Below are 57671 nucleotides of genomic sequence, written 5' to 3' on the forward strand. Positions count from 1 at the left end.
CCAGGGCCAGAAAAAGGGTTTTCTGCTTCATAGTGGAAAATGTTTATACTTAAAAATACACCGGAAAATCGTTTTTGCATCGCAGTGAAAATTAAATATCGGTTAATAGTGAAGAGAGATATTAACCGCAAAAGGACATCAATGTTGACGACCGGGAGAAACATGATCACGTTGCGGGTGGAGACAGTTTTTCTGCTCCACCCATCACTGTTTTATTTCACCGAAACTGATTTCAGCTTGTCCGGGTCTACTACATTGCTGACCTGGAATATTTTCCCATCTTCCGCAGATACACTCAATATCTGACAGGCCACCAGTGTGGTGTCATTGTAATACAGCAGTGCCGGCTGGTGATTGATTTCGGCCGTTTCTACCCTGAAGGCCGCATCGTATTTCTCGTAAATATAGAGTAACAGCTCCGCCACTTCCTGCAGGCCAATAGAAATCTTTTTCACCACACTCATCTTGCTACCGCCATCTGCAAAGAAGGTAACATCGCGGGAGAGCAGGTTTTCAAGCGCATGTGTATCCCGGTTCCTGATAGCATGAATAAAATTGTTGAGCATACCGGATGGCACTACTTTCCGGTTGGTAGTGGGTTGCCGCGATTCGTTTAGTCTTGTACGTGCCCTGCTCAGCAGCTTCCTGGATCCTTCTGTGGTGATAGCCAGTACTTCCGCAATCTCTTCGTGGGAATAGCCAAAACTCTCTTTCAGAATAAATACGGCCCGCTCTTTTGGATTGAGTTGCTCCAGTAATACCAGCATAGAATAAGACGCAATATCGTGCAGGTTGATATTAGTATCCGCTCCCTCTGTAGCTACCGGTTCGGGTAGCCACACATCTCCCAGCTTTACCTGCTTTTTCTTTTGCTTGATATTGAGCGCCTGGTTAATCACACTTTTAATCAGGTAGTTCTTCTCATTTTCTATGCCCTCTTTGGACGCAGCCAGGTAATTGTATAATACATCCTGGATGGCATCCTTAGCATCTTCAACAGCCCCTAAGATATTATAGGCGTACGGAAATAATATAGTCTGATAATCTTTCACCACAGATGATTTAGGTTATTTGAACCAGCCCGATAAAAGGCGGGTATACAAGGGCACAATAATATAGAATACTGTTGGAACTATAATGATTGTCAATATAAATGTTCTTAACACCAGCGGCAGCAATAGCAGCAGGTCGCCGAATAAATAGAATGTAAGGGTGATCAGGGGGAAAATAGCCAGCCAGATAATGAAGGCCATTTTATGTTGATTGTTTTTATTGGAATGTGTCATCATGAATATGTTTAAAACTGTCCTACTTTGTAATTACCGGGTGTAGTGCGAAATGCTTTGTTAATCCTGTTCCAGGCATTGATCTGGGCAATAGCTACTGTCAGATCAGCTATTTCAGCCTTGGTAAATAAGGCGGATAAAGTGGTGTACAATTCGTCACTTACTTCTTCCCGGCTGGTATTCGTCAGCACTTCAGCGAGGGCCAGTGCAACTCTTTCTTTATCGCTGTAGTACGGACATTCTCTCCAGGCCACCAATGAATGCAGACGCTGTTCTGTTTCTCCCATGTGGATTGATTCTTTATGATGTGCATCCAGGCAATAGGCGCAACCATTGATCTGGGATATTCTGTATTTCATCAGCTCCAGCAATTTCAGGTCGGCCCCTGATTTTTTGAAGTAAAATTCAGTCTTCATTAATCCGTCAAAAAGCCCTTTGGTCGTATCCTGATAAGAAATTCTCTGTTCCATTTTGTGTCGTTTTTATTTTTTAATTGATGTGTTACGGTAATAAGACAGAACACGGGAGCAAAACGTGACAGGATGTGTTACTTTTTTTTAAGAAACGTGACGAATTATTTTTAATTCATTGATAATTAAAAGTTTATTGCTAATTATTTTTAATTGCAATCCCCCTTTCATCCATGTAATATTTACGGATCTTAATGTCTGATTGATTATTTTAGGGAGGTATTACTATCACAAACCTTATCTCCTTATAATTATCCATCATGAAATTTTTCATACGCATTGTATCCTTCCTGTTGCTATTGCTGCCAGGACTAATAGCTGCCCAACCCATTAAAGTACTCATCAATCATATCGGTTATGAATACAATCAGCCTAAGCAAGCTATTGTGATTGCCGAAACAAAAGCACCCATTAATAGTTTTGAACTGCTGGAAACAGCAACAGGTAAAAAAGTATACGAAGGAAAAGTCACTTACAGCGGCCCGGTGAGTCAATGGAAACACTGGTTGTTCTGGACCATCGACTTCAGTGCCTTTAAAACGACCGGGAACTACCTGGTACGCATCAACGTAGCTGGTAAGCCAGTATCTTCCTATCCTTTCTCTATTAACAAAAATGTACTGGAACAGGCTACCATCTCAGATGTTATCTATTATTTCAAAGGGCAAAGAAGCTCCGGGCTGTTGGATCAGGCAGATCATCACCTGCTGCTATCCGGTAAAACAACAGACACCATAGACGCCCACGGAGGTTGGTATGATGCAACCGGCGACTACGGTAAACATCTTTCTCACCTGTCTTTTTCCACCTATTTTAACCCACAACAGATTTCCCTTACTGTATGGAGTTTGCTTAAAACAGAAGCCTTATTAAAACAAAAGCCAGGTACCGATTACCGTCAATATCTCCGGAGAATACTGGACGAAGCGATGTATGGCGCTGATTACCTGGTGCGGCTGAAAGCGCCCAATGGTTCCTTTTACCGTTCTGTACATGCTCCGGGGGCGGGCAAACAGGCAAAAGACCGCGCGATACGTGAAGAAGATAAAGGCTATCGCATTAAACAATCGAAAGACCAGGCTTTCAGCAGCACCGTGGAAAACAATAACTGGCGTAGCTACCAGTCCAGTTACCGCTCAGGAGCCGGCCTCTCTATTGCGGCACTGGCTATTGCTTCCACTTATGATACCTCCGGTGAATACACTAACGCTACCTATCTGAAAACAGCGGAAGAGGCTTTTGCCTTCCTGGAAAAGGAGAATAGCAAAATGACCAATGATGGTAAAGAGAATATTGTAGATGATTATTGCGCATTGAGTGCTGCAACGGAATTATACAAGGCCACCAAGAAACCCGAATACCTGGCTGCTGCCGGCAAAAGGGCGCAGCAGCTGATGGACCGGCTGATCACCAGTGGCAAATATGCCAATTACTTCAGGGCAGATGATAAAGACAGACCTTTCTTTCACCCGTCAGATGCCGGTTTACCTGTGATCAGCTTATTGAACTTTTATCCGCTGGCGGCGGCCAATGTGCAACCCCGGTTAAAAGAAACGATCCGTAAGTACATGCAGTATGAACTGGCACTAACAGCGGAAGTAAATAATCCGTTTGGCTACAGCCGGCAGTACACAGAAGATACGGCCGGGATAAGGAAAACGACTTTCTTCTTCCCGCATGGTAGTGAGGCATCTCCCTGGTGGCAGGGTGAAAATGCAAGACTGGGCTCTATTGCCGCTGCCGCCAGAATGGCTGCGCATTTCTTTGAAGCGGACAAACCCCTGCACGACAGCCTGGAAACGCTGGCACTCAACCAGCTCAACTGGATCCTGGGACTCAATCCCTATGATGCCTGTATGTTACAGGGTAGTGGTCATAATAATCCCGCCTACGGCTTCTTTGGCACATTTGAATATACCAATGCGCCAGGTGGAATTGTAAACGGGATCACCTCCGGACTGGAGAATGAAGCGGATATTGATTTCAATCTTTCCTACGCCAGTACCGGAAAGGACTACGACTGGCGCTGGGCTGAACAGTGGCTGCCACATGCTGCCTGGTACCTGCTGGCGGTGGCAGAAAAATGGTGAAGCAATTGTTAATCATTTTACTTTCTGAATTGTAAAACATACTTGGGGGCTAAAAATTTTTCTTTTGACAGATAATTCAACATAATTATCTGCGCATGAAAAAGCTTTTGGCCCTTCTTGTTTTTCCGCTGGCATTATTTGTTACCCGTTTAAAAGCCCAGGAGATATTGCCTCTCTACAAAGATTCTATTCCCAACAGTATCGGCAAAACGGCTCCCGCAGATGCACCCACTATTTCCATTTATAAACCGGAAAAGCCCAATGGCACAGCCGTGATTATCTTTCCCGGGGGCGCCTACGCTTTCCTCGCCTTCGATGAAGAAGGTATTAAAATAGCAGAAGCATTTAAAACCAAAGGCGTGACCGCCTTCGTGGTGAAATACAGACTGCCTTCAGACGCCACCATGCGCGACAAAAGCATGGGCCCCTTACAGGATGCCCAACAGGCCATTAAACTTGTAAGAATGAATGCGGATAAGTGGGGGCTGGATAAGAGTAAGATAGGTATCGCAGGCTATTCCGCCGGAGGGCACCTGGCGTCTACGTTAGGCACCCATAGCGCCAGAAGCTATATTCCCAATAAAGAAAATACGGACCTGCGCCCGGATTTCATGATCCTGGTATATCCTGTTATCAGCATGAATAAAGACCTTGCTCATGTAGGTTCAAAAATCAACCTGATCGGAGAGTCGCCTACCGCCGAAAAGATTGCATTCTTTTCCAATGAGGAATGGGTCAACAATAACACACCTCCAGCTTATATTACGCACGCCAACGATGATATGGTTGTAAGTGTCAATAACAGTGTTGCCTTCTATCAGGCCATGCTGAAAGGGGGGATTCCCGCAGAACTGCACCTGTTTCCCACAGGCAACCACGGATTTACCCAACGGTTACCCGTATACGAATGGCTGGATCCTATGATCTGGTGGATGAAAAGAGGGGGCTGGTTACCCAATACCCCCTGATATTGAGTCATGGCATAGCAGCGCGAACAGGAGGTTGTTGTACAGGTGGCTTGGAATGCAGCAGTTTTATCAACGGGCGTTCTACCTTCAGATAGAAAAAAATGCCCGCTCCCACTGCCAGCACCATATGTACCAATATGGAAAGATCCGGATTCCAGAAGAAGCCAGTTTGTATATACACCTGCGTCAGTACATAGAAGAGTGTATAGTGCGTTAAATAAATGGAATAAGATGCATCCCCTACCAGGAGACCAAAGCGATTATTCCATAGCCTGGCAAATACTCCTTTCTTTTCCAGGAAAATACAGCCGGCCAAAATAAATGCACTGGGTAAGCCCCACAGCAATACCCGTTTCAAGCTGCCGGTACCACCAGTTACACTGCTTAATTCTGAAATGTTCCCAAAGCCATAAATGATATTATAAACATATCCTGCCAGGCCCAGTATCAGCAGTCCCGCGGCTACTCCGGTAGCCACTTTGGCATGCCGGTACAGCCAATAAATAATTACACCAAAGAGAAACTCCAGCATAATTGGATTGGTATAGAATATCAGCCTGAAATCAGTAGGGTGTAAAAGCCGGCCGATAACTACCAGCGCAGGAATAACAAGTAACAGCAATAATGCCTTATTTTTTACACGGCATAAAATCAGCAGGAAAAACAACATGTAGAACCACCACTCATAACTGAGTGACCAACCCACTATCAAAGTGGGGGCCAGCCATTTCTGCGAGTTCAATACTGGTAACATTAAGGCGGTGTCCTTCAACCCATTTAATACTGCTATTACAGGATAGAACTTATCAAAAAAACAAAACATCACCATGAACAGCAAACTGGCCACATAATAAATAGGATTGATTCTTAAAAAACGCTTCTTCAGAAAATCAACACCTTCCCTTGCTCCAAAATAGCTGTTAGCCACGTAACTGATGATAAAACCCGATATCCCAAAGAACAGGTCCACACCTATGGCGCCAAAGTTTTCCAGGAAATAGAATTTTTGCTGATGAGATACGGAAAAGGCTTCCTGAGTATCAATAGCATGTACGTGTACAACGAGAATGACTGCTATCGCGCGTAAGAACTGTATGCTGTTAATCTTCATAAATGGGATACTGATTTTGAGGGTAAAGGGTTGGCTCCTTATTAGTGTACAGCAAGTTAATGCAGCCCGCTGTAACTACACCTCAGTCAGTATCGCCCGCTCAGTAACGTTGTGCCCACTCTTCCCGGCTGATCTTAAACCAGTTATGAAGCACCTGGTCGAGCTGAAAAGTTTCCTGCATTTTAAATCCGGTTTTTTCCAACACCCGGTTGGAGCCGATATTCTCTACATCTGCACAGGCATAAATAGCATCCGGTTTCAATTGATTAAATCCATAGTTCAGTGAAGCGATGGTGCATTCAGTGGCATAGCCCCTGCCCCAGTATTTTTTTATAAACCGATAACCCAGATCGTAGTAATCTACGTGGTTGTTAAATGGTATGGTGATTAGCTTTAATCCAGCCCAACCTACAAAGTTGTCGGTATCTTTTTCAATGACTGCCCATCTTCCAATACCATTCTCTTTGTATTGCTGCCGGATAAAATTGATTTTTTCACGGGCTTCTTCTATGGTGGTAATGAGCTGGTTGGTCAGGTACCGCTGTACTTCCGGGTCTGAGTCCAGCTCAAACATGCCGGGGCCATCGGCCGGAATCAATTCTCTCAGAATCAGTCGGGCGGTAGATACAAATATCTCCATACAGTCTTTTTCTTTATTTACTGCCCAATTTAAAGGAACCCGCCGATAAGACAAACACCTATTTGGCCATCAACAGAAAATTCGCTGTTACTTCAGAAGATTTTTTTTGATACTGGTAAGGGGAGAAGCCTGCAAACTCTTTGAAGGCGCGTATATAGTGGGATTGGTCGGCATAATCGTTTTCGAAAGCAATATCAGATAGCTTACTGTAATTGTTGCTCCTCAACTGCGCCAATGAATTTTGAAAACGGCATATCCGGGAAAATAATTTGGGAGAGATGCCTACGCCCTGTTTGAACCGGCGCTCAAAACTTCTTTCTGTTAACTGCAATTGCTCCTGCAGGTCTTTTAGCGAAATGCTGCCGTTGGATTGTATAATACGGGATAACGCAAATTGTGTGATATCATCTGCTGCCCCCTCGTTTTTGTTGATCTGGTTAAACAAGAATGCTGCAATCACATCAATTTTTCCTGTCATGGAAGTGGTATCAGATAATTTCTCAGCGAGATAAAAATCTTTGGAAGCTTCCAGCAGATCCAGATCTAAACAGGTATTGGTTAGTTCATCCGCATTTAATCCGAAAATAGATTTCAATGCATTGGGATAACAACAAACACCTATGGAACAAAAAACACCTGTTAAATGTAATTCTGTGTACTTGGTCGTTTGACCGTACAGCAATAGATCCGGCAATTGTTTATCGTCCAGGAAAAAAGTACTGTTAGGCGATTGCTGAAAAATTAATCCGGGACAGCCATCCGCTACGGGCCCGAATATATGAGGTAAATGTTCGGTACCACTACTCTCCAGTGTCCAGAAATAACGGACATGGTTTTTAAGATAAGATGGCGGTGGTAGTTCCTGGTACTTCATTATAAAGGTAATCTTACCTTCAAGGTAAGAATTTTTACTGATTTCCTAATAATCTACTAGATTTGTAGACTAATTAACACCCATGAGAAAAGACTTACACCGTTTTATCAGCTGCCTGGTACTCGTTTTAGTGACCAGCTATGGATTTGCTCAAAACAAGATTGTGGTTTTCCAATCCGACTTCGGCCTGAAAGATGGCGCCGTTTCCGCTATGAAGGGAGTGGCTTCCGGCGTTTCATTCGACCTGAAACTATATGACCTTACACACGAAATCCCCGCCTATAATATCTGGGAAGCAGCCTATCGGCTGGAACAAACGGTGCCCTACTGGCCGGCAGGAACCGTGTTTGTATCTGTGGTAGATCCCGGGGTAGGTACCAGCCGGAAATCAGTGGTCCTGAAAACAAATAGCGGCCATTTTATTGTGACACCAGACAATGGCACCCTGACGCTCGTGGCCAAATCGCTCGGCATTGCAGAGATACGGGAAATTGACGAAGCCGTGAACCGCCGTAAAGATTCCCAGAAATCATACACTTTCCACGGCAGGGATGTATATGCTTATACCGCCGCAAGACTGGCAGCCGGCACCATCAGCTATGAACAGGTAGGTCCTGTATTGCCTAAAGAGGTGGTAAATATTCCTTACCAGACAGCTGTGCTGGAAGGTGGAAAGCTGAAAGGAAACATTTCTATCCTGGATGTACAGTATGGTAACATCTGGACGAATATCACCGCGGATTTAATAAGCCAGCTGCAACTGAAATATGGCGATGTGCTGCACGTAACCTTCTTCCACAAGGGCAAAAAAGTATATGAAACCAACGCACCGTACAGCCAAACTTTTGGTGCAGTAGCAGAAGGCCAGCCATTGAGCTACCTCAATAGCTTAATGCAATTGTCGTTTGCCCTCAATATGGGCGACTTTGCCGCCACACATCATATTGGAAGTGGAAGTGAATGGAGTGTAGAAGTAACCGTTTCACGTAAACAATAACCAACGCCTGATGATAAAAATTTTATTCCCTGCCTCTTTTCTTGTACTGGTCAGCGGTATTGCACAAGCCCAAAAGGTAGCAGATACTATTCCTGCGCCTGCGGTGCGCACGCTGAATGAAGTTGTAACGGTGGGTACCCGCAGCAGCGGCCGTACCCGCCTGAATACGGTGGCGCCGGTAGATGTGTTTCACATCTCTAAATTACAGATCCTTGCCCCGCAAAATGACCTGAATCAATTGCTGCAGTATATCTCTCCTTCCTTTAACTCCAACAGACAATCCTCTTCTGACGGAAGTGAGCATATTGATCCGGCCAGTATCCGTGGCCTTGGACCAGATCAGTTGCTGGTACTGATTAACGGAAAACGCCGTCATACTACCTCGCTGGTCAATAACCAGGGAACAGTAGGTAACGGTTCTGTAGGCACCGATCTGAACGCTATTCCCGCTTCAGCGATCGACCGGGTGGAAGTGTTGCGCGATGGCGCCTCCGCCCAATACGGCTCAGATGCTATTGCCGGTGTGATCAACATTGTGCTGAAGCAAAATACACATCAGCTGTTTGCTGCCGTAACAGGCGGCGTTACCTCCCGCGGCGATGGTGGCCTGGGACAGCTGAGCCTGAACTACGGCACCGGCCTGGGCAAACAGGGGGGCTACCTCAACATCAGCGGAGAAGCCTACCAGAGAGGCAAAACTACCCGGGCACAAAATAATAACCTGATTATCTTCGATCAGTCTGCCCTGGATAATTTTTTCTCCTATGATTTTGCCGGCGATCCTGCAGCCTCCCGGAAGTATGACGATGATATGCTGAAACAGAAAGGACTGAAAAGAGATGATTTCAATTTCCAGATCGGCGATGCACAAATAAAAAACGGAGGTGTATTCTATAATTTATCATTGCCCTTTAACAACGGGAAAAGCGAATTCTATTCTTTCGGGGGCTATAGCTACAGGCAGGGACAGGGTTTCGGCTTCCGGCGCCTCCCAAGCGATCCTACAGTGAATGTATACCACATTTTCCCGGACGGTTTTCAACCGACAACAGACTCGCGTATCCACGACCGTTCTATTGCAATAGGACTGAAGCATAAGCTGGGTGCCTGGCAGGCAGATCTGAGCAATACCCTAGGTGATAACCGCTTCGATTACCGGGTAGATCATACAGTGAATGCTTCCCTGCAGGATGCTTCTCCTACGGAGTTTAAAGCCGGTGGTCATGAGTTCCTGCAAAACACGACTAACCTCGATTTCAGCCGCCGATTTACACAGGTGGCCGCAGGTCTCAACCTGGCCTTTGGCGCCGAATTTAGGGTAGATGATTACCGCATCCGGGAAGGAGAAGAAGCTTCCTGGAAAAATTATGCATTGGTCACCAACCCCGATGGTACGGTCACCAATCCTTCCGGCCTGGCCGGTGGATCGCAATCTTTTACCGGTTTTTCTCCACAGAATGCGATTCATAAAAACAGGAATAATACAGGTATTTATATAGATGGAGAACTGGATGTGACCTCCAGATGGTTAATCAGCGCGGCAGCGCGTCTGGAACATTACAGTGATTTTGGAACAGCACTCAGTGGTAAACTGGCTACCCGTTACAAAATATCAGACGTATTTAACGTACGGGGTGCCGTGAGCAATGGTTTCCGCGCACCTTCTTTACACCAGCAGTATTTCAGTGCGCTGAGTACAGATATCTTACCGGATAACACACTCGGGCAATCCGGGTTTTTTACCAATCAGAGCAATGTTGCAAAGGCACTGGGTATTCCTAAATTAAAACAGGAAACGTCTGTTAACTACAGCCTTGGCTTTACTGCACAGGCAGCCCGTAATTTCAGCATTTCAGTAGATGGCTACCTGACCAATATTAAAAACAGAATTGTACTCACCGGCAGCTTTGGATTTGATGCGAGTGGAGAACCGGTACCAGCAATACAAAATATTATTAATCCACTGGGCGCCACGTCTGCCCGCTTTTTCAGCAATGGCATAGATACCCGCACGGTAGGGATAGATGTAGTAGCAGATTACAATATCCGTACAGGACCACATAGCTTTAATGCTTCTCTGGGCTTCAACTACAACAAGAATAAGATTACCGGCGATCTGCATATTCCGGCAGGGTTAAAAGGACAGGAGCCGATTTTCTTTTCGCCTAACGACAGTATCCTGATTACAGAAGGTACCCCCAGGGTAAAAGCAAATTTATCGCTCACGTATGGTTACAAGAAATTCAGTGTATTGTTACGCAATGTATACTTTGGAGAAGTGTCACGTAATAGTTTTCCATTTGGAGAAGTACAGGTACACAAAGGTAAAGTAGTAACCGACCTGTCGCTCAGCTATGCTTTGAAACCAGTGGTGATTACTATCGGCGCCAATAATATCCTGGATGTTTTCCCGGATAAACAGGTATATGATAATAGTTATTTTGGTGTGTTTAAATATGCGTCTGTACAAATGGGATCACTGGGCTCTTTTTACTTTGCCAGGGTAGCCATTAATATCAATCATTAAAAAGCATACATCACCGCCACGCCATAAATATCGGGCTGTCTTTTGCTCACACTTTTCATGTAGGAAAACTTAATGTCAATACCTTCATGTGTGCGCTTAGACAGCTTGATACGCATGCCCAGGTTGCCTATAGGGCCATAGGAGTTTTGCATCGTGGAATCCGTGTAGTGGTTGCCGTTACGGTCTACATGCTCCAGGTTTACCGGGCCATAGTGATAACCAAAGCCACCTCCCACAAAAAAGCCAAATTTGTTTTCATTGATTTTTGAAGAAAGTCCGGCAAAATTCAGGTTAATAATAACAGGAATATCTACCATCCATCTTCCCTTGGTTTGAGGACCACTATCCTCATTATCATCATAGTAGTAATAGTCATCGCCAACGTAGTAACCCTCAGAGCCTCCACCACTGCCGCCGGAACCACCCACACTCAATGGAATACCTACAGATACCGACATTTTTTTGGTTTCCATCAGGTTAAAACGGGGCGAGTAAGTGATAGCAGCACTCACAACATTTCTCATCCGGGAAGTATGATCAATGAAGGTGGATATACCTATTGCATGCATAAAACTTTGTGAAAAGGTGTTAACACCTGCGAGACAAGCTACAGCTAACAAAATAAACTTTTTCATATCGGGTAATTACGGGATGATCGGCTACAAAATAAACGGTAAGGCAATGGTGTGAAAATTGCAAAAATCGCTCCAAGAGTTATTGCCTTGCCTTTTGGTATCCCGTGAGACATTGGTACAGAAATAAGTTATTTCCCTTTTTTAATGCGCTAACAGCAAGCCCATACTATACACATCGGTGTGGTATCTCGTTAAACTTTTCATGTACGATATTTTGAATTCCAGGAAGTAACCTTTGCCGGTATTCATTCGGAATCCTGCATTGGCAACAAGTCCGACCGCATTTCTCAGCTTAGGGGGACCATATAACGGACCATTTTTATTTTTTACATTATCCATTACTTTATTCACTGGCCCGAGGTGATAAGCTAACCCGCCGCCTGCAAAATATCCCATTGTCCGGACTATATTCTCTTCTGCTATTTTAGTTGCACCTGCTCCCCTATTAAAATTAAAGATGACCGGTGCATCCAGCATAAACCATCGCCTGACAGGCGCATACACTTCATTACCATCAATATCAGTACCCGTCCGGCTACTGAGTGAACCAACACCTATGCTGAGCGGCATGCCCTACGACAGGGCTGTTTCATTACTTTCTTTCAGGTTATACCGGTAGTAAAAATTTAACGTCCGGGAAGGAAAAGCAGAAGATCCGGGGCTTTTATCAATGAAAAGCTGGGTACCAATCGTGAAGAAGGAAGATTGAGAAAAAACAGGCAAGCTGGAAAAAAAGGCAACAGCTAACAAAGCAAATTTTTTCATGGGTAACGCGGGGATTTTCGGATACCCTATAAAGATAAAAAACAAAAGCTATTGGAACGAAAATCACGCTCCAATAGCCGTTGCAAACTTTTCTTGTGTTACTGTACTACATCCAGTATCGGATGATCTAATCCCTGCAATGTATTTGCATCGGGTTTAATCATTTCCAGTACGGTTACCTTATTGCTACCTGTTTTCAGCCATTCTGCCGGTACGTATAATGTTTGCTGCGGACCTACCTGCCAGTACCTGCCCAGGTGATGCCCGTTCACCCATACCACTCCTTTGCCCCAATTTGTCATGTCCAGGTAGGTGTCGCCTACACTGGTCAATATAAAGCTGCCTTCTTTTAATACTGGTGCATCAGCATTAACATTACCCGTTTTTACAACCGGTTGTTTATCATACGGTAGTTTAAACTGTTGCCAGTTATGTATGGCCTGGCCATTGAGTAATACCTCACCGTTAATCCCTTTTTTATTTTTCAGGAGATAAGGACCGAAATTGATGCGTCCCAGGTTCTCCACCAGTATTTCCAGTGTTACCTTACCTGCGGGGAGTGTTACTACTGTGCTGTCCTGTGCCAAACGCCTGTCCAGTATCGCCGCTCTTTTGCCGTTAATAAATATCAGGCCATAATCACGGAGATCTTTTATTTTCAGCAATGCCTGCTTACCACCGGTAACGGTAGTACGATATAATACATATCCATACGCCTGCTGCAGATCTTCAAACGTTAACGGATCTACGCTTTTAACTGCTGCCGGTAACGTATTGAATAACGCATTGCTATGGCTAAACGTAATGGAAGGGATTGTGATCACCGGTTTTTTAGCAGGCACCTCTGGTAATGTTTGTCCAGCAGGTAAATGCTTCGCAATCACTTCCCGGAATTTCAAGAACTTCGGTGTGGCGTTACCTGCTTCATCGAGCGGTGCATCATAGTCGTAGCTGCTGATCTGTGGCTGGTAAGGACTTTCGTCGTTATAGTTGGCCCCATTCATATAACCTCTGGTTGTGCCTCCATGAAACATATACATGTTGATGGAAATACCCGCAGCTAATACACGATCTAACCGGCTCAGGTAATTTTCGTAGGGCACAGTATGGTGTTTTTCTCCCCAGGAATCGAACCAGGCAGGGTACCATTCTGCAATGTAGAAAGGTCCTTTACCATTGTGATTATCTCTCACCAGTTGTTTTACTTTTACCGGATCATCCACGCCATTTACTGCGGGGAGCAAGCCCGGTAAATGTCCGTTGGCAACATCGTTAGCCGGATCACAGGTATATAATAATCCGTCAAATCCCGCATCCACAAACATTTTACGGTTTATTTCCAGGTAGTCTTTATCATTGGAGTAAGAGCCATATTCATTTTCTATCTGTACCATCAGGATGTTACCACCATGATTTATTTGCTGGCCCGACAGGTGTTTACCTACTGCTTTAATGTAATTATTATAAGCAGATAAGTACTGTGGTTCTTTACTTCTTACTACCAGCCCTTTTTTATTTTGTAACCAGTAGGGATATCCACCAAACTCCCATTCAGCGCAGGCATACGGACTGGGACGTAGTATCACCCACATCCCTTCTTCCTGTGCAATCTTTACAAATGCGGCCACATCGTTGTTGCCGGAAAAATCATAATGCCCCTGCTCAGGCTCATGCATGTTCCAGAATACATAGGTACCGATGGTGTTCAGCCCCATTGCTTTTGCCATCCTGATCCGGTCGCGCCACGACTCACGTGGTACACGCAGGTAATGGATCTCTCCGGAAATCATCTGGAAAGGTTTTCCATCCAGCAGAAAGGAGGAGTCACCTAACTGAAAGGTATGCTGTGCCTTTAACTGGAAACAGCAGAACAACATTAAAATAGCTAAACTAATTTTTTTCATCACTTATTTATTTTTCCTGTCAATGTAACTACGGAACGGGGTGGCACAGAAAGTGTGTTGCCGGAAACATAACCGGGTAGCAGGTTTTCCTGTGCATTGGTGGTATAACTGCGCATACTTTTGTTACGCAGCTCTTTGCATTGAATAGCAATGGTGCTGGCGGTAGTACCGCTGTTGATAACAATAATATTCACGCAGTTGTCTGTATTTTTATAGGCAGATACCAAGATGTTTTTTCCGGCAGTACTATCGTTCAATTCCGCCATCACCCTTTTAGCACCGGGTCTTACAAAGCGACTGTAGTTCCCAAACACCCACAACATTTTAGTATCGTGAATTTGTCCATCTGTTTTATTTCTATCAACGTAAATGAGTCCGTCTTTATAATCATAAGGTGATACCGCCAGCCACCATTGCCACGCGGAGGCGTTCGCTACGGTGAGATCTGTGTGAATAACCCGCGCCATATATAAAGCGGCGTCCATTCCCAGGTCTGCTTTGTTGCCGTCCATTTCCCCGGCGTTGTTACCGAGTATACAATATTCTGATTGCCAGAATGCTATTCCATTAAGTGCAGCAAACACCCTTTTTCGTATAGCAGTAGCCGTATCTGCGGGCGAAGTAGTGAAGTAGCTATGCGCTGCTATCCCCTGGTAAATATTTTTATGATTACCCAGATAAGTAGTGCTGTGCGGATCAAAAAAAGCTTTTATCTGCATGCCTTTATCTGGTTTATTTTCGTTGGAATATAAATAATTGAGCTGCCCTGCTTCTGTAATCAGTATGCTGGTGGAAAGCTGATCTTCATTGAATTTTTTATCAATCGATTTTGCAAGTCCATATATCTGTTCATTGTTATACGGACAACCTTCCTGTCCGCCATCGCTCCAGTCCCACTGCGGCTCGTTCACCGGGCTGATATAACCGAGCGTTACCCCGGTTTTTTTTTGTACACCGCGTATCACATCTTTCAGGAAATTACCAACTGCTTCATATTTATCAGGCGCAAGATTACATTGGCCATGGTTTGCAAACGCTTTACCATTACTGGTAAATGCTATCGGCGGACTGTTGAGGAATCCTAAGAACCGGGTAACACCTCTTGCTTTAGCGGCCTGTAAAAACCACAATTGCCCCGCCTGTTTTTGCCAGTTGTAGTTATGATCCGCTCCGAGGAAGCATTCTGCTCTGCGCCATTCATCTTTGATGCCACTACTGTCGCCTTGCTCGGCGCTACCTGCGCCAATATTAAACCGCCACATGGATAGGCCTATTCCGCTGGGTTGTCCGCTGCTGCTGGTGTCTGTGCTAAACAGCCAATCTGCTATCTGCATTCTTTTACTGTCGGGCCAGTTACCCGTAAACTGACATGCCCAGGCATCAGAGGCAGCAAAGTTGTGAATGGTTTGGGCCGTATGCTGTAGGTCTATATGTACCTGTATGGGTGTACTGCTTTGCGATGCTGCTGCCTGTAACACACCGCACAGGAGCAGTGAGCAAATTACTTTTTTCATGTTCATTAATAAAGCGGTTTGGTTCACGCAAAGCCGCAAAGGAAATAACATCAAATGACGCAAGACCGTAAAATAATAAAATACAGGTGGATTTATTTCGAAACTTGTTGACCGGTATTTTATCTCCATAGCCTGCTGTTTATTCCTTTGCGGCTTTAATTAAAGGATACTGAGGATAAATTAATAGCCAGGATTCTGCTCCAGCTTTTTGTTGGATGCCAGAATCTCTGCTCTTGGAATAGGCAGCCAGTAATTTTTATCACTAAACAACCTGCCTCCCAAAGCTACTTTCCTGGTGTACTTATATACACCTGGTGCAGTAACGCTCACGTCTATACCATAAGCAGGTACATTTTCTGTGGTATTGGCAATTTTCCATCTGCGCACATCATAAAAACGGTGCTCTTCATATGCCAACTCTACTTGTCTTTCCCGTTGTATAGCAGTCCGCATGTCCGCCTGAGACAGTCCGGGTGTCAGTACCGGTTGCATTACGCTGGCACGTCGTCTGATCTTATTGATGGCATCGTATACGGAAGCATCCGGTCCTACTGCTTCGTTTTGTGCTTCTGCATAGTTTAGCAATACTTCTGCATAACGTAAATATATCCAGGGCTGTAGTCCAGCAATATCCCAGGGATTATCAATAGGATTTTTATCATCCATGAATTTACGGAGATAGTAACCCGTTTTGCTTGCATTCCAGTTAGACGGACCGTCTTTGCCGTCCTTGCCACCGGGAGAGAATGTTTGTACCGTAGCCCCCCTGTAAGGTGCACCATTGTAAAGGATAGTGGCATAGAAGCGGGCATCACGGTTATCATACGGCTTTTGCGGATCGTAGCCGGAAGTAGCATCTGTAATCGGTTTACCATTTTTCATTTCATAAGCATCTACCATATTCTGTAGCGGTGTATTACCTGCCCATCCGCCGTAACCATTGGCGCCATTGGATATTTCCAGGCATACGTGACGTGCGCCTACCGCATACTGACGTGCAAAAATAATTTCATTGTTATCCGATTTCAGGAATAATTGGCTGTAATCGTCTGTCAATGAGTATTTGGACATGTCCATCACTGCTTTGGCAGCGGCAGCGGCTGCCTGCCAGGTCCCTGCTTTATACAAAGGACTCGCCGCATATAACAACAGGCGGGCTTTCAATGCCAGCGCAGCTCCCTGGGTAGCGCGGCCGGATTGCCAGGTGCCGTCATTGTTTACCGGCAAATCTGCCGCGGCAGCCGTTAGTTCAGCAACCGCATAATCCATAGACTCCTGCAGGGTCGCCCGTTTAAATAAAGCCGGATCCGTGAGATCGCTGGTCAGGTTATATTCTTTATTGCCCATCAGCACCACGCCGCCATAGTTGCGGATCAGGTCATGATAACGGTATGCACGGATAAAACGTAATTCTGCCAACAGCCTTTTATGTAAGGGGACACTCATCACCACGCTGTCAATGTTATTGATGGCGTAGTTGCATTCCCGGATACTGCGATAGCTTCTGCCCCAGATGGTACCTGCGATACCTGTGTTTTCCGGCGCCAGCTGCCCTTGTTGAATCACCCAGGTATTATCATCATTGTTATACATGGATTCGTCTGTAATAGAGCTCCACAGTGCATATTCAAACCCTCTGCCAAATCCCGGATTAGTTCCTTCTCCCTCCTTTTCCTGCATGGTGATACTCAGGTACCGGTTGAGAATATAATTTTCAAATAAGGAAGAATCAGAGAGCACGGCGCTACTCAGCACACGATCTGTTGGTGTGATGTTCAGGTAATCCTTTTTGCAGGAAGAGAATAGGCCAGCGGCTACAAAAGCCATACTGTATATTATATGAGACGTTTTCATTATTTGATTTTTTACGGTTTAGAACTTAACATTTACACCAAGATTGATGATCCTTTGCTGCGGATAAAACTGCCCGTTGGCACTGTTACCCTCAGGATCATAGTCTTTTACTTTAGTAATGGTGAAAAGGTTAAATGCATTGGCATATATCCGAAGCGCGCCAATCTTGGCACGTGATAACAGCGCCGCATGAATGGTATAGCCCAGTGAAATATTCTTTAATCTCAGGAAAGAAGCATCGTTCAGCCAGAAGGAATTATTATAACGACCACCATTAACAGAAGCAGACGCCCGTTCGTCTACCCTTGGATAGCTGCCGTTAATATTGGTTGGACTCCAGCGGTTATCTGCCCAACTGCTGTAAAAATTGCCGATAGTGCCGGACTCAGCTAATACATACTGACTTACATGACTTTGACCAGCAAACAGAACAGACAAATCGAAACCTTTGTAGTCTGCATTTAATATTAAGCCATAGGTGATCTCGGGAATATTGCCATATTGGGTTCTCACCGCATCATCCGCATTGATAACACCATCGCCATTGTGATCTTCATAAATCAGGTCGCCCAGTTGTGCACCTGGCAGGTGTTTGTATTTATTCAAATCTTCTGCTGTTCTGAAAATGCCGATGGCATTATATAACAGGTAAGTGTTCATTGGTCCACCGGTTTGACGCTGATAGGCTGGCAGTCCTGCGGCTTCATCAATGAACATGATTTTGTTTTTAGCATAGGTTATGTTACCGGAAATATTGTAGTGGAAATCGCCGCTGGTTGTGTTATCATAGCCAAGCGTGGCTTCTATACCATTGCTGTTGACTTTACCGATATTTTCTGCAGGTACCAATGGCTTGTTCTTATCGTATGGATTTACGATACCAGATGTTTGTGGCAGGGACGCATTCCGCTGGGTCAATATTTTAGAGCGCTTCTGTTGGAAGTAAATAAATTCCAGGTTGAAATGATCCAGGAAAATGGCATTCAACCCAAGGTCCATTTTTTTAGCAATCTCCCATGTAATATATGGGTTGGCCAGTTTTGTCAAATCGATGCCGGAATGAATTTGTCCGTTGAGTACATACTGATTTATCAGCGAGTAGTTATCGAAGTACTGGAATAAGCCTACATTATCATTACCCAGCGAGCCATAGGAGCCACGTAATTTCAGGTCGTTGATAAAAGTAACCGGCTTGAAAAACGCCTCTTTTGATATGCGCCAGCCAGCAGACATGGAAGGGAAAAATCCATACTGGTTGCCAGGAGGAAAAGTAGAAGATCCATCCACACGTGCCTGTACTTCCAGGAGGTATTTTTCCTGGTAGTCGTAGGCAATGCGTCCGAAATAACTTTTACGGGTAAAATTGTAGCTGCTGCCAGAGTTGTTTTTATCTGTAGCTGTAGATCCTCCCTGGGACAGCTCCGGTGTTTGAGGAGTAGGGAAATTCAATCGGGACGCATTGAGCGTATCCAGCGTGTTTTTGCTTTGCTCATATCCCACAAAGGCATTGACATTATGCTGGCCAAAACGGCGGGCATAATTCAACTTGATGTTGGTGGTCAGCAAAGACACATTCCGTTGTGATTCGGTCAGCGAGGCTTTGCCGGCGGAACCGCCTACTATTGTTTGCACATAGGTTTGACTGGTTTTGTCAAACGTATATTCCTTATAAGGAGTGCTGAATGATTTGCCGAAGTTCCAGGATTTATCAGCGGATAAATAGCCATCCAATGATAATCCATCCACACCTGGAATGGCATAGGAACCTTTCAGGATACCATTAAACACCTGGGAGGGATTCCGGTTGATACCACCGGCATCAGTAGCCTGCATCACCGGGTTATTGTTTTCTATACCGGTAGTGGGCAAGCCATTTGGATACCTGTCCAATACGGTTGGGTAGGCCCTGTAAATGCTGCGGAAAATGTCGCCGGCACCCGTGGTCGGAAACAGCCGGTCTTCCTGGCGTCCAGACAAATACAGACTCACCTTCAATCTTTTCGTCACGTCTGCATCTATATTAGACCGGAAATTATATTGGTCGTATTTGGTAACACCGTTTTTATACAGCCCATTCTGTCCCAGCATACCAAGAGATACAAAGTAGCGTACATTTTCACCGCCACCATTCACGGACAGGCTGTGCTGGTTCTGTGTAGCCATTTTTTTCAGCGTAGCTTCCTGCCAGTTGGTGTTGGGGAAATTAACCGGATCAGATCCATCCCGGAATTTCTGTAACTGTGCATCGGTATAAACCTGGTTCATGCCGCCGGTAGGACTAACATAATATTGTATTTCATTCCTGATTTGAGCATAGGTATACGCATCAGCCATTTTGGGCAGGCGGGTAGGAGATGAAAATCCCTGGTTAAAGCTGTAGTTGATCACCGGTTTGCCGGTCTTCCCTCTTTTGGTCGTTACCAGCATAACGCCATTGGCAGCCCTGCTACCATATACGGCTGCGGAGGCATCTTTCAGGATAGACACGCTTTCTATATCATTGGGATCCAGTCGTTCGAGCCCACCTATCTGACCGGGTACGCCGTCTACTACTACCAGCACATCATTATTACCGGTGGTACCCAGTCCACGGATGCTGATGGTGGAGCCATCGTATCCGGGTTCGCCGGAGCGGTTGTTGGCAATTACCCCTGAAAAACGGCCCGTCAGTGAATTGGATATGTTGGGTTGTGGGCTTTGTACCATGTCGGCTCCCTTTACTACCGAGATGGAACCTGTTAGTGTGGCTTTCTTTTGTGTAGCATAACCTACTACCACTACTTCACTCACCGTTTTGCTGAGTGACTCAAGGACTATTTTTAAGGGTGTCCCGCTTTTTACCGGAACACTCAGGTCATTATAAGCAATATGATTAAACAGGAGTGTGTCTCCGATAGCGGCTGCGATGGAAAATTTACCATCACCATCTGTAGATGTGCCAGCTGTTTTGTGCTTCACCCGGACGGTTACACCGGGAATTGCCTCCCCATCGGCAGTTACCTTGCCTGTAATCAGCGGTTGTTGTGCCTGCACATTAACCGCAAAAAACAACAATAAAAGAAAACACAAACGGCCCAAAACAGGTTGGCTCCGTAATAGGACAAATAACAAGAAGTCCGTTCCGGATAGAAGTCTTTTCATAACGCATTAATTTAAATGAATTGGAAGGTGGAATATTCTTTTGGTTGCAAGGAGGGCTAATACCCAGCCTTATGATATCCGCAATGTACTACCCCCCTCCACAATCATAGAGGGGGTAAATCATTTAAAAAGGGGGGTAAAATCGTAAATTATACCAGGGGGTAATTTGGCAGCCATGTGTGCCTGGAGTGAATACCATGGCGGAAATGATGGAAATGCTGGCAGTCAGCACTCCTTATCTCACTGCTCAGCTTTCTGTGACGTTAAAGTCCCGGTTGAAGGAATGCTTGTACTTTTTTACGTAGTCAGAAGGGTTCATTCCAAACAGTTTTACAAACTGTTCCCGGAAATATTTAACATCTCCGATCCCGACCTGCATGGCTGCCTGGGTAATGGTATAGTTTTCCTTGAGTAGCAAAACGGCCGCTTTGCGGAGGCGGATGGAGCGGATAAAGGAATTGATCGTTTGGCCGGAAATAGATTTTACTTTTTTATAAAGACTGGAATGGCTCATGCCTATTTCGAGTGTGAACTTCTTAATAGAGAACTCTTCATTTTCCAGGTTGTCTTCAATAATTTCAATACATCTTTTCAGGAAGTCCTGGTATTCAGCCGGTACCTTGATATTACTGTTTTTGAGCGTGATGCGGTCAAAAAAGTACTGTTGCAGCAGATTCCTGTTTTTAATGATGTTATGCACTTTGGCCATGAGAAAGTCTTTTTCAAATGGTTTGGTGATATAATCATCTGCCCCGCCTTCCAATCCTTTGATCCGGGTATCGGAGGCGGAGGAGCCGGTAAGTAAAATCACCGGTATATGACTTAAGGTGGCCGTTTGTTTGATTTTGGCGCATAGCTCTACGCCGTCCATCCCCTGCATTTGAATGTCGCTGATGACCAGGTCGGGCATATATTGCTGCACGGCAGCAAAGCCACTGGTACCGTTATCCGCTTCATATACGATGAACTGGTCTTTAAATAGTTGCTGCAGGTATTGCCGGATCTCATCATGATCATCGATCAGGAGAATCGATTTTTTCTCCGTGATAGTAGTGCTGCTTCCTTCTATTTCTTTGGTATCTACCGGGATTTCTGGTGTGGGTAGGGTGTTTGCCTCAGTCAGTTCTTCCAGGAATGCCGATTTGTAATTGGTGTTTTCCTGTAAGGGAGTACCGGCAAAATGGTCGCTTCCCTTTTTCAGGGAAATGAGAAAAGCGGTGCCTTCGTTTATTTTGCTCTGGTAGCTGATGGTGCCGTGATGACCTTCAATGAAATGCTTTACCAGGTATAGCCCAATGCCAAAACCGGTTTGTAAGGACTCTTTGTGGTCCTGGGCCCGTTGGAACTTCTCAAATATCCGGTTGCCCACACTGCCTTCAATACCACAGCCACTATCTTTTATCGTAATGGTGACGGTGTTGGCCGTGTTGCCTATTTCAAAAATAATACTTCCGTTATCCGGTGTGAATTTGAAGGCATTGGAGAGCAGGTTGAATATCGCAATCTCCAGTTTCTCGTTATCACCATATATTTCAATGGCAGGCTGCGGACTTAGAAACTGGTAGTCAATGTTTTTAATTTTAGCCTGTTGGGAAAAACAGAGATATACTTCCTGACAGAGGTTGACGATATCCAGCCTTGAAATTTTCAGCTGATCACCATCCCGGTCCGCCTTACGGAATAGCAGGAGCTGATCTACAAGGCTAAGGAGGCGTCTGGCATTGCGGTAAACGATGCTCAGGTCCCGGTTATCTTTATTTTGTACCAGTTCCTTCAGCGGATTGATGATCAGGGTAAGTGGTGTCCTGAATTCATGGGATATATTGGTGAAGAAAGACAGTTTCTTTTCATTCAGCTCTTTCTCTTTTTCATTTTCCAGGTGCGCCAGTTTAATTTCATATTTCAATCGCTCTTCCCTGGCTTTGTACCGGGTATACAGGTAAACGGCCGCAATGGTGCTGCTGATATAAATCAGGTAAGCCCACCAGGTTCTGTACCAGGGAGGCAGTACAATGAGGGTAATAGTATGTATGTCGTTGCTCCACAGCCCGTCTGCATTGCTGGCTTTTATTTCAAAAACGTAGCTGCCTTCCTGCAGGTGGGTATAGTTGGCGGTCCTCGTCTGTCCTACATAGTTCCAGTTGTTATCCCATCCCCGGAGGCGATAGGCATAACTGATTTTATCGGGTAAGGTATACTCCAGCGCTACAAAATCAAAGGCAATAGTGGCTTTGTCATAGGGAACAGTAATTTCCTGTACTTCTTCTTTACTTCTCCCTGTTACATATTTTTCCTGTTGTGTAATGGAGGTATTGTTGATTCTGATAGCCGTTAGCAATACCGGGGGAATGGTAGTTTGAGAGTATACGCTGTCCGGGTAAAAAATATTAAACCCTTTGATGCCACCAAACAGGAATTCTCCTGAACTTAATTTCAGTGCTGCATTAAAGCTGAACTGGTTGCTTTGCAGGCCATCGGAGGCTGAAAAATTACGGAAGCTGTTTTTGGCAGGATCAAACCGCGATAATCCGTTGAAGGTGCTGAGCCAGAGATTGCCGGTTTTATCTTCCAAAATACGCAGGATAGAATTGCTGGGTAATCCTTCGGAAGTGGTGAAACGCTTATACTGACCGGTTTTGCGGTCAAAGCGTAATAACCCGCCCCCGTCTGTACCTACCCAGAAGGCCCCCAGCTGATCCTGGTAAATGGATCTTACGGTATAGCCTATATCAAATCGTTGATGTTGCTTGCGGGCTTTGTCTATTTTGATGAGCGAGGAGTAATTGCCTCCCCAGAAATTGCCGTCTTTATCTTCTGCAAGGCATTGCATGTTTACCAGGCTGCTGTCAAAAAGATCAAACCTGTTCTGCTGCCGGTTCAGGCGATAGAGGGTGCCATTGTTGGTGGTGCTGGCCCAGATATCTTGTTGCCGGTCTTCATACACCATCCATACATTGTTTTCTGCTGTATGGGTATAGGGATTAAAGCAAACATATTGTTGAAAAGCACCGCCGTTGGCGGAATATCGGTTAACGCCTCCAAACCAGGTCGACATCCACAGGTCATGCTGGCTGTCGGCGATGATAGCCGTAATAAAATTACTGCTGATACCGGATTTGCCGGAGAGGTCATGTTGATAAGAAGTCCAGGTATTGTTTTCCCGGTTCCAGTATTTCAGGCCACCGCCGTCCGTACCTATCCAGATATTATGATGTACATCTTCACAAAAGGAAAAAATAAAATTATCGATAGCCCGGGCATCCGGGTTTTTGTTCAGCACATTTAATTCAAACGGATTGCGCTTAGGCGCTACGATGTTGATCCCTCCACGCAAGGTGCCAATCCATTTCCGGCCTTCCCGGTCTTCGTAAATAGAATATACCGCATTGCTGTTGAGTTGTTGCTTGCTGCCGGCGGTGGTAAATGGAGTGGCTACAGAATCGGTAACGGCCATCAGGTAAATGCCGTTACCGTCGGAGGCACACCAGATGGTTCCTTCCCGGTCGGTATACAGATTCACTATTTTGCTGTTTTCCGGGAGTACATTGCCTGCATACTTTCCAGTTACAGAATTATAACGAAAAACACCGGTGTCAGTACCAAGGCATATGTTACCGGATTTATCCACCGTTAGGCAATTGCCGCGGGTGATATCTCTGCAAACAATATCTAACTGCTGCCGTGCTATATCATATTTGCACAAGCCAATACTCTGCACAAATACCCAGGCTGATTTTCCGGTAAATTCAATAGCGGTTACTTCATAGTCTGTAATGTTGGTGTGGTGGTTGTTTAACGGAATCTGCCGTCCGGTAGCCGTGCTGTTGTTGAATAAAAGTAGTCCGTCTTTTTCAGTGCCTATTAATAAAATACCGGTATCATCAGATTTGATAATATGGGTATTCCCATTCACTTTCCGGGCTATTTTACTATTGACCGGCAAATAGCGTGGCAGGCTGAATTGTTCATTCACCGGATTAAAAACGCATACCCCTCTGCGCCCGCCTACCCAAAGTTGGTGGTGGCTGTCATCTGCAAGAGTGTAAACAACATTGTCTAGCAGAGAGGTGCTGTCTCCTATTTTATTCCGGTAGATCTTAAATTTATATCCATCATACCGGTTCAATCCATCATAGGTACCAAACCACATAAATCCTTTATGGTCCTGATATACGTTGGTAACTGCGTTATTCGATAAACCGTCTTCTATACCCAGGTATCTGATCGGATAGCCGATAGCAAATATATTTTTTGTGAAGATCACCATCCCCAGTATAGCAAAGCAAATTTTCCTCACGTGGTGCATACGCTTATTTTAACTGTTCATAAAGCTATTGAAAAGGGAGGTATTTTTTGATTATAAAAATCTAATTTTGATGAAAAGAGATTTCCATGGCAGTGCAGCACGTAGCGCAACAATTAACGAATCTGTGTGATATCATTCCTGATCGCATCCGGCAGATAGCGGATGCCGATTTTATTCATAAACCGGCGCCGGGTAAGTGGTCTAAGAAAGAGATCCTGGGCCACCTGGTAGATTCAGCTTCCAACAACCATCAACGGTTTGTAAGAGGACTGGTAGAAAATGTGCCAACGATTGCATACGATGGTGATGCCTGGGTTAGCGCCCAGCAATATCAGCAACAGGACCGTCAACTCATTTTGCAGTTGTGGGAAACATATAACCGTCATCTCGCGGCTATCATCACCGTAATTCCGGAAGACGATCTGCTCAGATGCTGCAAGTACGGAGATGGTACTGTATTACCGTTGCAGTTTTTAATTGAAGATTACCTGCATCATATGGAACATCACCTCAAACAAATACTGGGAGCATATTAATTACAGGCCCAGTTGTTTGAATAGTGCTTCTTTATAGTTGTTGCCGATAGGAATTTCGTGCTTTTGAATATAGATGCAATTACCTTGTATATGTGTAATGTTCGTTTTGTTGATAAGAAACGAACGATGCGTTCTGACGAAGGTAGTAGCGGGCAGTAACGCTTCCAGTGCGGAAAAAGAGAGATTGGGAATAATCACCTGTTGACTGCACACCACTTTAGTATAATTGCCTTTCGCTTCTGCAAACAAAATATCCTCATGCGGAAGCTTATAAATTTTACCGTCTGCCTTCAGGAAAAAATAAGGATCGCTGCCTGTGGCCGGCTGAATTTTTTCTTTCGCCTTATCTACCGCTACAATGAAGCGTTCCAGCGAAAATGGTTTTACCAGGTAATCACAGGCCGCCAGGTCAAAGGCATCCGCAGCATAGTCCCTGTACGCGGTAGTGAAAATAACGGCGGGTATTTGTTTTAATGTTTTTAGAAAACTGATACCATTTAATACGGGCATATTAATGTCCAGGAAGAGCAAATCTATCGCGGTGTTTTCTAATATCGTTTTCGCTTCCAGCGCATTGCCACAGGAGCCTGCAATATGCAGAGAGGGTAAGTGGCTGCAATAGCCAGCCACTATTTCCCGGGCAATTGGCGCATCGTCAATAATAAGACAATTAATCATGATCACTATTTCAGTTGAAGGGTTAAGGTAGCGGTATAAAATCCTTCCTTTTTTTCGTATCGGTAGTCGTACGTATTGTCATACAATAATTGTAATCGTTTAATGCTGTTGGCAATACCTATGCCTCCTTCCTCCCGGATGGTATCTGATTCTTTTTCATCGTAGGAGTTGCTAACGGTAAAGTGTATACGTTCCCCGGAAATAGCTAAACGGATGTCAATATAAATATTTGCTGCAGCAGAGTTCTGCGAATGTTTAAAGGCATTTTCAATAAATACAATCAGTAACATCGGGGCTATCCGGATAGCGGGATCGTTTACGGTGGCTATGTCCGTAGTTAATATGAGCCGTTCGCCAATACTGGTGGTCGCCAGTTCTATGTAGTTGTCAATATACGCCAGCTCCGACTTTAATGGTACAAAAGTTTGTTTGGCATCATACACCGAATAGCGCAACAGGTCCGATAATTTAAGGATCAGTTCTGGCATACGCTGGCTCTGCGTAAGGGAAAGACCATAAAGATTATTGAGCGTATTAAACAAAAAATGTGGACTGAGCTGTGATAGCAGCAGGTCTAGTTCGCTCTTTCGCTGTTCGGCTGTAGCATATTGCTGCCGGATGGTATGGCGCAATAACTTCAGGGCAATACCCAAACAGATACTGATGAGCGGAAATGGTGCCACCGCCAGTATCGTTAATAGGAGTGAATCATGAAAACTGATATCATAAGCATAATTAAGGGTAATGCCATAGGTAGTCATTAACACAAAAACAGAGAGCAGGAAGGAGAAACTAAAAAGCAACGGTTGCCCGCGAAGCAGGTGATTATTACACATCCGGCGGCCAACATACGCGCACATAATGAACTGATAAATGGTCATATACCAGAAAAAAGCCTGCCCACCACGGGGACTACCAGTATAAAAAAGGATGGCCAGAAATCCGGCTGTAAAAATACCCAGGTGAAAAAGAATGTGTGGCCATCTTTTCTCCGTGATAAATGCGGTGAGGAGCCACCTGCCTGCAGGTGCGTCCCATGATGCTGTTAAAGTTGTTGATTTTTTTTTCATAAATCAAATCTCCGCAAGTGTTCTGAACAAGATAAATCATTAGGTCCAACCTACGATAAAAGATGACAGACAAGGAAAAACAGCGGACGAATATTTAACCCTTTAATGCAGCTATCGTATTGCGGAGTCGTTTAATTCTTCCTGCCCATATGCTCCGGTGGACAAAGATTGCCAGCAGGGTCACGATGACGATCACGCCTACTGCTGCATATTTGCTGTTGTCCCAGCGGATATTGGCCAGAAAGAAAGTGAAAATGCCTGCCATAGCGAATACTCTGCAGGAAACGGAGACAAGGGCATATCGTTTCAGTTGTTGTAACTGCTGCTGCATGTTCTCCAGTAAATTACTGCCAATAGCCGGATTTTTTGCCAGCGTGTAGCCGAATACGTTATATGCCAGCAAAAACAGCACAGAAACAACCAGTAGGGCATTGAGATAAAACGGTTTTTTATTTCCATCAAAAAAATCATAGTAGGCCACCAGGAAAAGGGTATACCCCACCAGTTCTATGATCAGCTGTTTCCTGATCCCCCTCATTACAGGGGAGGCTTGTCTGTTAGCAATGGCGGCCAGTTCTGCGGTATTTCTGGATGGCGTGGGCGCGTTGTCCCAGGCTGCTTTTAAAGGATCCATGTTTATAAGTTTAAAATATTTTTGAGCTTGGTTTTAATCCTGTTAAGTTTTACGCCTACATAATTCTCTTCTATGCCAATGATGCCCGCAATTTCCTGGTAGCTCATATCATCGAGATACAATGCGATAATAGCTTTCTCTGCATCAGAGAGCTGTTTAAGTGCCGCAAAAAGCTGATCCTGTTGGAGCGTGGTATTGTTTTCCTGTACCATAGGCACATCTGGTAACGTATCTGTGTAAGTAACCGGGATACTTCGTTTACGAAAGCCTGCCAGCGCAGTGTTCAGGGCAATCCGGTATATCCAGGTGCTGATTTTGGCATTCCCTTCAAAGGATGGAAACGATTTCCATAGCTGGTAGATCATTTCCTGGAATAAGTCTTCCCGGTCTTCCGGGCTATCCCGATACAGCCGGCAAAGCTTGTGTAAGATGCCCTGGTGCTGCTGTATGCTAACGAGAAATGCCGGTTGATCCATGAATATTGCTTTAAGAGATTAGTTGCATCAAAGGACTAAAAACTTACAGGGTACAAAAATATTTACCAGATTACTTTATTTACGGTGGCCCAGTTGCGGGTGGTACAGGGTATACCCAGTTTCTTTTCAAGTTGGGCCACCACATCCAATGGCTTGATTTCCAGGTCTTTTTTTATCATGGTGTATACTTCGCCTGCCGTCATATGCAGCGTTTCTGCAGCCGATTGCAATGAGGCAATCACCTGGGCCGCATGTGGACCAACAGGGCCGGAAAGAAAGGATACATATATCTGCCGCGATTTATCTGGAACAATGCCCGGGAAGGGAGTCTGTTTAACCACCGCTTCCAGTTGTGCAACGGATCTGATAATAGTGGGCACTTCAAAACCATAGTTTTTCAATAACAGCTTTCCTATTTTGTCAGACAATGCGGCGGCATTAGTACTCCCTGATTCAAACATCACATTGCCACTCTGGATGTACGTCTTTACATTTTTAAAGCCGGCAGCATCCAGCTGCTGCCGTAAGTCTTCCATTTTAACGGTTCGCTTACCCACATTCACTGCCCTGAGAAAAGCTACGTATTTGGTCATAAGGTTTTCAGGTTTACTTTGTAAGTTTGTTTTTATCATGCATTACTTAGCAATCATACACAAATTATACAACTTAGCCGAAGACGCCAATCATGGTTATCCTGAGGCGGTCGTCGCTGCGCTGGAAGCCAGGTTACAGATTAAACTCCCGGCATCCCTGCGGCAGTATTATCTTTCATTGGGCAATAATAAAGCGGTGAACGATAGTTTTAATCGCTTAACCTCACTGGGTGAAATCGGTTTTTCGGAAAATGAACACCTGATTTTTTATGAAGAAAACCAGGCCGTGGTATTATGGGGAATCGCAAAGGCCGAATTACAACTGGATAACCCTGCAGTATATGGTACATATGACAGCGCCCGGGAAGAATGGTTTACCGACTCCGATACCACAGAACATTTCCTGCTATCCATGGCATGGTGGAATGGCGCGCTGGGCGGACTTACCCACACCGCTTTCACGGATCTGGAAGAAGACCTGACGCCGGAACATATCACTGCGATTACGGGTAAATGGGAAGAACAGAAAGGTATTTCCAACCAGTTGCTGCGTTTCTTTACTAATGATTACGAAGACATTCTCGTACTCACTACGGAGCAGGAAGGCGCTATAAATGGTGTTTATATAGGCACCAATAACGAAGCACGCTATAATGAAATAATCCACATCCTTAATATGGAATGGTGTTACCGGTCGGACCGCGATGAATAAGCATTGGGTCTGAATATCAGCACCGTGATGATTAACCCGTAGAAAACTCCGCCCAGGGCGGTGGCCAGGTAGTCCATGCCTTTACAGTCGATATGATGGAAGTATTCATTTACCAGGAGTACCCCGCCGCTCAGCAGCGCCGTTGTGATCCAGAAACCCATTTTTCGTGGGGTGGTTACTGTTGGACTGTTTTTTACAAAAGGTATTTTCAGAAAGAAATAAAACAGGAGCAACAACCCTGCTATGGAGCTGACATATTGCATCAGGTACCACATTTTCATAGGATGATTCCCCACCTGGATATCCCTTTGCAGAAAAGATGAACAGGCAACAAAAAAGCCATCTTCATGTGTAAATGCGTCCAGGAAAAAATGGGTCAGTATTCCAATGATGATGGAAGAAAGGACCACCAGGTAATGTTGCCTGAAATAGTTGTTCCAGTTGAAAGGCCGGAAGAGCTGTAGTCTGCCCCGCATCCATTCCGGGAGATAGGGCAACAGTATTGGTTTTACCACGCCATGATACAGGTATGCGAGTAGTAGCGCTAACGGGATGTCATATACGAAAATGCCCCACCACAGGTGTCCCAGGTTGAAGTAAGGGTTAAGGAAAATAAAGTATAAAAAATCCGGAACCATGCTGCCAATGATTAAACCGGTGGCAGAAAGGTATTTGCGGGAAGTGTCGGAAAAGGGAACAACTATAGCTGCATGTGATATCGTAAATGGCATCTTCTAATGGTAATTGGGTATGAATTTAATTTAATTATAATAAATAATATGGTTATTATAAAGAAATGTTAATGTTAGAATCGTCCATCATTTCCAGCAAAATGTCCAAGTTTTATGATGTGATAACACGTATTTTTATTGGGTCTTTGAAGACATAAAAAACAATGTGCTATGACAAATTGGAAAATTGATGAATCACACAGCGAAATCGGATTCAAAGTTAAACATCTCATGATTACGAATGTGAGTGGATATTTTACGCGTTTTACCGGAAGTATTCAAACGAACAGCGAGGATTTTCATGACGCAACTATCACCTTCGAAGCGGCGGCGGATAGTATTGATACGCAGAACAGGCAAAGAGACGAACATCTGAAGAATGGCGACTTTTTTGATTCCTCCAATCATCCTAAAATCAGCTTCGTCTCCAAAAAAGTAAAAAAGATTGATGACGAGCAGTACAAATTACTCGGAGAGCTTACCATTAAGGGCGAAACGCATCCGATCGAACTGGATGTAGTGCATGCTGGCGTAACAGTAGACCCTTATGGACAAACCAAGGCGGGTTTTGCCCTCAAAGGGCGCCTTCATCGTGCAGACTATGGCCTGCGCTGGAATGCCACCACGGAAGCCGGCGGCATTGTACTCAGTGATGAGGTGAAGTTGAATATGGAAATACAACTGATTAAACAATAGCTGAAGGCTAAAGGCTAAAGGCATAAAGCATAAAGCTCCTGACATGGAGACAAAGGCGGATCTATCATATCACATAATATTCGCTTTTGTCTCCATGTCAGGAGCTTTGTGCTTTATGCTTTCCGCTTTATGCTATCTTTGTGCCTTCTAACGGCATCACATGAAATTTGAACAATACAATATCTCGGCTGAAATAAAGGACAGTTTAGAGGAAATGGGCTTTAAAAAGCCTACAGATATACAATTTAAGGCAATACCATCTATCCTGAACGGGGATGATGTAATGGCCATCGCACAGACGGGAACCGGTAAAACAGCTGCTTTTGCTATACCTATCCTGCACCGTCTCCAACAACAGGATCGTAAATACCGGAAAGCCAAATATGAGGTGAAATGCCTGGTAATGGTGCCTACCCGTGAACTGGCCATCCAGATAGCAGAAGTATTTCAGGCGATTGCACAATACACCGAATTGACAGTACTTGCCCTGGTAGGCGGCGTGGAGCAGGGCCCCCAGATCAAAGTACTCGAAAAAGGCGTGGATGTGCTCATTGCCACCCCCGGCCGTATGTTTGACCAGATCAATCAGGGTCATATAGACCTGAGCCAGGTGAAAACCCTCGTACTCGATGAGGCCGATCACATGCTGGACCTGGGCTTCATCCGCGACATCCGCGATGTTATCAAGCATATTCCCCGCGAACATCAGACCCTGTTCTTTTCAGCTACCCTGAATAAAGACATTAAAGACCTGGCGTATTCCGTAGTAAATAATCCTATCCGCATACAAATATCTCCCAAAGATCCGGTCGCTAAGAACGTTAGCCACGCTGTAGCTTATGTGGAAATGGATGATAAACGCTTTTTCCTGGAAAGACTGATCAAGGAATTTCCGGAAAGCAAAATCCTGGTCTTTGTACGTACCAAAGTACGCGCAGAGCGTGTAATGGCGGCCATGGCACGTATTGGTATCAAATCACTTACCATGCATGGTGGTAAAGAACAGGATGATCGCCTCGGAGTGATGGATATATTCAAAAAAGGGGAAGTCAAAGTACTGGTAACTACCGATGTGAATGCACGTGGTATTGATATTCCAAACGTGGATTACGTGGTAAACTACGATTTACCAGACGTGCCTGAAAATTATGTACACCGTGTAGGCCGTACCGGTCGTGGTGTACAGAAGGGACAGGCAGTTTCCTTCTGCGCCACAGAAGAAAAGCCTATCCTGGATGAAATTCAGAAATTCCTCGGTAAGCCTATCACGGAAATGAAGATCAATAAAGATGATTACCGGGAAACCATCAGCTTCTCCGAAGATATCCCTAATGATAACTGGCAGCTGCTGCTGGATGAGCATAATAAGGAAATGGCGGAAGTAGAGAAAAAAGTGAAGAAGAGAGCTGCGGCTAATGCGAAAAAGAAAGCAAAGAAGAAATAAAGTAGTATCGAAAATTATAGCGTGGCTGTTCCGGATGGAACGGCCATTTTTTTGTGAGGTATTTCATAAATAAAAAACGGTCCCGGCTTACACCGGGACCGTACTCAAACACTAATTATAATCTGTAAACTATTGCTTAACTGCTTCCAGGTTCACGGTGATATCAACAGTAGGTGCTACTGCATACACACCGGAAGGTAATTTGTCTGCATATTTGACACCAAAATCAAGACGGTTGATAGTGGCTTTGGCAGTAAATCCAGCTCTTCTCAAGCCCCATGGATCTTTGATGACACCGTTGTAAGTAACGTCAAAGGTTACACGTTTTGTAGTGTTGCGGATGGTAAGGTCTGCCAGCAATACATATTTGTCACCTGCTAATTTCTTCAGGGAAACACTTTTCAGGGTGATAGAAGGGTATTCTGCTACGTTAAAAAAATCGTCTGTTTTCAGGTGACCATCACGCTGATCAACCCCTGTGGAAATGCTGGAAGCATCTACCGTGAAATCAATTTTAGCATTCTGGAAGTTAGTGCTGTCAGCAGTTTCAATGGTACCATTGAATTTGGTGAAATGGCCTTGCACATAGCTCAGACCTAAGTGCTTCACACCGAAGATGATGCTGGTATGAGCTGGATCAGCATTCCATTTTACCTGTGCAAAACTAACGATGCTGGCTAATACCAGGAGAGTGGTGAAAAAGAAACCTTTTTTCATGATTGTTTTTTATTGAATTTAAGTATTATTTATTTAGAAAGTTGACGATCAACGGACCAGCGTCCCGCGCCTTTAATGATCAGTGCAAGGTTGATACCGATAACCAGTAAATGGTATTCAAATCCTTCACCAGACTGCGTTCCGCTCCAGTTCATAAAAAAACCGTTAGCCTGATGTATAGAAATTGCTACCAGCATAATAACAGTCAGCATGGCTGCCCACAGCCTCGTAGTAAATCCGAAAAGAATCAACAGCGCACCGATGCTTTCTGTGAGTATCACCAGGAAAGCCAGGATGGCCGGGGTGCCCTGGGAAGTGAAGTAGTTGATGGTGGCTTTGAATCCGTAACCACCAAACAGCCCCAGTAATTTTTGAGCACCATGTGGTAATATCACTAATGCTAAGGTGATACGCACTATAAAGGCGGTAAGGCTGTCGTCTGTTTGAAGTAATCTTTTAAACATGATAATGTAGGTTTGTTAGTGTTTGTACTTTTATTGTATATACAATTGTTAGGGCAAAAAAAATCAATCCCGGAGTTTATCCAGCAATTCATTTAATATAACAGCTTCTTCTTTTGTAAGTTTCTTCGTGAGTTCCTTGTGATTCTTTTCCATGATCGGATCCAGCTCCTTTAATAAAGTCAGACCTTTATCTGTAATCTCAATCTCTACTTTACGGCGGTTGGAATCGCATTGTTTGCGGGTAAGCAGTCCTTTCTGACGGAGCTTCTCCACCAGCCTGGTGGCATTACTCATCCTGTCCATCATCCGCTCCTGTATGTCCAGCAGGTTTAATGGTTTAGGCGCACTTCCTCGAAGTATCCGTAATACGTTGAATTGCTGGCTCGATAAGTCGTATTGCTTCAACACATGAGAAGCGCCTACTTCCAGCCAACCACCGGTAAATATTATATTTAGCATGGCACGTTGGTATTCGTCCTTAAACCTGGTCTGCTTCAGTTCTTCTTCCAGTTTCATAATTACAATTACAACTGTTGTTTATACAACAAATGTAGATGTATTTTTCATTTTACCAAATTTCTGAGAGAAAATTAACCGGGATCTGGTCTGTGAAAAGTGGAAAGCTGGCCCAGGGCCATTGAATGACAAACCGTTATAAACGCCAGGTGCGGGAACTTCCGTCCCCGCACCCGTTCAGTATTCCGCGTGAGCGGGATTAAAATTTGTAAGCCAACGTACCGGTTACCTGTCTTAACATCTGCGGATCTGCAGTGGTGAAGCCCGTCCAGTACTCCCGGTTAGCCAGATTATTAACGTTGATGGCTATACGGTATTTCGGCTGATTGTAATAAACCGCCGCATTCAACACGGTATAGGCAGGTAAGGTAAATACACCATTAATGGCGTTGTTTATGACCATATTATCACCTGCGTAGTTGCCTCCAAAACCGATACCCAGCCCTTTGGCCGCAGTCGTGGCGAGTGTATAGCTGAGCCACAGATTAGCAGCGTTCAACGGACCTGTACTTGTTGGCCTCCTGCCTGCGTATAAAGCAGCGGCATTCTTCCATTTGCTGTCATTATAAGCATAGCCTGCCACTATATTGAATCCGGTAAAAGGATTGGCATTTACTTCCGCCTCAAACCCTTTACTGTATTGCGTACCAGCCTGAATAGCCGAACCTGGTATGTTGCCCTGGATGGCTTTGTTCTTCACCTGTATATCGTAATAGCTGATGGTACTGCTTAACCTGCCATCCCATACATCCAGTTTTACACCGGCTTCCCACTGATTGGCCTGCTCCGATTTGAACAGTTTATTCGTAAGCCCCCCTGTTTCGTTGGCAACGGCCTTATACCCCGGATTCGTAAATCCATTCATATAGTTACCAAATAAAGACACTTTATCTTTTACCACCTGGTATACGATACCCAGTTTGGGTGAAAAAGTAGTTTGATCAAAGCCTTGAGTGGGTTTGTCGTCCACTGGATTATTAACCGGCTGGCTGTTGAAATGATCCATTCTGATACTCGCCATTACCATCAGGTTGGGCATGAGGTTCAGCACATCGGATACATACACACTATAGATATTATAGCGGGTGTAGTTGTAGGTGTAAGCCTTTGGCTGCGTTTGATACAGGTTATTTACATTGTCCTTATTGAAATTATAGTAAGCAGGATTTTTGCCCCTGGTAGGAATGGTATCAAATAAGGCAGGACCGCCCGCTGGCATAGGATTAATATACCGGATGTTGGAAACCTGATTCAGGTAATCCAGCCCTACAACCATCCGGTTACGCAAACTACCTATATGGAAGTCACCGGTGAAATTCTGTTGTAGCTGTATATTATTGGTATTACCATCGAGTGTCCATATCATCCGCTTGATGGTAGTATCGCCCGGCATCAGGAAAAAGTAAGGACTGGCGCCATCAGAACTGCCCTGCGTGGTGCTGAAGGTTGTTTGCGATTTCCACTGGTCCGACATCTTATAAATAGCTGTACCATAGAAGTTGGTATTGTTGCTGGTTTGAACAAGGTCGCCGGCCTGGTAAGATTTTTTATAATCCACATTCAGCTGATCCGCCCTGTCCACGCCTAGTTGCGCATAGGTAGTATAAAAAAAGTATTGCGCCGGCATCGTTGCCTTGCGGTAATTAATTTCTGCTTCAAAGGAGAGCGTTAACCGGTCGTTTACTTTATAGGAGAACGAAGGATCAAATGCAAAGTTTTTGCTGAACCCATTGTCCTGGAAAGATCCCATGCTGTTATAAGCGGTATTAATGCGCAATAAAGCTTTATGCTCTTTATCGAGAGGGGTATTGATATCTGCGGTTACCCGGCTTAAGCCATAGCTGCCCGCGCTATAGCTTATTTCACCACCAAAGTGGTCATATGGCTGCTTGGTAACGCGGTTAATTAATCCGCCATAAGATACCAGCGTACTGCCATATAAGGTGCCGGAAGGTCCTTTGATTACTTCCATTTTTTCAAGGTTAATAGCATCTACCGTGCTGGTTACCTGGCCGGCCATGCCATTCCTGAGTTTGGCCGCAGTGGTAAACCCTCTCATGGTATAGGTAGCACTACCATCACCGGCGCGTCCGTTGGCGGCCCATAGTTTGGTGATACCCGGTGCATTGCGGATGGCATCATCTGCCGTAAATACACCTTGTTCCTGCAGTAGTTCTTTGTTAATGGTGGTATATACCTGCGGATTTTCGAGGTTAGCCAAAGGTAGTTTGGCTACGTCCTTGCTGCTGCTGGTTTTAAACTTGTTGCGGGTAGATGATACAATCACTTCCTGTAGCTGCTGGTCAGATATATTCAGTCGGATATCAATATTACTGGTTTTACCCGCTATTACGGTCACCTGCTGCGTTTGACGCTGATAGCCCACCAGCGATATACGTATTTCATAATTGCCGGCAGCAATATCCCGCAGCGTAAAATCGCCATCTGCGGAGGTAACTGTTTTCCGCGAAGTACCCACTAAATCCACCGATACATGGGCGGCTGGTTTGCCATCTGTGGTAGTCACCACGCCTTTAATATGACCTTTGTCAGCCTCGAAGGCATAGGCGTTTGTGATGCTTAACAGGATTTGGAAGATGTAGGTGATGCTCAGGTAGTAGAATTTCCGGCTCATGTTGCTCTAAAGTTGATTGCACCGCAAGTTTACATTAAAAAACCATTAGTTAAACTAATCATGAACGGGATTTGCACAAAGTGAAATAATTTTCTTTTCGGGGAGGCGAAAAATATTTCAAAACCCTCCTGACATAGGGCTGTCACATACCGGTTGTTTCTTTGTATTATAAAACAACAACGACTATGATACACACTGCTACCAACGTTTCCCGTACTTCTCTGTCAGGCATGGCAAATGCCAATATTGCCTGGAATAGCTGGGCCAACACCACTATGCTGGATTGGCTGGGAACAAAGGCGCCGGAGTTACTGGATATAGAAGTTGCCTCAAGTTTTTCTTCTGTCCGCAAAACGCTCCGCCATATCTGGAACGTGCAGGACTGGTGGATGGCTGCCCTGTTGGGAGAGGAACCTGCCTTCACCTTTGGAGAAGTGTATACCGGTAGTGTGGAGGAGACGATAGAAGGATTGAGGATATCATCCGTACGCCTGGTTGACTATTGTGAATCTTTGTCTGAAGAGGAATGGACCGCTACGGGAAAAGTAGCGATTCCTTTTACAGGTGATTTCGACATTCCCCGTTTTGAAATGATACAGCATGTAGCTAATCACAGCGCTTACCATCGTGGACAGGTGGTGACTATTGGTCGTCATGCAGGGATAACAGATGCGCCGATGACAGATTATATGTACTGGCACCTGCTCGCCAGATAAATAGAAAAGGGGGCTCCAAAGGCCCCCTTTTCCATACTGAATATTTGTAGAATTTAACTGTTCAACCCACCATCAATGGTCAGTGCAGAACCGTTGATATAACCACTTTCCGGTCCTGCCAGGAAGCTCACCAGGTCAGCTACATCGGTAGCCTGGCCATAATGGCCCAGGGCAATGTGCTGCCGTTGAAAATCAGCATGCGGACCATCCGCCGGATTCATGTCGGTATCTACCGGACCAGGTTGTACCAGGTTGGTGGTGATGCCACGATTGCCAAGGTCACGTGCCAGCCCCTTGTTAAAAGCGGTGAGAGCTGATTTACTCATGCTGTAGAGTGTACCATGCGGACCTACCACGCGGTCCGCCATGCAGCTGCCAATAGTGATCACCCGGCCGCCACTGCTCATATGGTTGAGGGCTGCCTGTGTGCCCACAAATACTGCCCGGGTATTTACTGCCATAGTGTGTTCATAATCTTCCAGGGTATATTCTGAAAATGGTTTCATTACAGCTGTACCTGCATTATTAACCAGTATATCTATGCGACCATGTGCATTTACGGTATGATCTACTGCAGCAATGACCGCTTTCGGGTCTGCACTGTCGGCTGCTACAGCAGATGCCCGCTGTCCCTTTGCTGTTAATTCTTCCACCAGGGCAGTAGCCTGGGAGGCGCCTTTTACATAGGTAAATACTACTGTAGCACCTTCTCCTGCTAAACGTTTCACAATGGCAGCACCCATACCGCGACTTCCTCCTGTAACCAGGGCTATTTTATTTTCCAGACGTTTCATGTGTAATGATTTTATGTCTGCAAAGCTAGACCGCGCTACTGGCTTAAAGAAGAGGTGTGCTAATTGTTAACTACTAACCTCTATGTTAGTTATGCGCTGGTGAATACTCCGGAGGATCCTGCAGGTACCGCTGACGGATAATATCCAGATGATGCAGCTGGTGTCCTACGGTGGTAAATCCCAGGGCTAATACCGACATCTCTGTTTTCCAGCTCATACCCGTTCTGGACAAGGTTGTATCGGAATACCCATTGAATTGTGCAATAGTGGCTGTACGTAGGGTGATTAGCTCCGCCAGTACATCTGCCAGGCTGCGGTCATCTACTTCCGCATTGTCGGCATAAACGTCCTGGTCCATGCTGGGGGCCATTTGCGGGTCCTTACGGGCAAACATCATGGCGCGATAGGTGAAGACCCGTTCCGTGTCTGTAATATGTTGAAATACATTTTTCAAGGTCCATTTGCCGGGTGCATATGCATAGTCCGCCAAAGGTTCCAGTTGTACAATATCTAACGACTGCAGGGTCTGTAAAGACGCTGCCAGCGCAGTGTTCAGGTCTGTATCCGGTACAAGGCTAATGTAACGGGTATAATATCCCGGGTCAATTTGGATATCACTTTTTTTCATGTGGTGAGTTTAAGGGAGATGAATATACGAACATTTTCTTTCCGCAATCCGGCCACTAAAGACAGGTATGCGATCTTATTATAATATTTAATATATTTGTAAATAACATATCCTGACGACCAGTTTTATCTACAACCACCCTTCTATGAAATATCTGCAACGATGTGTACTACTGCCGGCACTCATAGCATTGAGCATGGCCGGGAAAGCACAGCCGCCGAAAAAAGTCTGCACAGTACCACAGCAATGGGATGCACGGTGGATCAGCGATGGGACAGCCGCACCGGCAGCATTTGGCGTTTACCTTTTCCGCAAACAATTTGAGCTGCTGAATTATTCAGGTTCGTTTATTATTCACATTTCTGCGGATAACCGTTACCGTTTGTATGTGAATGGTCACCAGGTGGGGATGGGACCCGCCCGCGGCGACCTCTCCAACTGGTACTACGAAACAATAGATATCAGTCCCTATCTGAAATATGGCAAAAACGTACTCGCTGCTGAAGTGGTGAATTACGGGAGCAGCAAGCCCCGCGGACAGCTGACCCTTGCTACGGGATTGCTCATACAAGGACACACCCCCCGCGAAGCCGCTATTGTCAATACCGGAACTACCCCCTGGCAGGTAATGGAAGATGACGCTTTTCAGGCGCTACCCGTAAAAACGAACGATGGTACTTTCTACGGCGCTTATGCCGGCGATAGTATCACCGCACAATATCATCCCTGGGGCTGGGAACAAACTACTTTTAAAGATACCTGCTGGGAAACAGCGGTAGCTACCGCTGGCGTGGCGTTACGAGGCAGTAGTGCCAACGACTGGCGCTTGCTGTCGCCAAGGCCCATCAGTCAGCTTAGCCAGGAACGACAGCATTTCAAGACGGTTCTTTTATCGCAGGGCACCGCTGTAGATGCCGCATTTTTGAAAGGAACGGCGCCTATAACGATACCGGCTAAACGAAAAATAAGGTTACAGCTCGACTGCGGAGAGCAAACAACTGGTTTCCCTGAAATGCTGATCAGCGGCGGGCTGGGAGCCAACATAAAAATTACCTACCTGGCGGGGTACGACACAAAAAGCATCGTGCAGGATGTCATCTGTCCGGATGGTGGTGCCCGCCGGAAATTCACCACTACGGGCTATCGTACCTTCCGTTATGCACAGGTGGATATAGAAACAGATAAAGCACCACTTACCCTGCTGGACTACTATAACGTATATACGCAGTCTTTGCTGGATGACAAAGCTGCATTCACGGCAAATGCCGAAGCCGATTCGCTGTGGAATAATGGCAAACGCGCTGCACTACTGGGCGCCCAGGATAACTTGTACAACGATCCCTGTAAGGAACAGCTACAATATATACAGGATGCCCATATACAGGGACTGGCCATTGCATTTTTTTCCGGAGATGACGGACTGCTGAGAAATGCACTGATACAGGCCGACCAGTCACGCATTCCGGAAGGCCTGATCCGCTCCCGCTACCCGTCAGACGACCGCCTTTTAAATATTACAGACGCCCTGACCTGGATCGGCACCTTGCAGGATTACCTCTTGTATAAAGGAGATAAAACACTGGCAAAACAATTGTTTCCCGGAGTACGAAGTATCCTCGACTGGGTAGATCGTTACCAGGACCCGGTTACGGGCTTACCAGGAGATATGCCTTACAGAGATAGTCTCGCTCTGGCCCCCCTGTCAGGTCAGTACCTGTATGCGCTCCGGCAGGCAGCGACCATCGCCGGTTATTGTGATAAACCTGCCGACTCCCTGTCATGGACCCGTACGGCAGATAAACTGCGGGAGGTATTGTATCAGCAGTGTTTTGATGGAGAAAAAGGATTGTATGGAGAAACACCTGCCAGGAAATCGTTTTCCCGTTACACCAACGCGATGGCAGTACTGGCACAGGCAGTGCCGCCGCGGCAGGTGAAAAGCATCATGCAACGTTTGCTAAATGAAAAGCCATCTCCGGAAGAATCCTTTCGTGAAAAGTACTACATCTTTAAGGCGATGCAGGAAACGGGTGTAACGGGCACTTTTGGAGCAGAGCTGCAGCAATTATCCGCTTTGAAAGAACAAAACAGCGCTGCCATGTATCAGTCAGCTGCTGCGCTCGCAAACCTCTTCCTCCTGGGCATTACCGCAGGCATTCAATCCACTTCACCTGACTTCAGAACCGTGTTGATAGCGCCGGATCCGGGAGTCTCACCTCATGTGAAAGCAGCGATGGTACATCCGGATGGCGAACTCATGGAAGTAGACCTATCTTTCATAAATAATCGTGTAACCGGTACCGTTAAGCTGCCTTTTGGCGTAACCGGGCGGTTCCGCTGGAGAGGTAAGGAAGTAACGCTAAATGGAGGGCCTCAGAAGATCAGTATGTAATGTGGCTTTTTGTCTTACCTCGGATTATACTGATTACAATGATTCTTGGGTTATGATTTAAAAGGATAAGGGAAGATATAAGCGGATAAATTCGCCTATATCTTCCCTTATCCTTTTAAATCTTTCAAAATCAAAAAAGCAAAATCGGGTAAATCATCAAAATCAGTATAATCCTGGTAAAGACAGCCTACGCTTTTTTCCGCTTGCTGTAAAAATAGTTAATCCCCAATGCGCCAATACAGATAAATAGCCCAAAAAATTCCCGGGTCTCTTCAATCCAGGGTTTGGCCGCCTTCATGGTTTCTGCAAGGTTCTCCGCATTGTGTTTGGTAAACCAGTCTTCCACGCCGTTCTGATCAAAAAATTTATAGATAGCATACGCCAGGTACACCGCTATGCCGGCCAGATACCATTTCGGATAGAAGCGGTGACGGGCCGCCAGCCCGCAAAGCGCCGCGGAATAAAGATAGATAGGCATCCATACGTACGGATCGGGATCATTGTACTGTAAGCCCGCAAACACGACAAACATCAGGCAAAAGACAATATTCAATATTTTCATGACACAACAATTAGGGCTTAAACATACATAAAACTATTTCAAAAGCATATTCCTTATATTATTTTATCCCTATAGTGTGGAATAGTGGAATGACAGCCTGCAAATTTGGCACTTTTGAAGAAAATGTTAAAAGAGCATTTGTCTGGGCTAAAATATTGTTATATATTCGAAATCAATAGCACAATTCCACGTGAGAACCAAAATCTGAGTTTGAAAATGTTTGTTACAAGCAACAAAGTTTCTCACACCATTAATTGATTCGAATACATATCCGTAAACAATTAAACTATGAGCTGATATGATTTAATCATCATCTGATCCAGGCACAATTAGTTAGTCTTCTTATTCATTTTCAATCGTTATATTTTAACTGTTGTGCGGACACTTATTTCTTATTCTCACTGTGTAGCGCATCTTGCACAGTCGATGGGTAACTAATACTTTACATACCGGCTGTATAATTAACCTGATATGAGTACATCATAACGGGGCTGGGGTTTTATGTTTTATACCAGCTGTATAAATTAACCTGCTATGACCACATCATAACGGGCCTGAAATTCCTATGCTTAATATACTGGCTGTATAAATGAACCTGCTGTGAACACTTCATAGCGGGGCAGGAGTTCGTATGCAATGTCGTATCTGTACAACAACGGAAATATGCACACAGGTACCCTTTTTTTAAACAATTTTTCTTAAACGTTACGCTTAAATCACGTTATGAAAAAGAAACTCTACCAGGCCATCGCCATGCTATGTGGCATCCTGTTGCTGTTGGCCGGCAGCAACGTTTACGCACAAACGAAAGTTACGGGAAAAGTGTCTGACAAGGCCTCAGGCAATGCCCTCCCCGGTGTTACAGTGTCTATAAAAGGTACCAACCGCGGTACTGCTACAGATCCCACCGGAAACTTTTCCCTGCAGGCAAAATCAGGAGAAACACTCATCTTTTCTTTTGTCGGGTATGACCCACAGGAAGTAGTGGTCGGCTCCGGCCCGCTGAATGTTGCACTCAGTGAAAAAGTAGGATCACTGGAAGAAGTAGTCGTAACTGGCTATGCCAGCCAGAAAAAGAAAGACCTTACCGGATCGGTATCCATTGTAAAAGTGGAAAATCTGACCAAACAGCCTACCTCGCAAATCGCCAATCAACTACAAGGACAGGTATCCGGTGTTACCATTCTCGGTTCCGGGCAGCCGGGACAGGAGCCGCAGGTAAAGATCCGCGGCGTTAATACCTTTGGAAACAATACCCCATTGTATGTGGTGGATGGTGTACCTATTTCCAATCTAACGGATGTAAATCCCAATGATGTACAAACCATGCAGGTATTGAAAGATGCCGGCGCAGCCTCTATCTACGGAGCACGTGCTGCCAACGGCGTAATTATCATAACCACCAAAAGAGGTACCGGTAAAGTAAAAGTTTCTTACGATGGCTATTACGGCACACAACGGCCCAAAGGCGGCAACGTATGGAATATCCTGAGCCCACAGGAACAGGCCAACCTCAAATGGATGGCTATTGCCAACACTACGCCTAATCCTACCTATGCGGATGAACAATATGGCTCCGGCGCCACACCGCGTCTGCCGGATTATATCGCACCCGTAGGCGCCATGGAAGGCGATCCCGGAACTGATCCATCTACATATTTTGTAAATCCAAATTACAAGGTGGCAAGTGACGTGGATGGTTTTCACCGCATAGTTAAAGCCAATAAATCAGGTACAGACTGGTTTCATGAAATATTCAAACCGGCGCCCATCACCAGTCATAATATTTCAGTAGCAGGTGGCGGAGATATGGGAAGCTATTTTTTCTCTTTCTACTATTTTAACCAGGAGGGCACATTAAAGAACACTTATAACAAACGTTATGCTGTAAGATCCAATAGCAGCTATAATGTTACTGATCACATACGAGTGGGAGAAAACATTGAATATTCTATTATCAACAATCCGCAGATCGGTGCACTTACCGAAGGTAGTGGTATTGGTATGGCTTTCCGTGAAATGCCCATTATCCCTGTGTACGATATCAAAGGCAATTATGCCGGTAGCTTCGGTAAGGGCTTGGGTAATGCGCGTAACCCGATGGCTATCCAGGATCGTTTCGGTACCACCAAAACATTAGCCAGCCGCTTATTGGGTAATGTTTATGCAGAGGGTGATATCTTCAACCACATCACTCTCCGTACCAGTTTCGGTGGTGAAATTTATTCCTTCAATAATCACAGTTTTACACTCCCTGAATATGAGAATGCAGAAAATAATAAAGTAAACTCATATACAGAAAATGCCGGAAGCGGTTATGACTGGACCTGGACGAATACCCTGAGTTATCATCAGAATTTCAATCAGGCACATGATGTGAAAGTATTGGTGGGTACGGAAGCATTTAATAATCAGGGACGTATTGTAGGTGGAACTTCTCTGAACTATTTTACATTTGATCCTAACTTTACCAATCTGAGCACGGGTACCGGTACACCTACCAACTACAGCAACAGCTTCACAGATGGCCTGTTTTCGCTGTTTGCAAGAGTGGATTATACTTTTAAAGATCGCTACCTCATTGGTGCATTGATCCGCCGGGACGGTTCTTCCCGTTTCGGTGCCAACAACAGATATGGTAACTTCCCCGCGATAAGTGGTGCATGGCGTATTTCCCAGGAAGAGTTCATGAAACATGTCAGCTGGATCTCGGATCTTAAGATCAGAGGAGGCTACGGTATTATGGGTAATCAGATCAATGTGGATCCGGGTAACGCTTTTACTGCTTACGGATTTGAAAGAGGAAATTCATTTTATGACCTGAAAGGAGCTGGAAATATTATCCAGCAAGGATTCTATCGTAGTAGAATCGGTAACCCCGATGCAAAATGGGAAAGTAACATCAACACCAATATTGGTATTGATGCAACATTGTTCAAAGGCGCGCTGGAAATAACGGCAGACTACTATCGCAAAGATGTAAAAGATTTGCTCTATAATCCTGAATTACCCGGTGTTTATGGAATAGCTGCTTCTCCCTCTGTAAATATCGCACAAATGAAAAATAAGGGATTTGATTTCTCAGCTACCGCAAAATTAAATCTTTCCAAAGACCTTAAACTGGACCTGAATGGTAACTTAACCACCTACCATAATGAGATCATAAAGATATCAGATGCAGCGCCTTATTTTGATCAGGAGCAGCGCCGGTTTAATGGTACTTTCATTATCCGAAATGCCGTTGGCCATTCTATCAGTGAATTCTATGGTTATAAGGTAGACGGATTCTGGAACAGCCAGTCTGAAATAAATGACGCCAATGCAGCTGCTCAAAAACAATTTAATGATAATTCTATTGTGTATCAGACAGATACAAAACCTGGCCGTTTCCGATATGCAGACGTTAACGGCGATGGCAGGATCACGGAAGCAGATCGTACCTACCTGGGTAACCCCAATCCTAAATTTTCCTATGGTCTGAATATAGGACTTACCTATAAGAACTGGGATTTCAGCTTATTCCTGTATGGTGTGCAGGGAAATAAGATCTGGAATCAGGTAAAATGGTGGACGGACTTCTATCCTTCTTTTGAAGGGGCGAAGAGTAAAACAGCCCTGTATGATTCCTGGCTGCCAACCCGCCAGAACGCGAAGGCGCCTATCCAGGAAACTTCACCGTCTTTTAGTACTTCCAATGTACCTAACTCATATTTTGTTGAAAACGGTTCTTACTTGCGCGCAAAAAATATCATGCTGGGTTATACTATACCAGGCACTGTATTAAGAAGAGTCGGCATAACAAAGTTCAGGGTATATGCACAGGCAGCAAACCTGTTTACAATTACGAAATACTCCGGTATTGATCCTGAAGTTACCGGTGGTACCAGCAATTTTGGTGTGGATGAAGGAGCCTATCCTAATCAGCGTCAATACCTGCTTGGTGTGAATGTTACCTTCTGATAATTTTTTTCTGAAAAGCAAAATTGAGAAAAATGAAAACATTACGATATTTAAGTGTCATGCTTGCCCTGGTAACAGTAGGAATAAGTGCTTGTAAAAAGAGCTTCCTGGAAAGGGCACCTATCGGATCACTCAGTGATGAAATAGTGGCTAATAAAGATGGTATAAATTATTTGCTGGTGGGTGCATATGCGGCCCTTGATGGCCAGCAAACAGCCCAGGCGGCCCTTGGTGGTGGCGGGCCATGGGAAGCCTCTCCTACCAACTGGATCTATGGCAGCGTTGCTGGTGGCGATTCGCATAAAGGTAGCTTCAGCGGTGACCAGCCAGGTATTGATCCTATCGCGAAATTTACAGTCGATGCCAGTAACGGCTTTTTTAACACCAAATGGAGAGCTGTTTATGAAGGGGTAACCCGTACCAATACCGTCCTGGAAAAATTGCGGAAGGCAACGGACATGACCGCCGCTGAAAAAACACAGGTAGAAGCAGAAGCTCGTTTCCTGCGCGGTCACTACTATTTCGAGCTGAAAAAAATGTTCAATAAAGTACCTTATATCTCCGACACAACGCTAAACCCTCGTGTCAAAAATGATAAAGATATCTGGCCTTTTATTGAAGCTGATTTAAAATTTTCGGCAGATAACCTGCCTGCCACTCAAAGCGATGTGGCACGCGCAAATAAGTGGGCTGCACAGATCTACCTGGCCAAAGCCTACCTCTATCAGAAAAAATATACCGAAGCAATGCCATTATTTGATCAGGCCATTGCTTCAGGGGTTACTTCCAACGGTATTAAGTATAAATTGACCGATGCGTTTGAGGATAACTTTGATGCTGCCAGGAAGAATAATTCCGAATCAGTATTTGCCATTCAGATGGACGCCAACGATGGTACCAACACCATTGCCAATGCTAATCAGGGAGAAATGTTGAACTTTCCGTACAATAGCCCTTTTGGATGTTGCGGATTTTATCAGCCTACACAGGATCTGGTAAATTCTTACCGTACGGATCCCGCTACCGGCTTGCCTAACCTGGACACTTATAATACAACCCCGGTGAAAAATGACCAGGGAATTTTATCTTCTACTCCTTTTACACCCGAAACAGGTTCGCTGGACCCTCGTCTCGACTGGACCGTTGGCCGCCGTGGGATCCCTTATCACGACTGGGGAAATCACCCGGGTGCAAGCTGGATAAGAGATCAGGCTTATGCAGGTCCTTATGCTCCTAAGAAAATGGTGTACTGGCAGTTTAACCAGGATAAATACAAGGACGCACACTCCTGGGCACCAGGATCAGCTATTAATGTACTGTTGATCCGTTTCGCCGATGTAATACTGATGGCTGCTGAATGTCATGCCCAAAATGGCGATCTGCCAGGCGCTACGGCATTGGTGAACCAGATCCGCGATAGAATTATCAACCATCCTGAAAACTGGTTGCACAAATATCTGGATGATGCAAAACCTTTACTTGGCTTTGATCCCGCCAAAATGGCCGCCAATTATAAAATAGGTAGATATACCACCACTTTTGCCAGTAAGGATTTCGCTTTGAAAGCGATCTATTTTGAACGCAAATTGGAATTGGCTACAGAAGGCCACCGCTTTTTCGACCTGGTACGCTGGGGCATTGCTGATACTGCACTGAATGCCTTCATTACCTATGAATCAGGTATCACGAACGACTTGAAAGGGGGACATTTTACAAAAGGGAAGAATGAATATTTCCCTATCCCGCAACGCCAGATTGACCTGACCATTGTAGGAGGACAAAGAGTATTGGACCAGAACCCCAACTATTAATAAGCAGCTTGAACTTTCCATAAAAACGAATGCAGCGGATCATTTCGCTGCATTCGTTTTTTGCGCGAACTTTTTTAGTACTTTACAATGCCCGTTAAAATTATTTTACTGATGACCGATCAACCAAGAATGAAACGATATTGTCTGACGTTGTTATTTACAATCACTTCCTGCATCATTATCAACAGCAGTTGCCATACACCCACTAAAGAAGAAGCCGGAAAAGCACTGGCAGACAAATATTGTTCCAGCTGTCATTTATCGGTGTCACCTGCTTTGCTCGACAAAGATACCTGGGCAAACCACGTATTGCCTGCTATGGCGCCCAAATTAGGCATCAAAGTGTGGAGCGGAAGCAAATACTACCCGCCAATGCCGGGCGATAAACCGGCCCTTATTTCTATTAAAGAATGGACAGAGCTGGTAGAGTACTATCAACGCACTGCCCCGGAAAAATTAACGCCAGCCAAACCTCCTGTTCCTTTACAGCACGATTGGGCCGTTTTTTCGCTGAAATTACCGGCGCTGAAAGACAGCCATTTGGTGGCGGCTACAACCATGGTGTCGTTTCTGCCCACTGGTGGCCTGCTGACAAGCGATGCAGATAATACCCTGACAAAATGGGATACGGCACTGACGGCAGTAAATACACGAAACCTACCCTCTCCTGCTACAGACGTATTATACACAAAAGACACTGCCGGCAGAACGCAGACGATCCTGACAGAAATAGGAAACATGCGCGCTTTGGATGTGCCCGCTGGAATTATTACCAGTATTAATCCCGATGATCCGCAAGGTAAACAGGCCGACATCATGCCTTTCCTGAAACGTCCGGTACAAACTTTATCTGCAGATTTTGACAAAGACGGGCTGGAAGATTTGCTGGTATGTGCATTTGGGCATAATCAGGGTGGCCTATACTGGCTGAAACAATTGCCGGACCATCACTGGAAACAGCTACCTATATGGGAGGTGCCGGGTGCCATTCATGCGGAAACGGGTGATTTTAACCATGACGGCTATACGGACATTATGGTTTTGTTTGCTGCTGGTGACGAAGGCATCTGGTTATTTGAAAATGACAAAAAAGGCAGCTTTATATCAAAGAATCTCCTGAGATTTCCGCCACTCAACGGGTCTACCAGTTTTCAACTAATGGATTTTAATGGAGATGGACAACTTGATATACTATATACCTGTGGAGATAACATGGATTTTTCTATGGTGCTTAAACCTTACCACGGTTTATACGTCTATGTAAATGAAGGAGATAATAAATACAGGCTAGCCTGGAACTATCCGGTCAATGGATGTACTAAAGCTGTAGCAGGAGATTTTAATCAGGATGGTAAACCAGATATCGCTGCCATAGCCTTTTTCGCGGATTTTCAACATAATCCATCGGAGAAATTTATTTTTTTTGAAGGAGGCAAAACACCACTTACATTTACACCACATGCACCACCCATTGAAAAAGAAGGCCGGTGGATTTGTATGGATGTAAAGGATTATGATCACGATGGTGACCTTGATATAGTACTAGGAAACTATGCGAGAGGATTCATCATACTCGATCATTATAAGCCAGACTGGAAAGAATATCAGCCCTTTATAGTATTACAGAATAATTCGAAGCATTAATTGCAACGTAAAAATGGTTTGTTTATTTGGAATGAAAGCAGAAATATGTATCTTACGGCCGTATTTTATTGCTACATACAATATTGCTTATTGAGATCAGAGGCTAGGGAATAATATTCATATGTTTTTTAGTTAATAATGTACAATCGTTCTTGATCATCGTTTTCCCAACATACACCTTATTGCACTGTGCCTGCCGTCAAAGGCCCGGTGATATGAAGAAATCCTGATGCATAATCAGGTTTTAGAATGGCGGAAGGAGAGGCAGTAATGCCTCTCTTTTATTTTATATACCCATCGCTCAACCGCTCAGGTAAACGGTTTAATATTCTTTTTTTGCCACCTATCATAAAAAAGCAGGCGAATTCTGAAAATCCCATTATTAGGGGTTAATTTTAGTGGGAAATCAGCATTATTATTTTAAACAGGATATATCAGTGGCTGAATATGTATACGATCAGGATAAAGTGAGCACGCTGCTTAGCACGATCATTAAGAACAAGGGTAACGAGAAAGCAAATATCTGGCTGCAGCAACGCCTGCAATTGCAGCAACAATCCGGTGGTATCCCTCAGTTCAATCAAACTTTTACAGCTATTCCACGCTTTACAGGTAAAGAAATCATTACACTTTCACCGTTGGAAAATGAACAGTTGCAACAGCTGTTGCCTTCATTCTTCGTAGAGGGGTGGACGTTAGATCGCCTTGCGCGTGTCTGGTGGCTCCTTCAGCTACCTGTAACGGATAAATCGGTTTACCTGGATACCCTGGAAAAACTGTTTAATACCGCTGAAATGAACGAACTGGCCGCTTTATACAGTGCACTGCCACTGCTCCCATGGCCGGAAGAGTGGATTGCCCGCACCTCCGAAGGGATCAGGTCTAATATCGGTATTGTACAGGAAGCCATCATGCTGCATAATCCCTATCCCGCAAAATATCTCCCGGAACCCGCCTGGAACCAGCTGGTTATGAAGGCGATCTTCACCGATAAACCATTACATCTCATTACAGGTTTGGATGAACGGGCTAACTTGCCGTTGGTAAACATCCTCGTGGATTTTGCCCACGAACGCTGGGCCGCCGGCAGAACCGTGGATCCCATGCAGTGGCGGTTGCTGGTAAATTTTGTAAATGAGGATAATCTGGGAGATGTTACCCGCATCTGGCATTCTCTGAATAGTACTGAAAAAGAAGCTGCTGCACTGGTATGTGCACAAAGTAACTATGCTCCTGCAAAGGAATTACTGGCACAATCGCCCGCATTGCAGGCGGAAATTCAGGACGGTAGTCTTACCTGGAATACACTGGCGCAAAAAATATTAAAATAAAATAATAAAATTGATTTGATATGTGCGGAATTCATGATTTAACAGAAAAAGATCTTCAGCCCCTCACTTATACACCTGCTTTCCTCGATAAAATAAAAGGCATGCGTTTTTTTGATCCGCATGTGCATATGACTGCGCGTACTACCGATGATTACCAGGCAATGGCCGATGCTGGTGTAGTGGCTATTATTGAACCTGCATTCTGGTTAGGACAACCAAGGACCGGGGTAGATACCTTCCGCGATTATTTCAGTAGCCTGCTGGGATGGGAGCGTTTCCGCGCTTCTCAGTTTGGGATTAAACACTATTGCACCATTGGACTCAACTCCAAAGAAGCCAATAATGAAAAACTGGCGGAAGCTGTGATGGAAATACTGCCACAGTTTATTTACAAGGAAGGTGTAGTGGGTGTAGGCGAAATTGGCTTTGATGATCAAACACCTCTGGAAGAAAAATATTATCGTGCTCAGCTGGAGCTGGCCAAGGAAGCGGGTTTACCAGTACAAATCCATACGCCTCACCGCGATAAGAAAAAAGGAACCCAGCGCAGTATGGATATTGCATTGGAGCATGGGCTCGAGCCTCACATGATCATTGTAGATCATAATAACGAGGAAACTGTGAAAGAAGTACTCGATCGTGGCTTCTGGGCTGCATTTACCATCTATCCATTCACCAAAATGGGGAATGAACGCATGGTAGCGGTGGTTAAGCAGTACGGAAGTGAACGTATCATGGTCAACTCCGCTGCAGACTGGGGTATCAGCGATCCGCTGGCTGTTCCTAAAACCGCTGCCTTAATGCACGAAAGTGGTATTGACTTGAATGATATTCATTTGGTAACTTACACCAATGCTGTAAAAGCCTTTGCTCAGAGCGGCCAGATTAATGAAGCAGATTTTGAAATTGCAGGAAATATTGACCAAAGTGAGAAATTCAACGGAAGCTCTGTATTACGTGGAGGACAGCAACCTCGAATTAACAAAAACACGACCATCATCCGGTAAAGGCCTGACAGATTCGTCTCTGCTGGCAATGAACCATGAAAACCTAATTATACGGTGAGTTATATTGCTAGCAAATTGATAGGATACCTGCGCCTGATGCGACCAGCCAATATCGTCACTGCAATAGCAGATATATTGGCGGGCGTAGCTATATCCGGCTATTTCATAAATGTTTCGTTCGACACGCTTACACTGGATTTTACACTGCCCGTAGTTTGTCTTTGCCTGGCCACCATTGGCCTGTACGGCGGTGGCGTAGTATTCAATGATGTATTTGATGCAACACTGGATAGTACTGAACGCCCGGAAAGGCCCATTCCAAGCGGTGTGATATCCAAAACACAGGCCATCATACTCGGTGGTTATTTACTCCTGGTAGGTATACTGGCCGCTTTTTCAGTAGGACGCCTCACCGGTTATTCCGGTTGGCTGGCCATAGGTGTAGCGGCGAGTGCCCTCATATATAATAAATGGGGAAAACATCATCATTTTTTGGGCCCATTTAACATGGGTCTGTGTCGCGGACTTAATCTGCTACTGGGTATCAGCATCGTTCCAGATGCACTGCAAGCCTACTGGTGGATGGGTTTTATTCCCATTCTGTATATTGCTGCCGTTACCAATATCAGCAGAGGAGAAGTACATGGCGGCAGCGTAAAAAGCTTACGTCTCACCGCTATTGGCTATGCTGTAGTATACATTACTATGGGATTGCTCGCCTTTCTCCATCATCGCATCTGGACTGCCCTGCCTTTCATTTTGCTCTTTGCAATAATGATCAATGTACCATTGTTCAAAGCAATGAAAGATCCTTCGGGCCCTAATATAGGAAAAGCCGTAAAAGGAGGCATCATTGCACTTATTGCCATGAACGCCGCCTGGATTGCCGCTTTTGCAACTCTACCATTTGCATTGATTGTACTATTAATGCTGCCAGTATCACTGGTCCTGGGGAAACTTTTCGCAGTAACATGATATAGCTGTTAGCCATTAGCTTTTAGCTGTTAGTGTTTTAAATACAGGCTATACGCTAATGGCTAAAAGCTATATGCTAATGGCTATACGCTAATGACTAAAAGCTAAAAGCTAACGGCTAACAGCTATTCCACTATTCCTCTTTTTATCGCTTCTCTTACTAAGCCGGCTGTATTTTTTACGGCCAGTTTCTGTGTCAGGTTAAGCCGGTGCGTTTCTACAGTACGTAAACTGATAAACAACAGGTTGGCAATCTCCTGGTTGGAATGTTCTTCCGCAATCAGTTTTAAAATTTCCTTTTCCCTGCGGGTAAGCGGAATGTCGTACCCCGACCGCTTTTGGCCAGTAATCATTTCCTGAAGCAATTGATGCTGGATAAGGTCGTCCAGAAATTGTTCCCCTGCATTCACTTTCTCAATAGCATTAACCAGTTTGTCCGGATCGGTATTTTTCAGCAAATAGCCGGTAGCTCCATTGCGCATCATCTGTCTGATGTAGTGTGAATCCATAAACGTACTCAGTGCAATAATTTTAATTGCCGGATGCGTTTTCCTTACCTGCCTGCATAATTCCATACCATCTATTTCCGGCATTTGGATATCGAGCAGCAACACATCTGGTTGTGCGGCCGGCAATGCAGCCATCAGGGTGCCAGGCATATTGCTTTCATACACTACTGAAATATGGGAATAAGGTGCCAGCATGGCTTTTAGTCCGCTGATAACCAACAGGTGGTCATCTGTAATAGCGATTTTGATTTGCATATCATCTGGTATTAAAACGAAGGCTCCATTTTCATCAACTGCATAATGGCAATGTTAAATTCTATGTACACAGTAGTGCCACAGCCTGGCTTAGCAGTCAGGGTGAGGTGTCCGTTTAATGATTTGATTCTTGTATGCAGATTTTTTAATCCCATACCATTTGTACTTTTCGCTACATTTTCAAAACCTACACCATTATCTTCTACTGTAATGCTGAGCAGCTGATCATGCTGCGTTATTTGCACCAGGGCTTCTGTGGCATGTGCATGTTTGATAATATTGTTGATCAGCTCCTGCACTATCCGGTAAACGGAGAGTTCAAAATTTCCCTTGAACCGTTGCATATTACCGGATGTATAGCAACTGATCTCTAATTGAGGGGAGTGGCTTACATTGTTGCAGAAAAATTCCAGTGCTCCCGCCAGACCCATACGCGCCAGTATTTCCGGCATCAGGTTATGGGCGGTTTTACGCACTTCTCCAATCGCCTCATCCAGTATTCCGAGTGCATGATTAAATCCCTTGTCCTGCTGTAGATAAGTACGTTCATATTTGAGTGCGCAGAAATGCATCTTCACCGCTGATAATAAACCGCCTATCCCATCGTGCAGATCTTTCGATAACCGGGTACGTTCCTTTTCCTCTCCCTGCATCATGGCTTCCAGTACCTGCACCGTTTTTTCTATTTCCATCGTCTGTAATTGTTGCTGCTGCAAATGGTGCCGATGTTGTAACTTCTGCCATATTAACAAGGCTGCCACGAGCAATAAGAGTCCTCCTGAAAGGAAAGCACCGATCCGGATATTTTTTTGTTGCAGGAGCAGATCTTTTTGTGTCAGCTGCCATTTTTTAACCGCTAGGTAATGCGCTTTTTTCTCGCTTTGATACTGTATTTCCAGCTGTTGCACATTATTGCGCGGCACATTTCCTACCAGTGAATCATTGAGCGCTTCATAAGCTTTGCGCATCCGCAACATACTATCGGAGGGTTGTGCCGATAAGGACTGCCTGCTACATGAAGCAATACAACAAACAAATACTAATATTCTCAACATCTCTGATACACTTTGACAACCATGGGGTTGCATTGTTAATAATCCAATGTTTATTGGTTAGCATAATAAATAATCCCTGCAGGCGATCGAATAACAATCCCCGGTCAGCTTGGTGCACGACAAATACGCAGCATGCAACAAAAGATGTGAATAACAACCGATGTTACAGGGGGGTACAACATGGGAGTACCATGTTCAGGTTTTTGGTTCAACAAGTTAATTTTTGGGCTGTATAACTGACAGTTATTCTACAGTGGCGTAAAGTTCATTAATTCTGTTTTAATACGCAATAGGGTATGGCGGAACAGCTGCAGGTACCAGGGCTGATATAGAGGTGATGGCGCTGAAACCCTTTGTAGTAAGGCGTTTTCCGATGAATGGTTTAGGTCAGTAGAACTACGCAATTTGTAAAATGACGGTTTGTACTGTTGGCTATCGGGCTAAAAACTGATTTCTTTGCATACCGATAAAAGATTCTACCGGCTAACCCCAAGGAATAGGCTCCGTTCCCGGAGCCTTATTCTTTATGAAAAATCGCATTTTTCTATGTACTTTTAAAAGCTATAGTTTTTTTAAGTCAGACGATGCGGAATAAGCCATGGAATATATTCAACAAAATTTCAATGTAAACTTTTCTTACGGAGTTTTCTTTAGCAGTAATTTATTCGATCCTGCCAATGCATGTTTAGCTTCTTTTCTGGAATCCAAAGCAGAAGAAGCGTATGTTAAAAAGTTACTCGTAATATTAGACGGAGGTGTAGCGGCACACCACCCACAGCTCACACAACAAATCAACACCTATTTCCAGCAGGTGCGCGGTTTTCAGCTGGCCCCGGAAATTGTTACCATTACCGGTGGGGAAAGCGTAAAGAATGATCTGCCATTGCTTTTCAGCCTGGTAGATGCCATCGATAAATATGGTATTGACCGTCATTCTTATGTGATCGGCATCGGCGGAGGTTCTCTGCTGGACCTGGTAGGATTTGCGGCAGCGATTTCCCATCGCGGGGTAAAGCATATCCGCATACCTACTACCGTATTATCACAGAATGATTCGGGTGTAGGCGTAAAAAACGGCGTAAACTACAAGGGGAAGAAAAATTTCCTGGGTTCCTTTGCGCCGCCGGCTGCGGTGTTTAATGACCCCGTATTTTTAACCACGCTGGATTCCCGTGACTGGCGCTCAGGTATGGTAGAAGCGGTGAAAGTGGCCCTCATAAAAGATGCGGCTTTCTTTAACCGGATAGAGGCCAATGCGGTGGCCATGACAGCCGGTGATATGCCTGCTATGCAGGAACTGATTCACCGTTGCGCCGAACTTCATGTACAACATATTGGTGGCGCCGGAGATCCGTTTGAAAGCGGCTCCTCCCGTCCATTGGATTTCGGGCACTGGAGTGCGCATAAGCTGGAGCAACTGACCAATTTCGAATTACGTCATGGGGAAGCAGTATCTATTGGTATTGCGGTTGATAGCGTATATTCGTTCCTGTTAGGTTGGCTGCCGGAATCAGACATGCAGCGCATTCTCACGGTATTAAAAAATATGAAATTGCCCATCTGGCATCCATTGCTGGAAAAGCAGGATGGCAAACCGTCTCCGGTTGTAGTGGGTTTGGAAGAATTCCGTGAACACCTCGGAGGACGCTTAACAATTTCCCTGTTACGTGCTGTCGGTAAAGGAGAAGAAGTACACAAAATGGATCTGGAGCTGCTATACAAAGCAGTGGATATCTGTAAAAATAATCAATAATGAAAACAGCAGCCGGGCATCTTACCTACTGCACAAATATTCATCCAGGCGAAAACTGGGGCGATCATTTTGCGCAGCTGAAAAAATTTATACCTGCTATTAAACAACAGGTATCTCCTGATCAGCCTTTCGGCATAGGCCTGCGCCTGGCCAATACCGCCAGTCTGGAACTGAGTAAGGAAGAGCAATTGAGGGCATTTCAGCAATGGCTGAAGGAAGAAGATTGTTATGTGTTTACCATGAATGGTTTTCCGTACGGCGGCTTTCATAATGTAGTGGTGAAAGACCAGGTACATGCACCCGACTGGACCAGCGCCGATCGGGTAGCCTATACCATTCGCCTGTTTCGTATACTGGCAGCTTTATTGCCTGATGGTATGGAAGGTGGTATTTCTACTAATCCCCTTACCTATAAATTCTGGTGCAATCGTTGTGAAGAAGAGAAAAACTCCTTTACAGAAAGCGCCACTTTAAATATGCTGCTGGTACTGGAGCAACTGGTGCGTATTCACCGTAGTGGCGGACCCTTGATGCACCTTGATGTGGAACCGGAGCCAGATGGACTGATGGAAAATACCAGTGAATATATCAGCTGGTATTTCGAAGAATTATTACCCGCAGGTATTCCGTTTATTAAGGAGAAATTTAACGTAGGAGACCAGGAGGCAGCAGATATCATCAAATCGCATATTCAATTGTGCTATGACGTTTGTCATTTTGCACTGGTATATGAACCGCCACAGCGTGTGCTGGAGCGCCTTCAGCACCATGGCCTGAAAGTAGGTAAGCTACAGATCAGTGCCGCGCTGAAAGCTGACATGCCAACGGATACGGCTGCACGAAAAGAAGTGACCGATGCTTTCCGTAAATTTAATGAGCCGGTATATTTGCACCAGGTAATTGCCAGGAAAAATGATGGCTCCTTTATTCATTATCCTGATCTGCCGGAAGCCCTGGCTGATGAGGATAATCCGGCCGTAACAGAATGGCGTTCCCATTTTCACGTACCGGTATTTCTCGATAAATTCGGAGTATTACAATCTACCCAGGAAGATATTAAACAGGTGTTGGCGTTACAAAAACAACAACCTTTTACATCGCACCTGGAAGTAGAAACATACACCTGGGAGGTGCTACCACCTGAATTAAAACAGGAGATGTCGCTATCTGTTTCCCGGGAACTAAACTGGATTAAAGAACAGCTTTTAGCCATTAGCTTTTAGCTTTTAGCAAAATGCAGCGAAGACAACATTATAAATCATCAACTTCGCTGCATTTTACTAAAAGCTAAAAGC

General features: G+C 44.9%; 48 protein-coding genes (1 of these 48 only partly in view). 18 read left to right on the plus strand and 30 right to left on the minus strand.

Features of this window, described 5'->3' with window-relative positions; translation table 11 throughout:
• From AB4Z08_RS08875 to AB4Z08_RS08890, 4 genes are all read right to left on the minus strand, one after another.
• Positions 1–31: the start of a phosphatidylinositol-specific phospholipase C gene (locus AB4Z08_RS08875; protein ID WP_441573368.1), read on the minus strand. The gene continues 935 nt to the left of window position 1, outside the view; 31 of the gene's 966 nt are visible here — the first part of the coding sequence; the start codon lies at positions 29–31; its stop codon lies off the left edge, out of view.
• A 181-nt stretch (positions 32–212) separates the two neighbouring features.
• Positions 213–1052, minus strand: a complete 840-nt coding sequence (locus AB4Z08_RS08880; RefSeq protein ID WP_441573369.1) for a sigma-70 family RNA polymerase sigma factor — start codon at positions 1050–1052, stop codon at positions 213–215.
• 15 nt (positions 1053–1067) lie between these two features.
• Positions 1068–1289 carry a hypothetical protein gene (locus AB4Z08_RS08885; protein WP_441573370.1) on the minus strand — a complete coding sequence of 74 codons (222 nt, stop codon included), beginning with the start codon at positions 1287–1289 and terminating at the stop codon, positions 1068–1070.
• Between the two features lie 8 nt (positions 1290–1297).
• On the minus strand, positions 1298–1756 hold the full coding sequence (locus tag AB4Z08_RS08890) for a carboxymuconolactone decarboxylase family protein (protein ID WP_441573371.1): 459 nt from the start codon (positions 1754–1756) through the stop codon (positions 1298–1300).
• A gap of 260 nt (positions 1757–2016) precedes the next feature.
• Here AB4Z08_RS08890 and AB4Z08_RS08895 point away from each other — a divergent pair, with 260 nt between their 5' ends.
• A complete protein-coding gene (locus tag AB4Z08_RS08895) occupies positions 2017–3846 on the plus strand; it encodes a glycoside hydrolase family 9 protein (protein WP_441573372.1) in 1830 nt (609 codons plus the stop codon).
• Between the two features lie 95 nt (positions 3847–3941).
• Positions 3942–4814 carry an alpha/beta hydrolase gene (locus AB4Z08_RS08900; protein ID WP_441573373.1) on the plus strand — a complete coding sequence of 291 codons (873 nt, stop codon included), beginning with the start codon at positions 3942–3944 and terminating at the stop codon, positions 4812–4814.
• 7 nt (positions 4815–4821) lie between these two features.
• Here AB4Z08_RS08900 and AB4Z08_RS08905 read toward each other — a convergent pair whose 3' ends face one another.
• From AB4Z08_RS08905 to AB4Z08_RS08915, 3 genes are all read right to left on the minus strand, one after another.
• Positions 4822–5925 (minus strand): acyltransferase family protein, encoded by a 1104-nt coding sequence (locus AB4Z08_RS08905; protein ID WP_441573374.1) that lies wholly within the window; start codon positions 5923–5925, stop codon positions 4822–4824.
• A 100-nt stretch (positions 5926–6025) separates the two neighbouring features.
• On the minus strand, positions 6026–6565 hold the full coding sequence (locus tag AB4Z08_RS08910) for a GNAT family N-acetyltransferase (RefSeq protein WP_441573375.1): 540 nt from the start codon (positions 6563–6565) through the stop codon (positions 6026–6028).
• Between the two features lie 58 nt (positions 6566–6623).
• Entirely contained in the window at positions 6624–7439 is an 816-nt protein-coding gene (locus tag AB4Z08_RS08915; RefSeq protein ID WP_441573376.1) for a DUF6597 domain-containing transcriptional factor, read from the minus strand.
• 82 nt (positions 7440–7521) lie between these two features.
• On the opposite strand from AB4Z08_RS08915, the gene AB4Z08_RS08920 reads away from it, so the two are divergent.
• Both AB4Z08_RS08920 and AB4Z08_RS08925 read left to right on the plus strand, forming a co-directional pair.
• Positions 7522–8436, plus strand: a complete 915-nt coding sequence (locus AB4Z08_RS08920) for an SAM hydrolase/SAM-dependent halogenase family protein (RefSeq protein ID WP_441573377.1) — start codon at positions 7522–7524, stop codon at positions 8434–8436.
• A gap of 10 nt (positions 8437–8446) precedes the next feature.
• Positions 8447–10963, plus strand: coding sequence for a TonB-dependent receptor plug domain-containing protein (locus tag AB4Z08_RS08925; protein WP_441573378.1), 2517 nt, complete (start codon positions 8447–8449; stop codon positions 10961–10963).
• On the opposite strand, the gene AB4Z08_RS08930 is transcribed toward AB4Z08_RS08925, so the two are convergent.
• The 8 genes from AB4Z08_RS08930 to AB4Z08_RS08965 form a co-directional block, all read right to left on the minus strand.
• A complete protein-coding gene (locus AB4Z08_RS08930; protein ID WP_441573379.1) occupies positions 10960–11598 on the minus strand; it encodes a hypothetical protein in 639 nt (212 codons plus the stop codon). The genes AB4Z08_RS08925 and AB4Z08_RS08930 overlap by 4 nt on opposite strands.
• A gap of 141 nt (positions 11599–11739) precedes the next feature.
• On the minus strand, positions 11740–12168 hold the full coding sequence (locus tag AB4Z08_RS08935; protein ID WP_441573380.1) for a hypothetical protein: 429 nt from the start codon (positions 12166–12168) through the stop codon (positions 11740–11742).
• A 3-nt stretch (positions 12169–12171) separates the two neighbouring features.
• The gene (locus AB4Z08_RS08940) at positions 12172–12363 is read right to left on the minus strand and encodes a hypothetical protein (RefSeq protein WP_441573381.1); all 192 of its coding nucleotides are present in this window, start codon (positions 12361–12363) and stop codon (positions 12172–12174) included.
• Between the two features lie 98 nt (positions 12364–12461).
• On the minus strand, positions 12462–14267 hold the full coding sequence (locus AB4Z08_RS08945; protein WP_441573382.1) for a glycoside hydrolase family 35 protein: 1806 nt from the start codon (positions 14265–14267) through the stop codon (positions 12462–12464).
• On the minus strand, positions 14267–15781 hold the full coding sequence (locus AB4Z08_RS08950; RefSeq protein ID WP_441573383.1) for a glycoside hydrolase: 1515 nt from the start codon (positions 15779–15781) through the stop codon (positions 14267–14269). The genes AB4Z08_RS08945 and AB4Z08_RS08950 overlap by 1 nt, the downstream gene beginning before the upstream one ends.
• A 180-nt stretch (positions 15782–15961) precedes the next feature.
• Entirely contained in the window at positions 15962–17635 is a 1674-nt protein-coding gene (locus AB4Z08_RS08955) for a RagB/SusD family nutrient uptake outer membrane protein (protein WP_441573384.1), read from the minus strand.
• 18 nt (positions 17636–17653) lie between these two features.
• On the minus strand, positions 17654–20776 hold the full coding sequence (locus AB4Z08_RS08960; RefSeq protein ID WP_441573385.1) for a SusC/RagA family TonB-linked outer membrane protein: 3123 nt from the start codon (positions 20774–20776) through the stop codon (positions 17654–17656).
• A 247-nt stretch (positions 20777–21023) separates the two neighbouring features.
• The gene (locus AB4Z08_RS08965) at positions 21024–25082 is read right to left on the minus strand and encodes a hybrid sensor histidine kinase/response regulator (protein WP_441573386.1); all 4059 of its coding nucleotides are present in this window, start codon (positions 25080–25082) and stop codon (positions 21024–21026) included.
• Positions 25083–25168: 86 nt separating this feature from the next.
• On the opposite strand from AB4Z08_RS08965, the gene AB4Z08_RS08970 reads away from it, so the two are divergent.
• Positions 25169–25618, plus strand: a complete 450-nt coding sequence (locus AB4Z08_RS08970) for a DinB family protein (RefSeq protein ID WP_441573387.1) — start codon at positions 25169–25171, stop codon at positions 25616–25618.
• Here the strand turns inward: AB4Z08_RS08970 and AB4Z08_RS08975 are convergent, their stop codons facing one another.
• The 5 genes from AB4Z08_RS08975 to AB4Z08_RS08995 form a co-directional block, all read right to left on the minus strand.
• Positions 25619–26296 carry a LytR/AlgR family response regulator transcription factor gene (locus AB4Z08_RS08975; protein WP_441573388.1) on the minus strand — a complete coding sequence of 226 codons (678 nt, stop codon included), beginning with the start codon at positions 26294–26296 and terminating at the stop codon, positions 25619–25621.
• A gap of 5 nt (positions 26297–26301) precedes the next feature.
• Entirely contained in the window at positions 26302–27366 is a 1065-nt protein-coding gene (locus AB4Z08_RS08980; protein ID WP_441573389.1) for a sensor histidine kinase, read from the minus strand.
• A gap of 94 nt (positions 27367–27460) precedes the next feature.
• Positions 27461–28000 (minus strand): hypothetical protein, encoded by a 540-nt coding sequence (locus AB4Z08_RS08985; RefSeq protein WP_441573390.1) that lies wholly within the window; start codon positions 27998–28000, stop codon positions 27461–27463.
• A gap of 2 nt (positions 28001–28002) precedes the next feature.
• Positions 28003–28476 (minus strand): RNA polymerase sigma factor, encoded by a 474-nt coding sequence (locus tag AB4Z08_RS08990; protein WP_441573391.1) that lies wholly within the window; start codon positions 28474–28476, stop codon positions 28003–28005.
• Positions 28477–28538: 62 nt separating this feature from the next.
• Positions 28539–29069: a DUF1697 domain-containing protein gene (locus AB4Z08_RS08995; protein ID WP_441573392.1), complete on the minus strand. Its 531-nt coding sequence runs from the start codon at positions 29067–29069 to the stop codon at positions 28539–28541.
• A gap of 37 nt (positions 29070–29106) precedes the next feature.
• On the opposite strand from AB4Z08_RS08995, the gene AB4Z08_RS09000 reads away from it, so the two are divergent.
• Positions 29107–29781 carry a hypothetical protein gene (locus AB4Z08_RS09000; RefSeq protein WP_441573393.1) on the plus strand — a complete coding sequence of 225 codons (675 nt, stop codon included), beginning with the start codon at positions 29107–29109 and terminating at the stop codon, positions 29779–29781.
• Here AB4Z08_RS09000 and AB4Z08_RS09005 read toward each other — a convergent pair.
• Positions 29757–30512 carry a DUF4184 family protein gene (locus tag AB4Z08_RS09005; RefSeq protein ID WP_441573394.1) on the minus strand — a complete coding sequence of 252 codons (756 nt, stop codon included), beginning with the start codon at positions 30510–30512 and terminating at the stop codon, positions 29757–29759. The genes AB4Z08_RS09000 and AB4Z08_RS09005 overlap by 25 nt on opposite strands.
• A gap of 171 nt (positions 30513–30683) precedes the next feature.
• Between AB4Z08_RS09005 and AB4Z08_RS09010 the strand changes: the two genes are divergently transcribed.
• Both AB4Z08_RS09010 and AB4Z08_RS09015 read left to right on the plus strand, forming a co-directional pair.
• On the plus strand, positions 30684–31208 hold the full coding sequence (locus AB4Z08_RS09010) for a YceI family protein (RefSeq protein ID WP_441573395.1): 525 nt from the start codon (positions 30684–30686) through the stop codon (positions 31206–31208).
• Between the two features lie 160 nt (positions 31209–31368).
• Positions 31369–32652 carry a DEAD/DEAH box helicase gene (locus AB4Z08_RS09015; RefSeq protein ID WP_441573396.1) on the plus strand — a complete coding sequence of 428 codons (1284 nt, stop codon included), beginning with the start codon at positions 31369–31371 and terminating at the stop codon, positions 32650–32652.
• Positions 32653–32781: 129 nt separating this feature from the next.
• On the opposite strand, the gene AB4Z08_RS09020 is transcribed toward AB4Z08_RS09015, so the two are convergent.
• From AB4Z08_RS09020 to AB4Z08_RS09035, 4 genes are all read right to left on the minus strand, one after another.
• Positions 32782–33369, minus strand: coding sequence for a YceI family protein (locus AB4Z08_RS09020; protein WP_441573397.1), 588 nt, complete (start codon positions 33367–33369; stop codon positions 32782–32784).
• Positions 33370–33398: 29 nt separating this feature from the next.
• On the minus strand, positions 33399–33833 hold the full coding sequence (locus tag AB4Z08_RS09025) for a DoxX family protein (RefSeq protein ID WP_441573398.1): 435 nt from the start codon (positions 33831–33833) through the stop codon (positions 33399–33401).
• Positions 33834–33896: 63 nt separating this feature from the next.
• Entirely contained in the window at positions 33897–34349 is a 453-nt protein-coding gene (locus tag AB4Z08_RS09030; protein ID WP_441573399.1) for a MarR family winged helix-turn-helix transcriptional regulator, read from the minus strand.
• Between the two features lie 199 nt (positions 34350–34548).
• Entirely contained in the window at positions 34549–36984 is a 2436-nt protein-coding gene (locus AB4Z08_RS09035; RefSeq protein ID WP_441573400.1) for a TonB-dependent receptor domain-containing protein, read from the minus strand.
• A 185-nt stretch (positions 36985–37169) separates the two neighbouring features.
• Here AB4Z08_RS09035 and AB4Z08_RS09040 point away from each other — a divergent pair, with 185 nt between their 5' ends.
• Positions 37170–37700: a DinB family protein gene (locus tag AB4Z08_RS09040; protein WP_441573401.1), complete on the plus strand. Its 531-nt coding sequence runs from the start codon at positions 37170–37172 to the stop codon at positions 37698–37700.
• A 53-nt stretch (positions 37701–37753) separates the two neighbouring features.
• Here AB4Z08_RS09040 and AB4Z08_RS09045 read toward each other — a convergent pair whose 3' ends face one another.
• Both AB4Z08_RS09045 and AB4Z08_RS09050 read right to left on the minus strand, forming a co-directional pair.
• On the minus strand, positions 37754–38494 hold the full coding sequence (locus tag AB4Z08_RS09045; protein WP_441573402.1) for an SDR family NAD(P)-dependent oxidoreductase: 741 nt from the start codon (positions 38492–38494) through the stop codon (positions 37754–37756).
• A gap of 85 nt (positions 38495–38579) precedes the next feature.
• Positions 38580–39122, minus strand: a complete 543-nt coding sequence (locus AB4Z08_RS09050) for a DinB family protein (RefSeq protein WP_441573403.1) — start codon at positions 39120–39122, stop codon at positions 38580–38582.
• 145 nt (positions 39123–39267) lie between these two features.
• Between AB4Z08_RS09050 and AB4Z08_RS09055 the strand changes: the two genes are divergently transcribed.
• Complete coding sequence (locus tag AB4Z08_RS09055; protein ID WP_441573404.1) at positions 39268–41514, plus strand: alpha-L-rhamnosidase N-terminal domain-containing protein; 2247 nt, start codon at positions 39268–39270, stop codon at positions 41512–41514.
• A gap of 187 nt (positions 41515–41701) precedes the next feature.
• Here the strand turns inward: AB4Z08_RS09055 and AB4Z08_RS09060 are convergent, their stop codons facing one another.
• Positions 41702–42076 (minus strand): transmembrane 220 family protein, encoded by a 375-nt coding sequence (locus AB4Z08_RS09060; RefSeq protein WP_441573405.1) that lies wholly within the window; start codon positions 42074–42076, stop codon positions 41702–41704.
• A 723-nt stretch (positions 42077–42799) separates the two neighbouring features.
• On the opposite strand from AB4Z08_RS09060, the gene AB4Z08_RS09065 reads away from it, so the two are divergent.
• From AB4Z08_RS09065 to eboC, 6 genes are all read left to right on the plus strand, one after another.
• Positions 42800–46036, plus strand: coding sequence for a SusC/RagA family TonB-linked outer membrane protein (locus tag AB4Z08_RS09065; protein WP_441573406.1), 3237 nt, complete (start codon positions 42800–42802; stop codon positions 46034–46036).
• A gap of 32 nt (positions 46037–46068) precedes the next feature.
• Positions 46069–47847 carry a RagB/SusD family nutrient uptake outer membrane protein gene (locus AB4Z08_RS09070; RefSeq protein ID WP_441573407.1) on the plus strand — a complete coding sequence of 593 codons (1779 nt, stop codon included), beginning with the start codon at positions 46069–46071 and terminating at the stop codon, positions 47845–47847.
• A 111-nt stretch (positions 47848–47958) separates the two neighbouring features.
• On the plus strand, positions 47959–49491 hold the full coding sequence (locus tag AB4Z08_RS09075; RefSeq protein ID WP_441573408.1) for an FG-GAP repeat domain-containing protein: 1533 nt from the start codon (positions 47959–47961) through the stop codon (positions 49489–49491).
• A 437-nt stretch (positions 49492–49928) separates the two neighbouring features.
• Positions 49929–50822, plus strand: a complete 894-nt coding sequence (locus AB4Z08_RS09080; RefSeq protein WP_441573409.1) for an EboA domain-containing protein — start codon at positions 49929–49931, stop codon at positions 50820–50822.
• 20 nt (positions 50823–50842) lie between these two features.
• Positions 50843–51829, plus strand: coding sequence for a TatD family hydrolase (locus tag AB4Z08_RS09085; protein WP_441573410.1), 987 nt, complete (start codon positions 50843–50845; stop codon positions 51827–51829).
• A 54-nt stretch (positions 51830–51883) separates the two neighbouring features.
• On the plus strand, positions 51884–52804 hold the full coding sequence (gene eboC / locus AB4Z08_RS09090; RefSeq protein WP_441573411.1) for a UbiA-like protein EboC: 921 nt from the start codon (positions 51884–51886) through the stop codon (positions 52802–52804).
• A 125-nt stretch (positions 52805–52929) separates the two neighbouring features.
• On the opposite strand, the gene AB4Z08_RS09095 is transcribed toward eboC, so the two are convergent.
• Positions 52930–53568 carry a response regulator gene (locus AB4Z08_RS09095; RefSeq protein ID WP_441573412.1) on the minus strand — a complete coding sequence of 213 codons (639 nt, stop codon included), beginning with the start codon at positions 53566–53568 and terminating at the stop codon, positions 52930–52932.
• Positions 53569–53579: 11 nt separating this feature from the next.
• A complete protein-coding gene (locus AB4Z08_RS09100; protein WP_441573413.1) occupies positions 53580–54623 on the minus strand; it encodes a sensor histidine kinase in 1044 nt (347 codons plus the stop codon).
• Between the two features lie 598 nt (positions 54624–55221).
• Here AB4Z08_RS09100 and AB4Z08_RS09105 point away from each other — a divergent pair.
• Together AB4Z08_RS09105 and eboE are read left to right on the plus strand one after the other, a co-directional pair.
• Positions 55222–56376, plus strand: coding sequence for a 3-dehydroquinate synthase (locus AB4Z08_RS09105; RefSeq protein WP_441573414.1), 1155 nt, complete (start codon positions 55222–55224; stop codon positions 56374–56376).
• Positions 56376–57599, plus strand: coding sequence for a metabolite traffic protein EboE (eboE, locus tag AB4Z08_RS09110; protein ID WP_441573415.1), 1224 nt, complete (start codon positions 56376–56378; stop codon positions 57597–57599). Before AB4Z08_RS09105 ends, eboE begins: the two co-directional genes overlap by 1 nt.
• The last annotated feature ends 72 nt before the right edge of the window (positions 57600–57671 follow it).

This window comes from Chitinophaga sp. RAB17, from assembly GCF_052114225.1.
GTDB lineage: Bacteria > Bacteroidota > Bacteroidia > Chitinophagales > Chitinophagaceae > Chitinophaga.

What these genes read in the sequence shown, in the direction of transcription:
- AB4Z08_RS08930 (WP_441573379.1), bottom strand. Translation starts at nt 11,598, where the DNA reads ATGAAAAAGTTTATTTTGTTAGCTGTAGCTTGTCTCGCAGGTGTTAAC.
- AB4Z08_RS08885 (WP_441573370.1), bottom strand. Translation starts at nt 1,289, where the DNA reads ATGATGACACATTCCAATAAAAACAATCAACATAAAATGGCCTTCATT.
- AB4Z08_RS09075 (WP_441573408.1), top strand. Translation starts at nt 47,959, where the DNA reads ATGACCGATCAACCAAGAATGAAACGATATTGTCTGACGTTGTTATTT.
- AB4Z08_RS09015 (WP_441573396.1), top strand. Translation starts at nt 31,369, where the DNA reads ATGAAATTTGAACAATACAATATCTCGGCTGAAATAAAGGACAGTTTA.
- AB4Z08_RS09045 (WP_441573402.1), bottom strand. Translation starts at nt 38,494, where the DNA reads ATGAAACGTCTGGAAAATAAAATAGCCCTGGTTACAGGAGGAAGTCGC.
- AB4Z08_RS09050 (WP_441573403.1), bottom strand. Translation starts at nt 39,122, where the DNA reads ATGAAAAAAAGTGATATCCAAATTGACCCGGGATATTATACCCGTTAC.
- AB4Z08_RS08955 (WP_441573384.1), bottom strand. Translation starts at nt 17,635, where the DNA reads ATGAAAACGTCTCATATAATATACAGTATGGCTTTTGTAGCCGCTGGC.
- AB4Z08_RS08945 (WP_441573382.1), bottom strand. Translation starts at nt 14,267, where the DNA reads ATGAAAAAAATTAGTTTAGCTATTTTAATGTTGTTCTGCTGTTTCCAG.
- AB4Z08_RS08990 (WP_441573391.1), bottom strand. Translation starts at nt 28,476, where the DNA reads ATGGATCAACCGGCATTTCTCGTTAGCATACAGCAGCACCAGGGCATC.
- AB4Z08_RS08995 (WP_441573392.1), bottom strand. Translation starts at nt 29,069, where the DNA reads ATGACCAAATACGTAGCTTTTCTCAGGGCAGTGAATGTGGGTAAGCGA.
- AB4Z08_RS08980 (WP_441573389.1), bottom strand. Translation starts at nt 27,366, where the DNA reads ATGAAAAAAAAATCAACAACTTTAACAGCATCATGGGACGCACCTGCA.
- AB4Z08_RS08925 (WP_441573378.1), top strand. Translation starts at nt 8,447, where the DNA reads ATGATAAAAATTTTATTCCCTGCCTCTTTTCTTGTACTGGTCAGCGGT.
- AB4Z08_RS08965 (WP_441573386.1), bottom strand. Translation starts at nt 25,082, where the DNA reads ATGCACCACGTGAGGAAAATTTGCTTTGCTATACTGGGGATGGTGATC.
- AB4Z08_RS08940 (WP_441573381.1), bottom strand. Translation starts at nt 12,363, where the DNA reads ATGAAAAAATTTGCTTTGTTAGCTGTTGCCTTTTTTTCCAGCTTGCCT.
- AB4Z08_RS09095 (WP_441573412.1), bottom strand. Translation starts at nt 53,568, where the DNA reads ATGCAAATCAAAATCGCTATTACAGATGACCACCTGTTGGTTATCAGC.
- AB4Z08_RS09105 (WP_441573414.1), top strand. Translation starts at nt 55,222, where the DNA reads ATGGAATATATTCAACAAAATTTCAATGTAAACTTTTCTTACGGAGTT.
- AB4Z08_RS09000 (WP_441573393.1), top strand. Translation starts at nt 29,107, where the DNA reads ATGCATTACTTAGCAATCATACACAAATTATACAACTTAGCCGAAGAC.
- AB4Z08_RS09020 (WP_441573397.1), bottom strand. Translation starts at nt 33,369, where the DNA reads ATGAAAAAAGGTTTCTTTTTCACCACTCTCCTGGTATTAGCCAGCATC.
- AB4Z08_RS08890 (WP_441573371.1), bottom strand. Translation starts at nt 1,756, where the DNA reads ATGGAACAGAGAATTTCTTATCAGGATACGACCAAAGGGCTTTTTGAC.
- AB4Z08_RS09055 (WP_441573404.1), top strand. Translation starts at nt 39,268, where the DNA reads ATGAAATATCTGCAACGATGTGTACTACTGCCGGCACTCATAGCATTG.
- AB4Z08_RS08935 (WP_441573380.1), bottom strand. Translation starts at nt 12,168, where the DNA reads ATGCCGCTCAGCATAGGTGTTGGTTCACTCAGTAGCCGGACGGGTACT.
- AB4Z08_RS08975 (WP_441573388.1), bottom strand. Translation starts at nt 26,296, where the DNA reads ATGATTAATTGTCTTATTATTGACGATGCGCCAATTGCCCGGGAAATA.
- AB4Z08_RS09070 (WP_441573407.1), top strand. Translation starts at nt 46,069, where the DNA reads ATGAAAACATTACGATATTTAAGTGTCATGCTTGCCCTGGTAACAGTA.
- AB4Z08_RS08910 (WP_441573375.1), bottom strand. Translation starts at nt 6,565, where the DNA reads ATGGAGATATTTGTATCTACCGCCCGACTGATTCTGAGAGAATTGATT.
- AB4Z08_RS09065 (WP_441573406.1), top strand. Translation starts at nt 42,800, where the DNA reads ATGAAAAAGAAACTCTACCAGGCCATCGCCATGCTATGTGGCATCCTG.
- AB4Z08_RS08970 (WP_441573387.1), top strand. Translation starts at nt 25,169, where the DNA reads ATGGCAGTGCAGCACGTAGCGCAACAATTAACGAATCTGTGTGATATC.
- AB4Z08_RS08985 (WP_441573390.1), bottom strand. Translation starts at nt 28,000, where the DNA reads ATGGATCCTTTAAAAGCAGCCTGGGACAACGCGCCCACGCCATCCAGA.
- AB4Z08_RS09010 (WP_441573395.1), top strand. Translation starts at nt 30,684, where the DNA reads ATGACAAATTGGAAAATTGATGAATCACACAGCGAAATCGGATTCAAA.
- AB4Z08_RS09085 (WP_441573410.1), top strand. Translation starts at nt 50,843, where the DNA reads ATGTGCGGAATTCATGATTTAACAGAAAAAGATCTTCAGCCCCTCACT.
- AB4Z08_RS09040 (WP_441573401.1), top strand. Translation starts at nt 37,170, where the DNA reads ATGATACACACTGCTACCAACGTTTCCCGTACTTCTCTGTCAGGCATG.
- AB4Z08_RS08900 (WP_441573373.1), top strand. Translation starts at nt 3,942, where the DNA reads ATGAAAAAGCTTTTGGCCCTTCTTGTTTTTCCGCTGGCATTATTTGTT.
- AB4Z08_RS08920 (WP_441573377.1), top strand. Translation starts at nt 7,522, where the DNA reads ATGAGAAAAGACTTACACCGTTTTATCAGCTGCCTGGTACTCGTTTTA.
- AB4Z08_RS09025 (WP_441573398.1), bottom strand. Translation starts at nt 33,833, where the DNA reads ATGTTTAAAAGATTACTTCAAACAGACGACAGCCTTACCGCCTTTATA.
- AB4Z08_RS09100 (WP_441573413.1), bottom strand. Translation starts at nt 54,623, where the DNA reads ATGTTGAGAATATTAGTATTTGTTTGTTGTATTGCTTCATGTAGCAGG.
- AB4Z08_RS09060 (WP_441573405.1), bottom strand. Translation starts at nt 42,076, where the DNA reads ATGAAAATATTGAATATTGTCTTTTGCCTGATGTTTGTCGTGTTTGCG.
- AB4Z08_RS09005 (WP_441573394.1), bottom strand. Translation starts at nt 30,512, where the DNA reads ATGCCATTTACGATATCACATGCAGCTATAGTTGTTCCCTTTTCCGAC.
- AB4Z08_RS09035 (WP_441573400.1), bottom strand. Translation starts at nt 36,984, where the DNA reads ATGAGCCGGAAATTCTACTACCTGAGCATCACCTACATCTTCCAAATC.
- AB4Z08_RS08915 (WP_441573376.1), bottom strand. Translation starts at nt 7,439, where the DNA reads ATGAAGTACCAGGAACTACCACCGCCATCTTATCTTAAAAACCATGTC.
- AB4Z08_RS08950 (WP_441573383.1), bottom strand. Translation starts at nt 15,781, where the DNA reads ATGAAAAAAGTAATTTGCTCACTGCTCCTGTGCGGTGTGTTACAGGCA.
- AB4Z08_RS08895 (WP_441573372.1), top strand. Translation starts at nt 2,017, where the DNA reads ATGAAATTTTTCATACGCATTGTATCCTTCCTGTTGCTATTGCTGCCA.
- AB4Z08_RS09030 (WP_441573399.1), bottom strand. Translation starts at nt 34,349, where the DNA reads ATGAAACTGGAAGAAGAACTGAAGCAGACCAGGTTTAAGGACGAATAC.
- AB4Z08_RS08960 (WP_441573385.1), bottom strand. Translation starts at nt 20,776, where the DNA reads ATGAAAAGACTTCTATCCGGAACGGACTTCTTGTTATTTGTCCTATTA.
- AB4Z08_RS08905 (WP_441573374.1), bottom strand. Translation starts at nt 5,925, where the DNA reads ATGAAGATTAACAGCATACAGTTCTTACGCGCGATAGCAGTCATTCTC.
- eboE (WP_441573415.1), top strand. Translation starts at nt 56,376, where the DNA reads ATGAAAACAGCAGCCGGGCATCTTACCTACTGCACAAATATTCATCCA.